Below are 56,670 nucleotides of genomic sequence, written 5' to 3'. Positions count from 1 at the left end.
GCGCCTGGGCGGTCACACAGCGGAGCCACTGTCATGTCTCGCGACATACACGGCGAACGGCGCGTCCGGCTGCACCTCAGGTACGCCGTCCACCCATCCTTCCGCGGTGATCTCGCCCGCGTGGGTCATCCCGAGCCGCTCCATCACCGCCCGCGAGGCCCGATTGTGACGCTCGGTGAAAGCGATCACTGTCTGTGCTCCCAGCGTCTCGAACGCGAACTCGAGACCGGCCTGACCGATCTCGGTCGCGAGCCCACGCCCGCGCGCCGACTCCACCAGCGCCCACCCCAACTCCAGCCGGTCGGCCGCCCACTCCGCCCCAACCAGCCCTTCCACCGCGACAGCCACCGGCGACCCCGCCGCCAGCCGGGACAACCCACCCCGTCCGGCCAACTCCCCACTGGACCGCTCGTACGCGATCCACTTGCTCACCGAATCCCGCTCCCAGGCGCGATGCATCTCCGCCGCCCGCTCCGCAGCAACCTCCGGTGACCACTCCTCGCCGTACCAGTGCGCCACCCACGGATCCGCGAACAACCGCACCAGGTCCGCCACATGTCCGCCCAGGACCGCACCAGGTCCGCTGATCGGTTCGAGCCGCAACCGCTCGGTCAACCGCATCCGCACCACGTGCGCCACGATGTCCCGCAACCGCCGGTCCCCATCGGTTCGCCCGACCATCAACAACTCCAGGTCGTCCACCCCGACCCAAGCCGACGCATCATGCTTGCCCACCTCCAACCGCGGCCGCCCCAGATCCCCGTCAACCACGACCAGATAGTCGAGCTCCCGCCGTACCCGACCGTCGAGCTCCCACTCCCAGTCGGAGACGATTCCCAGCACCTCGCGGACCGTCCACCCCGTCTCCTCCTCGACCTCCCGCGCCAACGCCTCCTCCGGCGTCTCCCCCACCTCGACATGTCCCCCGACAACATCCCACTGCCCAGGCAGCAACCGCCGATCCACCGATCGCCGATGCACGTAAACCCGCCCGCGCCCGTCCCGAATCAGCGCCCCCACACAATCGACGTTCCGCATGTCCAAAACCTAGACCGACCGTCTGACAGAGTTCCTTCGTGCGGAACTCACCCATCATCCTGTTGCTCACCGTGCTCGGGCGGTGGGCGAAGTACGCGCCGTTGACGGCGTTCGCCGTACTGGTCCTGTCCGGGGTTTTCGGCGACCTGGTTGTGCGTGACGTGGTTCGGTGGATCGGGGATGTTGCCGGGACCGACGAGCTTGTACTGCGGGCGGCCGGGTGGGCGTGGATGGGTGGGCCGCTGGTGGTGATGACGGTGGCGTTCGTCGTGCGGCGCCGGCTGAGCAGTCCGGTGAAGGCTGTGCTGACCTACGTGATGTCGGCCGTTGCGGCGAGTTCGTCGATGCTGCTCGGGCATCGGGGTGACGGTGGGCGGGAGAAGCGGTTCGGTGATGTGCAGCATCTCGCTACGCCGCTCGGCTACGGGTGGGCGGCTGCGGTGTTGTCCGTGATCGCGACGGTCGTACTCGGTCTGATCGTCCTGCTGATCGTGATCAAGGTGGCCGGCAAGCCGTTGCCGACGGCTACTCAGGTGCAGGTCGGCTACGGGCTCGGTGGGCTCTGGATCGTCTTGCTCGCGGTCAGCCTGTGGCTGGGGCTGACCGGTCCGTTGCCTAGCTAGAGGCGAGGGGTTTTTCGGGGATGCGGTTGGGGATGAAGGCTACGGCGACGATGAGTAGTACGGCGGCGGCCGCGGCGCCGTAGAAGACGTCGTGGATGGCGGGGGCGAGCACCGTGGCGGGGAGCTTCTCGAGGTCCTCGTGGGCGCCGCCGAGGCGGGCGGCGATCTCGCCGTTGGCTACTGCGCCGAAGGTGGCGACGCCGACGGCGCTGCCGACCGAGCGGGCGAACATGTTGGTGCCGGTGACCACGCCGCGGTGCTGCCAGTCGACCGAGGATTGGGCCGCGACGACGGCCGGTGCGGAGGAGAAGCCGAGGCCGACGCCGATCACGAAGCAGGCGGCCGCGAGCTGCCAGACGCTGCTGGTCGCGCCGACCGTCAGCAGGATGCCGGCGCCGAGTACGACGAAGGCCGAGCCGAGCAGCATCGTCCAGCGGAACCCGAGCCGCAGGTAGATCCGCCCGGACAGCGACGCCGAGATCGGCCAGCCGATCGTCATCGCGGCCAGGGTGAAGCCGGCGATCAGGGCGGACGTCCCGAGGACGCCCTGCGCGAAGACCGGTACGTACGTCGACAGTCCCATCATCAGCAGGCCGATCAGGAACGCGGTCGCGTTGGCCGAGTTGAGCACCCGACGGCTGAACACCCACGGCGGCAGGATCGGCTCGGCCGCCCGGCGTTCGACCAGGGCGAAGGCCACGATCAGGATCACCGCGACGGTCAGGATCACGATGCTGGCCGGTGAGTCCCAGGCCCACATCACGCCACCCTCAAGCAGGCCGAGCAGCAGCAGCGAACCACCGACAGCCAGCAGTACGGCGCCCGCGTAGTCGATCTGGTGCCTCGTCTTCTCGGCCGTCTTCTCCTGGAACCGTTTGCGCAGCACGATCGCCGCCGCGATCCCGAGCGGCACGTTCACGAAGAAGATCCAGCGCCAGGAGATGTAGTCCGAGAAGACCCCACCGAGCGTGGGCCCGACGAACGACGAGATCCCCCACACGCTGGCCAGGTAGCCCTGGACCTTGGCCCGCTCGGCCACCGTGTAGATGTCGCCGATGATCGTCATCCCGATCGGCTGGATCGCACCCGCGCCGATGCCCTGGATCAGCCGGAACGCGATCAGCGCCGGCATGCTCCAGGCGAACCCGCACAGCACCGACCCGGCGACGAACAGCGTGACCCCGAACAGGATCATCGGCTTCCGCCCGCGCAGATCGGCGAGCTTGCCGTAGATCGGCACCGAGACCGCCTGGGCCAGCAGGTAGATCGAGAACAACCAAGGGAACTGGGTGAACCCGCCGAGGTCCTCGACCACCGAGGGAACGGCCGTGGCCAGGATGGTCGCGTCGAGCGCGACCAGCCCGGTACTCAGCATCACCGCGAGCAGAATCGGGCCGCGCTCCGACCTCAGCCCGACACTCGCGCGATCGACCCGCCCAGTAGTCATGACAAAGCCAACTTACGTGATCGTTGAACAATTCCTGCAGGGACCATCCACAGGCCGATACAGGCACGGACCGATACGCTCCGGGGCGTGAGGATCCGTGACACCGTGCTGCGGGCCGCCGTGATCGTGCTGACCGCCTCGCTCAGCCTGGTCCTGCTCCCGATCGCCATCAACGTCGGCACCGGCGGTACGGCGCCCGCCTTCCTCGCCCCGTACGTCGCCTGGACGTGGCCGGCGATCGGCGTCCTCTGGCTGATCCTCGTCCTCACCGCCCTCGCCGAGGTCCGCAGCCGCCAACGGCCAACCATCTCGAGCCGCTCGGCCGACGTACCGCGCAACCGGCAGCTGCTGCTCCGCAGCGTCGACACCTACCTGAGCCAGCGGGTCGCCGTCTCACTCGCGGCCCGGACCCGGGTCGCCCTCGCTCTCGACGAGCGCCCGCAAGCCGTCGTTCGCCCGTACGACCTGTTCGTCCAGCCGATCGACAGCGAACCGCGGCAGCTCCCGGAGAACGCGGACATCGCGGCGGTCTTCGACGAGCTCCAGGACTCGATGCTGATCCTCGGCGCACCCGGTGCCGGCAAGACGACCCTGCTGACCAGCCTCGCCCGCACCCTGGCCGACCAGGCCGCCACCGACGAACGCACCCCGATCCCGGTCCTGATCGACCTGGCGAGCTGGGCGGGCGCACCGTCGTACCAGAAGGACGACCACCCGCGTGACACTCCGCTCCTAGCAGGATTCGTCCGCTGGCTGCTGAACGAGCTACGGCTCCGGTACGGCATCCCACCGGCCGTGGGCCGCAGCTGGCTGCTGCATGGTCACCTCGCGCTGCTGTTCGACGGCCTGGACGAGATCGAGCGCCAGCACCGCGAGAAGCTCGCCGGCGCGCTCCTGGACCTGCAGAAGCACTACACGATCCCCAAGCTCGCCGTCACCTGCCGCACCCACGACTACGAGCAGCTGAGCCAGCAGCTCATCCTGAACGGCGCAGTACGCATCAGACCGCTCAGCAGACAACAGGTGCTCGAGTACTTCGAAGCAGTGGGCCCCGAACTCGACGGCGCCCGCGCCGCCATCGAGCACGACGACGAACTGTGGGATCTGGTCAACTCCCCGCTGATGCTCAACGTCCTCCTGCTGGCCTACCAGGACCGCGGCCCCGAAGACGTTGCGGCCGACGACCCGGCCGACGTACGCCGCGACCTGTTCGACACGTTCATCGTCGAGGTACTCGCCCGGCGCCGGGCCACACGCCGCGAGTACGGCGCCCTCGCCGCCGTCCGCGCTCTGCGGACACTCGCCTGGCGCACCAGCAACCGCCGTGGCGCCCACACCGTGGTTCCGCGCTGGCCCAACCCCGGCAGCCAGGACGGCCTCATCCATCCACACGTGGTCTACCTGCTGCACGTAGTCGGCCTGCCCGCACTACTCGGCGGGTTCGTGGCCGGAGCCACTCTGGCGACCACAGCCCAGTACGGCGTCCTCGCCGGCCTGACCGTCGCCGTACCGGCCGTCCTGCTCTCCACCCGCTGGCCTGTCGCCCGAGACGTCATCTCGTTCCGCAGTGGCGGTCGACGGCAGTTCGTCGTGCTGCTGCTGGGGCTGTTCCTCGGACTGTCCACCAGCGTCGTTCTGCTCGTCGCCGCGCTGGGACTGATCGAGCTGCTCCCAGCAAGCGTCATCGTCCAAGGTGGCATCTCGTCTGGCATCGTGATCGGTCTGTTCGTCGCGTGGGGCATCCGCACCCTCAGCTTCCCGCCCTCCTGGCCGTACGAGGTGCGGCCGCTGGCCTACTGGCGGCTCGCCCGATGGGCCCTGAGTGGCGGACTGATTGGCCTCGCCCTGGCCGCAGCCCTAGGAGCCGATTTCACCGGACACGACCTAGCGGTCCTATCCGGTCTGCTCTTCGGCTTCGGCGCCGTAGGCATCTGGCCCGGCCAGACACTGCGCTCAGGCCGCCTCTACCGCGTCCTGTTCGACATCCTCCTCTGCTGGAGCGGCGACCTCCCCTGGCGCCGCCGCGCCTTCCTCACCTACGCCGCCGACCGCTTCGTCCTAGCCCGCACCGCCCCCGGCGAGTACTCCTTCATCCACCTCCTCATCCGCGACCACCTAGCCGTCTGCAACCCCGATGACCTAGCCGCCAAGGTCACCCGCCGCGTCGCTCGTTCGCGTACATAAGAACTGTCACTAGGCCCCGCCCACCTGCCGCAAGCAGCCTCGTCACGCCTCACGATGTGCCGCAACCACGCGTACTAACAGTCCGTCTGTACGCCAATCGTCGGTGCCGGCCACCTGAACGATGCTGGCAGCAACCAATGCGGCGGATCTCGCCACCAGCCGAGTCAGTCACCCGAGTGGCTCACCAGTGCGGCTGGGCGTCGACCAGTGCGTTCATCGACACCTTCAGAAGGTCCTTCGGTCACACACCAGGTGCAAGCAAGGCCTGATCGAGGATGCGGCTCCACTGCCGCACGATCCCACGACGGCGCGCGCTGTCATCCGACAGCAGGTCGGCCAACCCCAGTCCACGTGCCATGTCGAGCACGCCCTGCACCGTCTCCCGTACGCCGGGAGTCCGCTCCGAAACGTCCAGTACGTCGAGCAGCGCCCGGTGGGCACGCCGTCCTACCCGCTCCTCCAGCCGGACGATCTGCGAGCGCAGCGCCTCCTCGGTCGACGCTGCCACCCACAGGTGGAGCGCAGCCCGGAACAGCGGTCCGGTGTACACGTCCACGAGCAGGCTCACGATCGCCTCGGTTCGCCCCGGCCCAGTGGGCAGCTTCGCGGCCCGGATCTCTGCCAGCCGCACCTCGGTCATGTACTCGACCGCGGCCGCGAACAGATCCGCCCGCGTCGGGAAGTGGTGCTGAGCGGCACCACGCGACACACCGGCCCGGGCCGCGACCACAGCCACCGTGGTCGCGGCGTACCCGACCTCGGCGAGCGAATCGACCGCAGCCTCCAGCAACCGCTGCCGGGTTGCCCGGCTGCGGTCCTGCTGGGGTGCTCGGAGTGCTTCACTCACGGGCGGCCTCGCGCGCTCTGAGCTCCCGCCGCAGGATCTTCCCGGACGCCGCCTTCGGCACCGCCTCGATGAACTCCACCTGCCGCACCTTCTTGTACGGCGCCACCCGCGCGGCGACGTACTCGAGAACGTCGGCCTCGGTCAGCCTCGACCCCGGCATCGGTACGACGAACGCCTTCGGCACCTCGTTGCCCTCCTCCACGACCCCGATCACCGCCGCATCCGCGATCCGCTCGTCGGTCAGCAAGACGGCTTCCAGCTCGGCCGGCGGCACCTGGTACCCGTGGTACTTGATCAGCTCCTTGACCCGATCCACGACGTACAGATAGCCGCGCTCGTCCACCCGCCCGAGGTCGCCGGTGTGCAACCAGCCCTCGCGATCGATGGTCGCATCGGTCTCGGCCGGCCGGCCCAGATAGCCCTTCATCACCTGCGGCCCGCGGATCCAGATCTCCCCGACCTCGCCGTCCGCAACGTCGTTGCCATCGGCACCGACTATGCGCTGCTCGGTGGACGGGAACAGTTTGCCGACCGCGCCGGGCGGCGGCTCTGGGTCGTCCTGCGGGATGGCGTGCGTCCCCGGCGACAGCTCGGTCATCCCGTAGCACTGCAGCACAGAGGCGAGCCCGAGCCGCTTCGCGCACGCCTCGGCCAGCTCCGCGTCGAGCGGGGCGGCCGCCGAGGTCAGGTACTTCAGAGCCGACAGATCGACGCCATCCACCGCCGGGTGCTTCGCCAGCGCCAGCACGATCGGCGGTGCGACGAACGCGCGGGTGATCTTCTGCTCGTCGAGCGTGGTCAGGAACTGCTGCAGCTCGAACTTCGGCAGTACGACGACCGTCACGCCGAAGCGGAACGGCAGATTCATCAGCACGGCCTGCCCGTAGATGTGGAAGAACGGCAGGATCGCGATGATCCGTTCACCCTCAGCCATCGAGAACGTCGCCTCGGCCTGGACGAGGTTGGTCGCGATGTTGCGGTGGGTCAGCATCACGCCCTTGGCCGAGCCAGTCGTCCCGCTCGAGTACGGCAGCACCGCGACATCCGTGCCGGGATCGATCGTGACCGCTGGCTCGGGAGCGGTCGACGCGACCAGCTCCATCACCGAGCGGTAGCCCTCGGCCTGGTCGCAGACAAAGATCTCGGTGACGTCGGTGCCCTCGATCGCGGCCGTGGCGACCGGCAGGAACAACGAAATCGTCACCAGCAGCTTGGCCTTCGAGTCGACCAACTGCTTGTGCAGTTCGTCGGCTGTGTAGAGCGCATTGACCGTGGTCACGGTCGCGCCGGCGCGGGTGGTGCCGTAGAAGACGACCGGGTAGAGGATCGTGTTCGGGCTGTAGAGCGCGACCACGTCACCGGGCCGGATCCCGAGCTCGGCGAGCCCGGCAGCGACCCGCCGCGTCATCGTGTCGAGCTGGGCGTAGCTGATCTCCCGGCCGCTGACCGCGTCCACGAGCGCCGGACGGTCGCCGTACTCCCGGGCGCGACCGAGGACGGCATCGTGCAGCGGGACGTCGAGAATCTCGACCGGCGGGAACTGGCTGGTGATGATCATGGGCGGCGGCCTCTCAGTAGGACTTAGGAAGGCCCAAGCTGTGCTGGGCGACGAAGTTCAGGATCATCTCCCGGCTCACCGGCGCGATCCGGGCCGCGCGGGCGGCCGTCGAGAGCGCTGCGACGCCGTACTCCTTGGTCATGCCGTTGCCGCCGAGCGACTGAACCGCCTGGTCGGTGGCCCGGACCGCGACCTCACCCGCGGCGTACTTGGCCATGTTCGCGGCCTCACCCGCGCCCAGGTCGTCACCGGCGTCGTACAGCGCGGCCGCCTTCTGCATCATCAGGCGGGCCAGTTCGAGCTCGATCTTGATCTGCGCCAACGGGTGCGCGATCGCCTGGTGGGCGCCGATCGGGGTCTTCCAGACCGTCCGCTCCTTGACGTAGGCGAGCGCCTTGCCGAGCGCGTGCCGGGCGATCCCGATCGCGAACGCCGACGCCATGATCCGCTCCGGGTTCAGCCCCGCGAACAACTGCATCAGCGCCGCGTCCTCGGACCCGACGAGTGCGGTGGCGGGCAGCTGGACGTTGTCGAGGAAGAGCGTGAACTGCTTGTCCGGGCTGATCAGATCCATCTCGATCTGCTGGAACTCGACCCCGGCCGCATTCGTCGGTACGACGAACAGCGCCGGCTTCAGCTTGCCGGTCCGGGCGTCCTCGGTCCGCCCGACCACCAGCATCGCCTGCGCGACATCCAGCCCGGAGATGAAGACCTTCCGCCCGGACAGCGACCAGCCGTCCTCGGTACGGCGGGCTGTCGTGGTGATCTGGTGCGAATTCGATCCCGCGTCCGGCTCGGTGATCGCGAACGCCATCGTGGTCGACCCGTCGGCCAGCCCGGGCAACCACTGCTGCTTCTGCTCATCCGTGCCGAACCGCGTGATCACCGTGCCGACGATCGACGACGACACGACCATCATCAGCAGCGGGCAGCCCGCCGTACCGAGCTCCTCCAGGACGATCGACAGATCACCCATGCCACCGCCACCACCGCCGTACTCCTCCGGGAGATTCACCCCGAGGTAGCCGAGCCGGCCCGCCTCGGCCCACAGCTCGCTGGTGTTCCCACCGCTCCGCGCCTGCTTGTCGAACCACTCGTAGCCGTACTTCTTTCCCAGCTCGCCAACCGCCTTGCGCAGCGCCTGACGCTCTTCGGACTCGATGAAGCTCATGCGTTCTCCCCAACGACAGCCAGTACGGCGCCGACCTCGACCTGTTGACCTGCTTCGACATTGAGCTCACCGACGACACCGTCAGCCGGCGCGACGATCGCATGCTCCATCTTCATCGCCTCCAGCCACAGCAGCGGCTGCCCCTGCTTCACCACCTCACCGACCTGCACCCCGACCCGGATCACCGTCCCCGGCATCGGCGCCACCAACGACCCCGCCGCCACCTGCTCCGACGGATCCACGAACCGCGGCACCGGAATCAGATTGACCGGCCCCACACACACCAGCCCGTCGTACGCCGCCACCTCGAACACCCGCCGTACGCCGTCGATCTCCAGTACGACGCGATCCGGCGAACTCTCCACCAACTGAATGTTGCCTTCAACAACCAACCCGTCCCGGGTCAGCCGATACTCCACGTCATAAGTCGTCTCGCCGACCCGATACCTCTTCCGCTGCGGCTGCGAAGCCAAGTTCCGCCACCCGCTAGGCACCCGCACCGGCTGACTCCGCCCCGCCGCATCCGCCAACGCAGCCAGCAACGCAGCCACCTCCACGCCCCCGACCGCCCCACCAATCCCATGCGTGGCAAAGAATGCGGTATCCGTGTCTCCAGCCAAAAACGCCGGATGCCGCAGAATCCACGCCAGCAGGTCCCGATTGGTCCCCACCCCATGAATCGTCGCCCGCTCCAACACCCCCGCCAACCGCCGAGCCACAGCCGTCCGATCGGGCCCAAAGGCAATCACCTTGGCAAGCATCGAGTCGTAGTAAGGGGACACAATCGACCCGTCCTCCACCCCCGAGTCAACCCGCACGCTCGGATCCACCTCGAACTTGTGCAGCACCCCGGTCTGCGGTTGCCAGTCGTGCTGCGGATCCTCGGCGTACAGGCGGACCTCGATCGCATGTCCGACCGTCGGCGGTGGTTCAGCCGGCAGTCGCGCACCATCCGCGATTGCGATCTGCAGCTCGACCAGGTCCAACCCTGTCGTCTCTTCGGTGACCGGGTGCTCCACCTGGAGTCGTGTGTTCATCTCCAGGAAGTAGAAGTTCCCGTCCTCGTCCGCCAGGAACTCGACCGTCCCCGCCCCCACGTAGCTGATCGCCGCCGCGGCCTTCCGTGCCGCGTCGAACAGCAGCGGCCGCATCGACGGAATCCGCTCCACCAACGGCGACGGCGCTTCCTCGACCACCTTCTGATGACGCCGCTGGATCGAGCACTCCCGCTCCCCGACCGCCCAGATCGTCCCGTGCTGATCAGCCAGGATCTGCACCTCGATATGCCGCCCGGCCGGCAGATACCGCTCGCAGAACACCGTCCCGTCCCCGAACGCCGACAACGCCTCCGCCGACGCCGCCTCGATCTCACCCGGCAGATCCGCCAGCCGCGACACCACCCGCATCCCGCGCCCACCACCACCAGCCGACGCCTTCACCAACACCGGCAGATCAGCCTCAGACACCTCAGCAGGAGTCAGCTCCGCCAGCACCGGAACCCCAGCCGCAGCCATCAGCTTCTTGGCCTCGATCTTCGACCCCATCGACGAGATCGCATCCACCGGCGGCCCGATCCACGTGAGCCCGGCCTCGATCACCGCAGCCGCAAACCCCGCGTTCTCCGACAGGAACCCATACCCCGGATGCACCGCATCCGCCCCCGCCCGCAACGCCGCCTCGATCACCAACTCCCCGCGCAGGTACGTCTCCCCCGGCGCATTCCCCGGCAAATGCACGGCAGCCTCGGCCTCATCGACGTACGGCGCGGCCGCGTCAGCCGTGGAATACACAGCAACCGTCGACAACCCGAGCGACCGAGCGGTCCGAAACACGCGGCGAGCAATCTCCCCGCGATTGGCAACAAGTACCGAAGTGATCATCGGGCTCACATCCGGAAGACGCCGAAGGATGGTGTGCCTTCGACTGGGGCCGAGTGGATCGCGGACAGACAGATACCCAGCACGGTGCGCGTATCCCGGGGATCGATGACACCGTCGTCGTACAGGCGTCCGGACAGGAACATCGGCAGCGACTCCGCCTCGATCTGGCCCTCCACGTACGCACGCATTTGAGCGTCCCCGTCCTCGTCGTACGGCAGCCCCTTCGCCTCCGCGGCCGCCCGCGCCACGATCGACAGCACGCCGGCCAGCTGCTGCGGCCCCATCACCGCTGACTTCGCCGACGGCCACGCGAACAGGAACCGTGGATCGAACGCGCGCCCACACATCCCGTAATGCCCAGCCCCGTAAGACGCCCCCATCAGAATCGACACATGCGGCACCTTCGAGTTGGCGACCGCGTTGATCATCTGCGCGCCGTGCTTGATGATCCCGCCCTGCTCGTACTCCTGCCCGACCATGTACCCCGTCGTGTTGTGCAGAAAGATCAACGGCGTATGCGACCGATTCGCCAACTGAATGAACTGCGCCGCCTTCTGCGACTCCTCGCTGAACAGCACCCCGCGCGCGTTCGCCAGGATCCCCACCGGATACCCGTGCACCGACGCCCACCCCGTCGCCAGCGACGACCCGTACAACGGCTTGAACTCGTCGAACACCGACCCGTCCACCACCCGAGCGATCACATCCCGCGGATCGAACGGGATCTTCAGGTCCCCCGGCACGATGTCGAGCAGCTCATCCGCGTCGTACAAAGGCTCCCGGTACGACGGCGCTGCCGCGGGACCCTGCTTCTTCCAGTTCAACCGCGACACGATCTGCCGCCCGAGCCGGATCGCGTCCTGCTCGTCGACCGCGAAGTAGTCCGCCAGCCCCGACTTCCGGGCGTGCATCGACGCACCACCGAGGGATTCGTCGTCCGCGTCCTCACCGGTCGCCATCTTCACCAGCGGCGGCCCGGCCAGGAACACCTTCGCGCCCCCGTCGACCATCACCACGTAGTCGCTCATCCCCGGGATGTACGCACCGCCCGCGGTCGAGTTGCCGAACACCAGCGCGATCGTCGGAATCCCTTCGGCCGACAGCCGGGTCAGGTTCCGGAACATCGCGCCGCCCGGGATGAAGATCTCCTTCTGCGTCGGCAGGTCCGCACCGCCGGACTCGACCAGGCTGATCACCGGCAGCCGGTTCGCCCGCGCGATCTCGTCGGACCGCAATGCCTTCCGCAACGTCCACGGATTGCTCGCGCCGCCCTTGACGGTCGGATCGTTCGCGGTGATCAGGCACTCGACTCCGCAGACCACCCCGATCCCCGTCACCAGGCTCGCGCCGACCGTGAAGTCCGATCCCCAACCGGCCAACGGCGACAACTCCAGGAACGCCGAGTCGGGGTCGATCAGCAACTCGATCCGCTCCCGCGCCAGCAACTTCCCGCGCGCGTGATGCCGCGCGACGTACTTCTCCCCACCCCCGGCCAACGCCTTCGCGTGTTCGACCTCCAGCGCGCTGAGCTTCTCGAGCATCGCTTGACGGTTACTCATGCAGTGAACCCCAGTCGTTTGGCGGCGAGGCCGGTCAGGATTTCGGTGGCGCCGCCACCGATGCCGAGGATGCGCTGGTCGCGGTACTGGCGCTCGATCTCGGACTCCCGCATGTACCCGAGCCCACCGTGCAGCTGCAGCGCCTGATCGCACACCCACTGCCCGGTCTCGACCGCCGTGTTCTTCGCGAAACACGTCTCCGCGATCACGTCTTCACCACGCTCGGCCCGTTCGGCGACGTGCTGCACGTACACCCGCGCGACGTCGATCCGCCGGGCCATCTCGGTCAGCGTGTGCTGAACCGTCTGCCGCGAGATCAACGGCCGCCCGAACGTCTCCCGATCCCGGCACCACCGCACGGTGAGGTCGAGCGCGCGCTGGGCGCCGGCGTACGCCTGGACGGCGAGCGTGAGTCGCTCGGCCACGAAGTTCACCGCCAGCTGGACGAAGCCTGAGCCTGGCGGGCCCACGAGGTTCCGCACCGGCACCCGGACATCGGTGAAGCTCAGCTCGGCCGTGTCCGAGCAGAGCCAGCCCATCTTCTCCAGCTTGCGCGACACCTCGAACATCCCGCGTTCCAGCACCAGCAGGCTGACCCCGTGCGCACCCGCACCCTCCGTGCGGACCGCAGTCGCGACGAAGTCCGCGCGCGCCCCGGAGGTGATGTAGGTCTTCGCGCCGTTGACCACAAAGAAGTCACCATCGCGTACGGCGGTCGTCCGGATCGATGCGACGTCGGACCCACCGTCGGGTTCGGTGATCGCGAGCGACCCGATCAGCTCACCGGCCAGCGTCGGCCGCACCCACCGCTCGATCTGTTCTTGATTGCCTGCAGCAACGATATGCGGTACGGCGATCCCGCAGGTGAGCAGCGACGCGACCAGTCCACCCGAACCACCGGCGTAATGCATCTCCTCGACCACCGCGAGCGCATCACGCAGCGAACCCCCGCCCCCGCCGACCTCCTCGGGAAACGCCACCCCGAGCAGCCCCAGCGCGCCAGCCTTCTTGTGCAGCTCCCGCGGCAGCTCGCCGTCCCGCTCCCACTGATCCAGCTGCGGCAACACCTCCGCCGCCATGAACCGCCGCACGCTCTCCCTGAAGTCATTCACAGCAACATCTCCGGAATGTCGACATATCGAGAACGCAGCCATTCGCCGACCGCCTTGGCCTGCGGATCGAACCGCGCCTGGGCAGCAACGCCCTCGCCCAACAACCCCTCCACGACGAAGTTCATCGCCAGCAGATTGGGCAGCAGATACCGCGTCACAGTCAGAGACGCAGTCTCCGGCAGCAGCTCCTGGAACAGCTCAACAGTCAGCGTGTGCGCCAACCACCGCCACGCCTTCTCGTCGCGCACCCACACCCCGACATTCGCGTCGCCGCCCTTGTCCCCGGACCGCGCACCCACGAGCCGCCCGAGCGGAACCTCACGCGTCCGCGGCCGACCCGTCGACGCCAGCGACGGCAACGGGATCGGCAGCCCCGCATCCTCAGCCGGTGTCAGCGGCTGCGTCTCCGCTGCAGGCTCGATGATCACCCGCGCGCCATCGGGCAGTACGACGACCTGCTCCACCTCGTGGATGTCGACGTACCCGGCCCGGAAGATCCCGTATGGCGATCCGTCCCCAGGAGGCGCGACCGCGTGGAACCCGGGGTAACTCGACAACGCCAGCTCGACCGCAGCACTGGAGAACGCCCGGCCGACCACCTTCGGATCCGGATCCTTCACCGCGCACCGCAGGAAGACGCTGGCCTCCTCCTCCGAATCCGCGTTCGGCTTCTCGGTCCAGGCGAGCGTCCACTGCAGCTCGGCCGGCCGCTTCGCGAGCCCACGCTCGAGCTGCGCCTTGACCAGCTCGGCCTTCTCCTCCAGCTGCAGGCCGGTCAGCACGAAGGTCACCTCGTTACGGAACCCGCCCACGCTGTTCAACGACACCTTGTACGTCGGCGGCGGCGCCTCACCGCGCACCCCGCTGATCCGCACCCGGTCCGGGCCGTCGTCGGACAGTTCGATCGTGTCGAGTCGCGTGGTCACGTCCGGACCGGCGTACCGGGCGCCGGTGATCTCGTACAGCAACTGCGCCTTGATCGTGTCGATCGTGACCGCGCCACCGGTCTTGTCGTGTTTGGTGATCACGCTGCTGCCGTCCGCGTGGATCTCGGCGATCGGGAACCCCGGCCGGCCGAGGTCGTGGATCTCGCTGAAGAACGAGTAGTTGCCGCCGGTCGCCTGACAGCCGCACTCGATCACGTGCCCGGCGGCGACCGCGCCCGCGAGTTCGTCGTACTGGGTTCGCTTCCAGCCGTGGTGTGCCGCCGCAGGTCCGACGATCACCGATGCGTCGGTGACGCGACCGGTGACGACGACATCGGCGCCGGCCTGCAGTGCCTCGGCTATTCCCCACGCACCGAGATAGGCGTTGGCCGTCAACGGCGTGCCGAGGTCGAGCTCGGCGGCTCGGGCGAGCAGGTCGTCGCCCTCGACGTACGCGATCTTCGGATGCAGGCCGAGCCGGTCCGCCAGCTCTTGGATCGCTTGGGCGAGGCCGGCCGGGTTCAGGCCGCCGGCGTTGCTGACGATCTTCACGCCCCGGTCGAGCGCTTCGCCGAGCCCGCTCTCGAGCTGCTTGAGGAACGTGCGCGCGTACCCGAGGGACGGATCCTTCAGACGATCCCGCCCGAGGATCAGCATCGTCAGCTCGGCCAGGTAGTCGCCGGTCAGTACGTCGAGCGGGCCGCCGGTCAGCATCTCCTGCACGGCGCTGAACCGGTCTCCGTAGAAACCGGACGCGTTCCCGATCCGAATCGGCGCGCTCACGCGAACTGCCCCGGCTGGCGTCCCTTACCGGGCGCCCCCGCAAACGCCTGCGCGATCCCCAGCCACTCGTCCGCGTCCGCGCCTTCCGCCACCACGGCCAGGTCGTCGCGATGCCGACGCTGGGTCGCCAGCAGACAGAAGTCCAGCGCGGGCCCGGTCACCCGCTGCGCCGCATCCTCCGGACCCCAGCTCCACACATCCCCATCCGGCCCGGTCAACTCGACCCGAATCTCGACGTCCGGTGCTGTCCGCCCATGCAGCATGTACGCGAACCCACGCGTCCGCACGGCCAGATGCGCGACGTGCCGCAAACGGTTGCTCGGCAGCCGCCGTACTCCCAATGCATCGGCGACGTCCTGCCCGTGCGCCCACGTCTCCATCAGCCGCGCAGTCGCCATCGACGTCACACTCATCGGCGGCCCGAACCACGGGATCTTCTCCCCGGCCGGCACCGCCTTCAGCACCTCAGCCAGGTCTGCCCGCGTCTCCCGCCAATAGAGCAGCAGCTGATCCGGCGGCAGCGCCGCACCCTCGGCCGCGGCATCATCGACGTACCCAGTCGGATTGGCCGCGCCTTGCTGCAACAGCTCCGCGAACCCCTCCGGCTCCGCAGCTGCCATCCGCGCGGCGTCGTCCGTCCACGCCAGATGCGCGATCTGATGCGCGATCGTCCATCCGTCGGCCGGCGTCGGCTGAGACCACTCGTCAGCAGCCAACCCGCCGACCAGCCGATCCAGCTCAGCGCTCTCGGCCCACAGATCCGCCAGCACCTCGTCTACCTGCACGCGCACTCCCAGGGGGTGGAGATCGTGCCACCGACACTGACACGATCCGCAAAAAGAATCAAGCGCGCTTGTTTCTGGATCGCAAGTTCTTCGGTGGTCTACTCCGGTTGTCTTCGACGGCGGTGGAAAGGCTTTCGGTGGGGGATGCTGGGGTGTTACCCAGGAGGCATGCATGGTTCGCTGCCGGGGAAGGCCGCCGAGATCCGGGCGTTGTTGCTGAGTTTGATCGACACGCTGCCGGAGGGCGCCGCGCTGCCGCCCGAACGGGAGCTGGCCGTGCGCTGGAACGTGGCACGGATGACGTTGCGCCGTGCTGTCGACGAGCTGGTGATCGAGGAACTCCTCGTCCGTCGGCACGGCAGCGGGACGTACACGAGCAGGCCGAAGGTGGCGCGCTGGCTGGGGATGATCGGGTTCTCCGAGGACATCCGCCGGCGCGGGATGCGCCCGGGCAACCAGATGCTCGAGTTCCGCCACCAGAAGGCCGAGCGGGCAGCCGCCCGGCGGCTGCGGATTCCGGTCGGGGACCCGATCATCGCGTTCACCCGGCTGCGGCTGGCCGACGACTTCCCGATGGTGGTCGAGCGGACCACTTTGCCCGCGGCCTACGTTCCCGGCCTGGAGGCCGAGGATCTCAACGGGTCCATGTACGACCTGCTGACGAACCGCTACGGCATCGAGGTGGTCAGCGGTACGTCGCGGCTCGAACCAGTCATGCCCGACGCCAAGACCGCCGCCTGGCTCGACATCCCGGTGACCCAGCCCTGCCTCGCTACCCATGGCATCAGCTTCGACAGCCGCGACCGCGTCTTCGAGTACACGTCCGCTCTCTATCGAGGCGACCGCTACGCCTTCACCACCGAACTCCGGATGACCCAAACGCCGCGCGCGAGAGCCACCAGTTTCTGAATGTCGAGGCCGTCGGACCGGCTCCGACGTCGCCGACATGAACCTCGACCTGCCTGACGGCCGCACCCTGCACGTGTACGACGCCGGCTCGGACGGCATCCCGGTGATCTGGAACCACGGCACCCCGAACGTCGGTGCTCCACCCGAACCACTCTTCGCGGCCGCCGAACGCCTAGGCCTCCGCTGGATCTCCTTCGACCGTCCTGGGTACGGCGGTTCAACCGTGGCACGTGGTCGAACGGTCGCCTCGGTCGCCCGTGACACCGAGGCTGTGGCTGATGCGCTCGGGCTCGACCGGTTCGCGGTGGTCGGGTACTCCGGCGGAGGGACCTTCGCGCTCGGCACCGCCGCCGTACTCGGTGATCGAGTCCGCGCGGTCGTCACGCTCGCCGCAATCGCGCCGTACGGGGCTGAAGGGCTGGACTGGTTCGGCGGGATGCTTCCGTCCGGTGTTGCTGCGCTTGGTAGCGCGGCCGCGGGTGCTGATGTGAGAGCCGCCTTGCACAACTCAGGATTCGAGTACGACGCCGGCTTCGCCGCTGCCGACCACCGGCTCTTCGAGGGGCCATGGGGCTGGCTGGGCAAGGTGGCCGGGCCCGGACTCGATGCCGGGCCGTACGGGCAGATCGACGACGACGCGTCGTACACGCGGCCGTGGGGTTGCGACCCGAGCACGATCACCGCGCCGATCCTCCTGCTGCACGGCACCGCGGACCGCATCATTCCGCCGTCGCACGGTGGTTGGCTCGCCGCGCACTGCCCGACTGCGACGCTGCAGCTCCACGAGGGCGCGAGCCACTTCACCATCGTCGAGCACGCGGAGGAGGGCCTGCGATGGCTGGCGGCTCAGGACTGACGCCGTACGTCATCGATGTCCCGTCGGAGGAGCTCACCGCCCTCCGCCGCCGACTGGCCGGCGTCCGGTCTGCAGTCGAGCCGGAGCTCCAGACGCTGGTGGACTACTGGCGTGACGAGTACGACTGGCGGGTCTGGGAGCGGCGGCTGAACCAGTACCCGCAGTACACGACGACGATCGACGGGACGAACGTCCACTTCCTGCACGTGCGCTCACCCCGGCCGAACGCGTTCCCGCTGATCCTCACCCACGGCTGGCCGGGCTCGGTCGTCGAGTACGTCGACGTGATCGGCCCACTGACCGATCTCGGCTACGACCTCGTCATCCCGTCCCTGCCCGGCTACACCTGGTCCGGCCCGACTCCCGACCGCGGCTGGGGCCCACGCCGGATCGCGCGCGCCTGGGCGACGTTGATGGAACGACTGGGCTACCGCCGGTACGGCGCGGCCGGCAACGACTGGGGTTCGCACATCGCGCCGGAGCTCGGCCGAGTCGCCCCGGAAGCCGTCACCGGCGTACACGTCACCCAGCTGTTCTGTTTCCCCGAAGGCGAGTGGCTGTCCTACCCGCCAAGCACCGAGCCCGACCGCACGGGCCTGAGCCCTGACGACCAAGTCGCGCTCGACAGTCTGCGCGAACTCCAACGCTCATCCGGCTCCTACGCCCACGTCCACGAGCAACGACCCGACATCCTCGGCGCCGCCCTGAACGACTCCCCAGTCGGTCTCCTCGCCTGGAACCGCCAAGCCATGCGCGACCTCGACCCGGAAACCCTCCTCACCCACATCACGGCGTACTGGCTAACCGGCACCGCAGCCTCCGCCCTGCACCTCTACGCCGACTACGCGACCCAACCCCCGCCCGAGGCCCCGACCACCGTCCCGCTGGCCCTCTCCCAGTTCCGCAACGATCTCCGCTCAATCCGCGCCTACGCCACCCGAGACCACGCCAACATCACCACCTGGACCCACCACGATTCCGGCGGCCACTACGCCGCCCACCAAGCCCCCCACCTCCTCGTCCACGACCTCCACACCTTCTTCGCCACCCACCGGAACGCCGTACAGGGTGGCGGTCAGCCCAGGCGTATGTTAGGAAAGTTACCTAACAAATAAAAGACCTGGAGTGGGGCGATGGTGGCGATCGACAGGCGGACCGTGGTGAAGACGGCCGGTGCGGCCGGTTTGGCGGCATTCCTGGCCGCGTGCAGCGGGGGCAAGGGCGCGACCACGGGGGACCAGGGCAGCGGGAGCAGCGGTGAGATCCGGGCGCTGTTCATGAAGCAGGCCGCCTACACCGAGGCGGACGTCACCAAGATGACGGCTTCGTTCACGGCCGCGAACCCCGGGATCAAGGTGACACCCGAGTTCGTCGCCTACGAGGCGCTGCACGACAAGATCGTCGCCGCCGGACCGGCCGGGACGTACGACGTGGTGCTGATCGACGTGATCTGGCCGGCCGAGTTCGGCAGCAAGAAGATGATCACCGACGTCAGCGGGCAGTGGCCGGCCGCGTGGAAGACCGAGATGCTCGCCGGCGCGATCGACACCGCCGAGTACGACGGCAAGCTGTACGGCGTCCCGTGGATCATGGACACCAAGTACCTGTTCCTGAACACCCAGCACCTGGACGTGGCCAACGCGAACCCGCAGTGGCTCGACACCTGGGAGGGAACGCTGAAGGCGGCCCGCCGGCTCAAGGAGTCCGGTGTCGTGAAGTACCCGTTCATCTGGTCGTGGCAGCAGGCCGAGGCGCTGGTCTGCGACTACGCCCAGCTGCTCGGTGCGATGGGCGGCAAGTTCCTCGACGACTCGGGCAAGGTCGCTTTCAACGCCGGTGGAGGGGTCCAGGCGTTGGAGTGGATGCGGCAGACGATCGTCGACGGACTGACCAACCCGGCCTCGACGCAGTCGCTGGAGGCCGACGTACAGCGTGTGTTCCAGGCCGGCCAGGCCAGCCTGGTCCTGAACTGGACCTACATGTACGGCGCCGCCAACGACGCCAAGCAGAGCAAGGTGGCCGGACTGGTCCAGGTCGCGCAGACACCGAAGGGCACTGTCGGCCGGCCGGGCGTGAATGGTGGCATGGCGCTCTGCGTCACCGCAGGCAGTAAGAATCAGGCCGCCGCGTTCAAGTACATCTCGCACCTGACCAGCCAGCCCGAGCAGGAGAAGTACGCGCTGTCCTCGCTGCCGGTCTGGGCGACGTCGTACGAGGACCCGGCCGTCGTCAAGACCAACCCGGCCGTCGTACCGCAGGCGAAGAAGCAGCTGGACGACCTGATCCTGCGGCCGCAGGCGAAGAGTTACAACGCCTTCTCGCAGGTGTTGCAGGCCGAGCTGCAGCAGGCGCTGCTCGGACGCAAGCCGGCGCAGAAGGCGCTCGACGACGCGGCGGACAAGGCGAACAGCTTGCTGCAGTCGTGAAACCGGTACGGGTCCGCGGCGAGGGACGGTTCGCGCTGTTCCTGTTGTTGCCGGCGGCCATAGTCGTCTTCGGTGTGGTGCTCTACCCGGTGCTCCGGACGCTGCTGATGTCGTTCTACAAGGTCGACAGCGCGATGCCCGGCAGCTATCCGTTCGCCGGGCTGAGCAACTACACCAAGGTCTTCAACGACCCGTCGTTCTACCCGGTGCTCGGGCACACTGCGTACTTCACGGTGGTCTCGACCGCGGCCGAGCTCGTGCTCGGGATGGGCGTCGCGCTGCTGCTGAACGCGCCGCTGCGCTTCAAGTGGCTGTGGCGCAGTCTCGTCGTACTGCCCTGGGCACTCCCGACGATCGTCAACGGCGCCCTGTGGCGCTGGATCGACAACGGCCAGTACGGCGTCCTCAACCACCGGCTCGGGACCGAGATCCAGTGGCTGGGCTCGCCGTTCCTGGCGCTGAACATGGTGATCGTCGCCGACGTCTGGAAGAACACCTCGATCGTCGCGTTCTTCCTGCTCGCCGGGTTGCAGACAATCCCTGCTGAATTGCGCGAGGCGGCAGTGGTGGACGGTGCGTCGACCTGGCGCACCTTCTGGCAGGTCGTCGTACCGCTGCTGAAGCCGAGTATCGCGGTGGTGCTGGTCCTGCGCACGATCGAGGCGTTCAAGGTGTTCGACATCGTCTACGTGATGACCGGCGGCGGTCCCGCCTCCGGCACTCAGACCGTTGCCTTCTACACCTATCTGCAGGCGTTCTCGAATCAGCTCTTCGGGTACGGCGCCGCTCTCGCGTACCTGATCGTGATCGCGGTCGGTGCGCTGGCGATGTTCTACCTGCGGGTGCTCCGGCAGAACCAGATGGCGGGGGTCTGATGCGCAAGTTCCAATACGCGATGTGCGGGCTGCTGGCGATCGTCGTACTGGCGCCGTTCAGCTGGCTGCTGATCTCAAGCGTCTCGCCTGCCGATGAACTGTCGAGTGGCTCACTGTGGCCTGCTCATCCGACGTTCTCGCGTTACACCGACATCTTCACCTCCGGTACCGACGGGATCGCCGGTACCTTCCGCGTCTCGATGGTGAACAGCCTGGTCGTCGCGTCGGCGACCACGCTGATCTCCCTGGTGGTCGGGTGCCTGGGCGGCTACGCGTTCGCCCGGCTGCGCTTCCGCTTCCGCCGTACGACGTTGTTCGCGTTCCTGGCGATCTACATGCTGCCGCCGATCGCGCTGGTGATCCCGCTCTACCTGGCCCTGGCGAACCTGCACCTGCTGGACACCCAGCTCGGCCTGATCATCACCTACTGCTCGATAGTCACGCCGTTCTGCCTGTGGACGATGAGCAACTTCTACCTCAGCCTCCCGCCCGAACTGGAGGACGCGGCCCGCGTCGACGGGTGCTCCCGGCTGGGAGCCCTGGTCCGGATCGTGCTTCCGCTGGCCCGCCCCGGGATCGTCGCGACCGCGATGTTCGGGTTCCTGCTCGCGTGGGACGAGTTCCTGTACTCGCTGATCTTCACCTCGACCACGAACTCCAAGACGATCCCGGTCGCGATCGCCGAGTTCACCGGCAAGTTCTCGTCGGACTTCGGGCTGGTGGCAGCGGGCGGCGTACTGGCTGCTCTGCCTCCGGTGCTGCTGGCCCTGTTGTTCCAGCGCTACATCGTCAACGGCCTCACGGGCGCCGTCAAAGGCTGAGCCGTCAGCATGATTACTCTACGGAGCTGATCGGTTACTAGGGTCTCGTCATGGACCTGAAGACGCCGATCAGCACCGTGATCCCCTCCCTGGACGGCCCGGTCCTCCAGGTCCTGGCCCGCGCCGACGAGGGTTTGTCCGGCCGTGAGGTCCACAAACTCGCAGGTCAGGGCAGCGTCGCCGGCGTCCGCCTGGTCCTCCAGCGCCTCGCCGCCACCGGCCTCGTCCACGTCGACGACGCCGGCAACTCACTCTCCTACCGCCTCAACCGCAAGCACCTCACCGCCCCGGTAGTCGAGTTCCTGGCCGACCTCCGCGCCGCCCTCGTCAACCGCATCACCGACGAACTAGCCGCCTGGCGCCTCCCGCCCGTCCACGCCTCCGTGTACGGCGCCCTGGCCCGCGCCGACGGCGACCTCGAGTCCGACGTAGAACTCCTCCTCATCCGCCCCGACGACCTGGACGCGAACGACCCCCTCTGGAACGAACAAGCCAGCCACCTCATGCAAACCGTCGTAGACCTCACCGGCAACCCCGCCCACGTCTTCGAACTAAGCCGCACCGAACTAGCCAACCACCTAGCCACCGAAGCCCCCATCCTCAACGACTGGCTCTCCCCCACCATCCACCTCACCGGCCTCCCCCTCCACGCCCTCCAGCGGGAGTTTGTTGTTGTGGAGTAGCTCGGGTGGATGTGCTTCGGCCCACCCGTGCACGTGCTGTCGGGTGGGGCGACACCCAACCGCTTTCACCGCTGGGCTTAACTGCGTGAGCTGGTGGGAACCGGCATTGGTATGGCCACCTACGAGGTCAACGATGCCGCAGTCGAGCACGCGCGCAAGCTGATCGACGCCCGGCAGTACGTCCTCGACAGCGACTGGGGCGCGGTCCAGCCGCACGCAGACGCACAGAACGCCTTCCTGGACAAGCACTCCTGGGACGAATACGCAGCCTGGCACCTAGGCCTCACCGAAGGCGCGAACGACGAAACCAAGGCCCGCTACGCCTTCGTCTACGGCGACCTCCGCCGAATCCACCGAACAGGCCTGATCGCCTGCGTCTACCGAGCTTCTGAGTGGCGCCACAAAAAGATCGAGATCGCTGCCCACGACCTGCTCCAACACCTAGACACCAAAGCCGGCATCACCTAGCAGCTAGAGCCGGACCCAACGCATCAAACGAATCTGCCTGGGCACGAGACCGGCAACTAATGGGCGCTATATGCGAAAAAGTCACCGACCAACGCACAAGCCACCCGAACCGCACGAGGTGAGTTGGCGAGGCCGCGACCGGGGCAACTCGCTTCCACCCTGCAACGCCACTCACGGCCGGGGTAACTCCCTTGCATCCTGCAACCCCATTCGCGGGTGGGGCTAACCACATGCACCCTGCAGCCCCAATCACGGGCGGGGCATCCGCATGCACCTGGCATGACGTGCAGGGGTGGGCTAATGACCGAGTAGCGGGGCCATTAGGCGGGCTAGTTGGCTGTTGTGGCCGGTGAGGCGTTCTTCGGTGTCGGCGAGGGTCATGGCGCGGAGGCCGGCGTTGATGCCTAGCCAGCGGAAGGGTTCGGGTTCCCAGGGGCGGGAGTGGTGGCCGACCCAGGGGAGGCGGGTCAGGGCGGTGTCGCGGCGGAGGATCAGGTCGGTGAGCGTGCGCCCGGCCAGGTTCGTCGTACTGACGCCGTCCCCGACATACCCACCCGCCCACGCAAACCCGCCCTCAAGCCCGACCGATGCGCACCAGTCCCGCGGCACACCTAGCGCTCCACCCCACGCATGCGTGAACCGCACACCCTCCAACGAGAACAGCTCCCGCAAGGTCGCCTGCAGCTTCGCAAACACGCGCGGCTCCGAGTCGTACGCCGGACGCACCCGCGACCGGAAGTGGTACGGCGCCCCGCGCCCACCGAAGACCAGTCGGCCGTCGGCAGTCCGCTGCCCGTAAATGATCAGGTGCCGGTGATCGCTGAACGAAGGCCGATCAGCCAGCCCGATCCGGTCCCACGTCGCGTCGTCGAGCGGCTCAGTAGCCACCACCAACGAGTACACCGGCGCCACCGCGCGTCCCCCGGTGAACCCCTCAGTCGCACGCACGACGACCTCACCCCGCACCACGCCGTACGGCGTAACGGCTCGTCCGCGAGAGATGACATCCACCGGCGTCTGCTCGTGAATGACCACGCCGAGGCCCTCGACAACCGAAGCCAGTCCCCGGACGAGCTTCCCCGGATGAATCACCGCGCAGTGCGGAGTGAACGTTGCCCCCAGCACCTTTGTCGCGCGAACATGGTTCTCCACCTCGTCCCGCCCAAGGAATCGCAGGTCCCCCGGACCCCACTCGCCCGCGGAGGCCACCTCGGCGCGGGCTCGCGCCAGCTGTGCCTGGGAGCGGGCCAGCACGATCGTGCCGCCCTTGTGGTAGTCGCAGTCGATCCCCTCCGCCGCGCTCACCAGACCGACCTCGTTGACCGAATCCTGCATCGCCCGATGCATGTCGATCGCAGCCGACCGGCTCGACCCAGGCAACGCAGCGAGCTTCCGCGCGGACGCCGGGAACAACGCCGAGCACCACCCACCGTTGCGCCCCGAAGCCCCGAACCCGACCGTCTCGCGCTCCAGTACGACGATCCGCAGCGACGGGTCCGCCTTCGCCAGGTAGTAGGCGGTCCACAACCCCGTGTACCCCGCACCGACGATCACCACGTCGGCATCCCGGTCCCCGGGCAACGGGGACCGCGTCACCTCAGCAGTGCCCCAGAGGTTCAGCGCACACCCCACGAGTAGGTCTGCTTCACCAGCTTCAGATACACGAAGCTCTCCGTGCTCTTCACGCCCTTGATCTGCCGGACCCGCTCGGACAACACCTGCAGCAGGTGCTCATCGCTCTCGCACAACACCTCGATCAGCAGGTCGAACGAGCCGGCCGTGATCACGACGTACTCGACCTCGTCCATCGCGGCCAGCTGATCCGCGATCGGTTCCAGCGCCCCCTCGGCCTTGATCCCGATCATCGCCTGCCGGTCGAACCCGAGCTCGAGCGGATCGGTCACCGCGACGACCTGCATCACGCCGGCGTCGGTCAGTCGCTGGACGCGCTGCCGTACGGCGGCCTCGGACAAGCCGACCGCTTTCCCGATCGCGGCGTACGAGCGCCGTCCGTCCACCTGGAGCTGTTCGATGATCGCTTTGGAGGTCTCGTCCAGGAGACCTTGGTTCTTGTCGGGGTGCCCCGTTCGAACTGCCACGCGTCTGATCTTACCTGTTGAAGCGGATTTCGTTGCGAAAATCGAAGTTCGCTACGGAATCCCTTGTCTCAAGCCGGATGGTTTGACAGTATCCACCGCGACAGCCCCTGCAAGGAGGTATGCGTGAGACCTCGTCGTACGCCGGTCCTCGGCCGCCGGGCGGTGTTGCGCGGCCTCGGGGTAGGTCTCGGGGCCGGTGCGCTGGCAGCCTGCGGCATCCCGCCGGCCCGGCAGAGCGCGGACAAGTGCATCAGCACCGACCAGTCCGGCACCCAGAAGCTGCTGAACTTCTCGAACTGGCCGAGTTACATGGACGAGTCCGAGGAGAAGGTCAACGGCAAGACCGCGCTGCCGACGCTGGACGCGTTCCAGAAGCAGACCGGGATCCGGGTCACCTACACCGCCGACGTCAACGACAACTCCGAGTTCTACGCGAAGGTCCGCGACCAGCTCGGCACCTGTCAGCCCAGTGGCCGCGACCTCTTCGTGCTGACCGACTGGATGGCCGCCCGGATGGTCAGCCTCGGCTGGATCCAGAAGCTCGACCACGCCAAGACCCCGAACGTCGACAAGTACCTGCTCAAGCAGCTCAAGTCGCCCAGCTGGGATCCGAACCGCGACTACAGCGTGCCGTGGCAGAGTGGGCTGACCGGGATCGCCTACAACGAGAAGGTGACCGGCAAGGTCGGCAGCTGGGCGGACCTGATCGGCAGGTCCGAGCTCAAGGGCAGGGTCACGCTGCTGTCCGAGATGCCGGACACGATGGCGATCATGTTGCGCCTGGTCGGTGCCGATCCCGGCAAGTTCAACGACGCCGAGTGGAGCAAGGCGCTGGAGAAGCTGGAGAGCTCGGTCGGCTCCGGCCAGATCCGCCGTTTCACCGGGAACGACTACGTGCAGGACCTGAACGACGGCAACATCGCGGCCTGTATGGCGTGGTCGGGTGACGTCCTCGCCCTCCAGGCCGACAACGCCGACATCAAGTTCGTCGTACCGGAAGAGGGTCTCAACCTCTGGTCGGACAACATGCTGGTGCCGAACAAGGCGACCCACAAGGCGAATGCCGAAGCGCTGATGAACTACTACTACGATCCCGAGGTCGCCGCCGAGCTGGCCGCCTGGGTGAACTACATCTGTCCGGTCGAAGGCGCCCGGCAGGCGATGGAGAAGATCGACCCGGAGCTGGTCGACAACCCGCTGGTCTTCCCCGACCAGGCCATGCTTTCGAAGACCTCGTCGTTCATGCCGCTCGACACGGCCAAGGCGAAGCTCTACGAAACCGACTTCAACCTCGCGATCGGGGGCTGATAGATGACCAGTGATCTCGTTCTAGAAGGCATCAGCAAGCAGTTTGCGGGTCATCGAGCCGTCGACAACCTCGACCTGACCGTCCCCGCGGGAAGCTTCTTCGCGCTGCTCGGTCCCTCGGGTTGTGGGAAGACGACGACCCTGCGGATGATCGCCGGTCTGGAGGAACCGACCACCGGTACCATCCGCCTGGGCGACGACGAGATCACCGGACTGCGCCCGTACAAGCGCCCGGTGAACACCGTCTTCCAGAACTACGCGCTGTTCCCGCATCTCGACATCTTCGAGAACGTCGCGTTCGGGCTGAAGCGCCGCAAGGTCAAGGACTTCAAGCCGAAGGTCGAGGAGATGCTCGACCTGGTCGAGCTGAACGACTACGGCAAACGGCGCCCCGGGCAACTATCCGGTGGCCAGCAGCAACGAGTTGCGCTGGCGCGCGCACTCATCAACCGTCCGCAGGTGCTGCTGCTCGACGAACCGCTCGGCGCTCTCGACCTGAAGCTGCGGCGGCAGATGCAGCTGGAGCTGAAGCGCATCCAGACCGAGGTCGGGATCACCTTCGTGCATGTCACCCACGATCAGGAGGAGGCCATGACGATGGCCGACACGATCGCGGTGATGAACGGCGGCCTGATCGAGCAGCTGGGCAGTCCGGCCGAGCTGTACGACCTGCCGGCGACCACGTTCGTGGCGAACTTCCTCGGTCAGTCGAACCTGATCCGCGGCACGATCATCGGCCAGGCCGACGAGAACCTGATCGTGGACATCCAAGGCCGCAAGGTGCTTGTTCCGGCGGCCCGCTGCCGGGTCACCGAAGGCGAGGTCTGGCTGGGGATCCGGCCGGAAAAGGTGTTCCTCGCCCCGGCCGGCTCCGACGAGGGTGACGGGGTGAACCAACTCCTCGGTGCCGTCGTCACGGACGTGAGTTATGTCGGCGTCAGCACGCAGTACCTGGCGAAGCTGCCGTGGGGTCAGGAGCTCACCGTCTTCGAGCAGAACACCGGCGCCCGCGACTCCTTCACCGCCGGTGCCGCGGTCGACCTGCACTGGCGGCCGGCGCACAGCTTCCTGCTCGACGCGGCGCAGGACGCGCTGGCCGGGGTCGAGGACGTGGAATGAGCGCCGTCGGCCAGCTGAGCGCCGCCACCCAAACCCCGGCTCCACCACGGTCCGGGCGGCGACTGACGGCGTACCTGCTGTTGCTGCCCGGCGGGCTCTGGCTGCTGCTGTTCTTCGTGGTCCCGCTGGTTTCGTTGCTGGCAGCAAGTTTGTACGATCCGAACGGGTCGATCGAGAACGGCTTCTCGATGACCTGGAGCTTCAGCAACTTCGCCGACACGATGGCCGACTACGCGCGGCCGTTCGGGCGATCGCTCTGGTACGCCTTGCTGACCACGGCCTTCTGCCTGCTGCTCGGCTACCCGCTCGCCTACGCGATTGCGATGAAGGCCGGCCGCTGGAAGAACCTCATGCTCGCGCTGGTGATCGCGCCGTTCTTCACCAGCTTCCTGATCCGCACGCTCTCGTGGAAGCTCCTACTCAGCGACAACGGCTTCGTCGTCGATGTGCTGAAGTGGTTGCACATCCTCGGCCCGGACGGACGGTTGCTCGCAACCACGGCCGCGGTCGTGACCGGTCTGACCTACAACTTCCTGCCCTTCATGGTGCTGCCGCTGTACGCGAGCCTGGAGAAGATCGACCGCCGCCTGATCGAGGCCGGCGGGGACCTCTTCGCGGGGCCGATGACGACGTTCCGCGTGGTCACGTTGCCGCTGTCGATGCCGGGCGTGGTCGCGGGCACCCTGCTCACGTTCATCCCGGCCGCCGGCGACTACATCAACGCCCAGCTCCTCGGTACGCCGAAGCAGCGGATGATCGGCAACGACATCCAGCGATTGTTCGCGGCCGGGGCCTACCCGACCGCGGCCGCGTTGTCGGTGACGCTGATGGCGGCGATCGTCGTACTGGTCCTGTTCTACGTCCGCCGAGCCGGAACGGATGACCTCGTATGACGCGCGTCGGACGGTTCATCGGACGGCACCTGATCATGGTGCTGGGGCTCATCGTGCTGCTGTATCTGTTCGCGCCGATCGTTGTCGTGATGCTGATGTCGTTCAACCAGCCGAAGGGGCGGTTGTCGTACACGTTCGACGGCTTCACCTGGGACAACTGGGCGCATCCATGTCAGCCGTACGGGTTGTGTGACGCCGTCAGCACCTCGCTGCGCATCGGTCTGCTGGCGACCGTGGTCGCGACGGCGCTGGGGACGCTGATGGCGTTCGCGATGGTGCGGCACCGGTTCCGCGGACGGTCGGCGACGAACCTGTTCATCTTCCTGCCGATGGCGTCGCCGGAGATCGTGCTCGGGTCGTCCCTGCTGGCGCTGTTCGTGTCGAGCGGGTTCGGCGGGAGACTCGGGTTCTGGACGATCCTGATCGCGCACGTGATGTTCTGTCTGTCGTTCGTGGTGGTGACGGTCAAGGCACGGCTGGCCGGGATGGATTCGCGGCTGGAACAGGCCGCGATGGACCTGTACGCGAACGAGTGGCAGACGTTCTGGCGGGTCACCTTCCCGCTCGTCTTCCCCGGCATCATGGCGGCCGCGTTGCTGAGCTTCTCGCTGTCGTTCGACGACTTCATCATCACCAACCTGAACGCCGGGACCACGGTGACCTTCCCGATGTACGTCTGGGGATCGGCGCAGCGCGACATCCCACCACAGATCAACGTCATCGGTACGGCGATGTTCCTGCTCGCACTGTTCTTCGTCCTAGCCGGCGAAATCACCCGCCGCCGCCGAGCGCGGAGTTGAGGGGTGAGCGTGGCGGCGGCGTTGGCGGATGCGGCGCCCGAGGTCTTCTGGCTTAACGACCCGGCAGCGCCCGAACCGATGCCTCCGCTCACCGGACCGATCGCGACCGATCTCGCGATCGTCGGCGGCGGGTACACCGGCCTGTGGACCGCGCTCCGCGCCAAGGAACGCTTCCCGCGGCTCGACGTCGTACTCCTCGAAGCCAACACCTGCGGCTCGGCCGCGAGCGGCCGCAACGGCGGGTTCTGCGATGCGAGCCTGACGCACGGGTACGCCAACGGTCTCGCCCGCTGGCCCGAAGAACTCGCCACCATCGAGCGCCTCGGCACGGAGAACCTCGACGCAATCGGCGCCACGATCGCCCAACTCGGGATCGACTGCGACTGGCGCCGTACCGGCGAACTCACGGTCGCGACCGCACCCCATCACCTGGAGGAGCTGGCCGAGGAGGCGGCCCGCCGCGACGATGTCGTGCTGCTGGATCAGGACGCCGTACGGGCGGAGCTCAACTCACCGACGTATCTCGGTGGGCTGTACGACCCGCACTCCACCGCGCTCGTCGAGCCCGCGCGGCTGGCCTGGGGCCTCCGCCAAGCCTGCCTGGACGTCGGTGTTCGCATCCACGAACACACCCGTGTCACGGCGCTCCACGACGGCCGCCTGACCACGGCCAGTGGCTCGGTGCGTGCCGCGCGGATTGCCCTTGCCACTAACGCTTTTCCGTCTCTGTTGCGTCGGCTGAGGCTCTTCACCGTCCCGGTCTACGACCTGGTGCTCGCGAGTGAACCGCTGTCCCCGGCCCAGCTCGCCAGCATCGGTTGGCAGAACCGGCAGGGCGTCGGGGACGCGTCCAACCTCTTCCACTACTACCGGCTGACCCGCGACAACCGGATCATCTGGGGCGGTTACACCCCGCTCTACCACTTCGGCAGTCGGATCAATCCGGCGTACGAGCAGCAGACCGCCGTACACACCATGCTCGCGGAGCACTTCTTCAGCACCTTCCCCCAGCTCGAGGGCCTGCGCTTCACGCACCGCTGGGGCGGCGTCATCGACACCAGCACTCGCTTCTGCGCCTTCTTCGGCACCGCCCACGAGGGTCGCACCGCCTACGCCCTCGGGTACACCGGGCTGGGCGTCGCCGCGACGCGCTTCGGCGCCGACGTCATGCTCGACCACCTGTACCGCGAATCCACCGAACGCACCGCCCTCCGGATGGTCCGCACGCGCCCGGTCCCCTTCCCGCCCGAACCCATCCGCTCCGCCGGCATCCACCTGACCCGCCACTCGATGTCGCAGGCCGACGCCAACGCCGGCCACCGAAACCTCTGGCTCCGCACCCTCGACCGGCTGGGCCTCGGCTTCGACTTCTAAACCGCGTGGAACGTGACCGTGAAACCGGTGCAGTTGCGGCACTGACGGACGGTCTGATTGCCCTGCTCGGCATCCTGCTTCGACCACGCGTAGGCCTTGGGACACCGCGAGCTGAGCGCGTCACTGTACGGCGTCCGGTGGTCGCGATCGAGATTCAGGCAGTACGGCGTGACGCCGTCCGTGCCGACGCGTTTGTTGACCTGCGGGCAATAGGGCAACAGGTTCTCGGGGCACCCCATCGTCTCGCACTCCGGTGGTGAGGCCTGCGCATCGTTGGCCCGGATCGTGATCGGCACCGAGAACGCATTCACGTAACTGACGTTGTACCAAGGCGCGAGCCCGTCGTTCTGATCGAAATTGAACTCCGCCAAACTGGTCGGCTGCTCCCCGAGACTGCACCGATCAGCCCACGGCCCACAGTCCCCCACCGCACACTTGAACGTAGACCCGGACTGCCCGGCACACCCCTGACGCCCGAAGAACTTCCCCCGCCAGTGATAAGGCCAAGCCCCCTCCGGAATCGTCACAGTCGCCGACTGTCCGCTGGCCAACGTCGGCAACCCACTCAAGTTGACCGAGCTGTCCGCATTGACGGTCGCCCCCACCCACAAGGTCTGCCCCGACTGATTGACGAACGTCACCGTATGAACAGTCGCCGCACCCACCGGCGCCGGAATCCCCAGCAAGAGGGCAAGCGACATCAACCCAGCAAGAAGTTTCGGCATATCTACTCCGCAACATCGGGGCGGACGCGGAAGACTGCCCCACCACCATCCCCACCCCTTACAACGATGTCAATGCCTCGAACCCTCTCCGTGAGAGCGCGATCACTGCCGTCCTGTGTCGGTAACGACATGTAGTAGGTGGGTACGTATATCGCCCGCTGCGCTCAACACGATGCCCGTCGGTCGTCACGGACGGACTACTACCTGTCCTTAGCGTCAGGCGAATTCCGTCGGGCCGGTGTCGTGGCCGCCGCAGGGATGTCGACCGGGATCGCGGTCCACACCATCGCGGCAGCCTGCTGTACCTCGCGGTCACCAACTGGCGGGCGAGCCGGCGCGGGGAGCAGGTCTCCGAGCAGGTCCGGGTGCCGAAGCGGTCACTGCGCAAGACCTACCTGATGGCAACGCTAACCAACCTGGCGAACCCGAAGGTCATCCTGTTCTATCTCGCCTTCGTGCCGCAGTTCCTGGCCACCGGCACAGGCAGCCTGACCGAGCGTGTCGTCCGGGTCGGGGGAACCTTCCGCCGCCGGCTCGACCGCTTCTGCGCGGCCGTCTTCGCTGGCCTCGCCGTCCGCCTGGCCGCAGACATCCACTAGCCGCAACAACTCCAGCCGAGCATCGCTCGGCCTGGCCCTTCTCAGCCTGGCAATATCGAGTCACCGTGTCCAGCTAGAGTGCTGCCATGGAGAGCAAGGTCGGCCGCCCCCGCAGCGAACGCGCAAGAGAAGCCGTGTTGCACGCAGTCGACGACCTCCTCGTCGAGGTCGGCTACGCGGCCGTCACCATGAAGGGCATCGCCGAGCGAGCCGGCGTCTCCCGCCAGACCGTCTACCGCTGGTGGTCGACCAAGGCCGAGATCCTCCTCGAAGCCAGCGCCACCGACGCCGAAGAAGAACTAACCGTCACCCCCACCGACGACCCACTCGCCGACCTGACCACCTACCTCCAAGCGCTCATCAACTTCCTCGCCCACTCCCACGCCGGCTCCGCCTACCGCGCCCTGATCGGCGAGGCCCAGCACGACCCCGAAGTCGCACAGCTCCTTGCAGGCAAGGACATCCTCGGCAGCAGCGCGCGGGCGGTGATCACGCGCGCAGTACCGACCTACGACACGCCGGAGGCCCTCGAGCTAGCGACTGCCCGCCTCATCGGTCCCACATTCTTCGCAATCATGACCGGCCGCGACCCGCGCCAGCTCGATCCCCAGGCGCTGGCACGCACGTTCTTTGCGTAGGCGCGCCCGCGTTCGCTGAGGAGCACCTCCCGCGGCAGCCCGGAGACGGGGAGGACTACAGCTTGGATTCGGCTTCGGTTAGCACTGCGCGGATGGTTTGTTCGATTTCGTCGAAGTGGGACTGGTCGCAGATCAGGGGTGGGGAGAGTTGGATGACGGGGTCGCCGCGGTCGTCGGCTCGGCAGTAGAGGCCGGCGTCGAAGAGGGCTTTGGAGAGGAAGCCGCGGAGGAGGCGTTCGGACTCGTCGGCGTTGAAGGTTTCCTTGGTGGCTTTGTCCTTGACGAGTTCGATGCCGTAGAAGTAGCCCGCGCCGCGGACGTCGCCGACCAAGGGCAGGTCGAGGAGCTTGTCGAGTGTGGCCCGGAAGTCCCCCTCGTGGTCCCGGACGTGCTCGTTGATGCCTTCGCTCTCGAAGATGTCCAGATTGGCCAGGGCGACCGCGGCGGAGACGGGGTGGCCGCCGAAGGTGTAGCCGTGGGCGAATGAGGCGTCGCCCTTGGAGAAGGGCTCGAACAGGCGGTCGGTGGCGATTGCCGCGCCGAGCGGTGAGTAGCCGGAGGTGATGCCTTTGGCGCAGGTGATGATGTCGGGCTGGTAGCCGTAGCGTTCGGCGCCGAACATGGTGCCGAGGCGGCCGAAGGCGCAGATGACCTCGTCACTGACCAGCAGTACGTCGTACTCGTCGCAGATCTCGCGGACCCGCTGGAAGTACCCCGGGGGCGGCGGGAAGCAGCCGCCGGCGTTCTGTACCGGCTCGAGGAAGACCGCGGCGACTGTCGACGGGCCCTCGTTCTCGATCGCGACTGCGATCTGGTCCGCGGCCCACCGACCGAAGGCCTCTAGATCATCACCGTGAATAGGCGCCCGGTAGAAGTTCGTGTTCGGGACCCGGAAGGTGGACGGCACGAGCGGCTCGTACGGCGCCTTCAGGTCGGGCAGCCCGGTGATCGACAACGCGCCGTGCGTGGTGCCGTGGTACGCGATCGCCCGGCTGATCACCTTGTGCTTCCCGGGCTTGCCGGTGAGCTTGAAGTAGTGCTTCGCGAGCTTCCACGCGGTCTCGACGGCCTCGCCGCCACCGCTGGTGAAGAAGACCCGGTTCAGATCGCCCGGCGCGTATCCCGCCACCCGCTCGGCGAGCTCGATCGACTTCGGGTGCGCGTACGACCACAACGGGAAGAAGGCGAGCTCGGAGGCCTGCTTGGCGGCGGCTTCGGCGAGTTCGGTGCGCCCGTGGCCCAGCTGGCTGACGAAGAGTCCGGCCAGTGCGTCCAGGTAGCGCTTGCCCTGAGCGTCGTAGATGTACGCGCCGTCACCACGGACGATCACCGGGATGTCGGCCTTGTCGTAGCTCGACATCCGGGTGAAGTGCATCCAGAGGTGGTCGCGCGCGGACTGCTGCAGCTTGGCGAATTCGGCATCTCCGATGGTGTCGGCCATGGGCGCCATCCTGCCCGGGAAAATCTTCGCTGGCAAGTGATTTCGTGCCCGCGAAGCCGATAGAGTGTCGATGTCAGCATCCAAGAAGGCCAAATCAATCGGATTCCGCACCCGGAAGCACCCGGAAGCACCAGGAAGGTTGTGTCTTGGACACCCTGTTCGTGAACGGCGCCGTCTTCGACGGGACGGCGTACCGGCCGGGTCTCGCGGTCGCGGTGAAGGGCGGCCGGATCGCGGCGATCGGCCCGGACCTGGGGCAGCGCAACGGCGCCGAGGTCGTCGACCTGGAGGGCGGTCTGCTGCTTCCCGGTTTCGTCGACGCGCACATCCACCCCGTCCAAGGCGGTGTGGAGCGCGCCCACTGCGACCTCTCCCCGTTCCACGGACTCCCGGCGTACCAGGAAAAGATCAGCCAGTACGGCGCTCTGCACCCGACCGCACCGTGGATTCTGGGCGGCGGCTGGCACCAGCCCGACTTCCCGGGCGGCGCCCCGAACGCGGCGGACCTCGACCCGGTCACCGGCGATCGACCCGCCTTCCTGGTCAACGCGGATCACCACAGTGCCTGGGCGAACTCGAAGGCGCTCCAACTGGCCGGCATCGACGCGCACACCCCCGACCCACCCGACGGCCGGATCGAGCGCACCGCTGACGGCACCCCGACCGGGACCCTCCACGAAGGGGCGATGAGCCTGGTCGGGCAGCTGGTTCCCCCGACCACCCACCAGGAGATGGTTGGCGCCCTCCTCGACGCCCAGGCCTACCTGCACTCCCTCGGCATCACCGGCTGGCAGGACGCGATCCTCGGCGCCTACGCCAACATCGGCGACTCCACCCCCGCGTACGTCGAACTCGCGCAAACAGGCCGCCTGACCGCCCGCGTCAACGGCGCCCTCTGGTGGCAGCGTGACCGCGGCCCCGAGCAGATCCCCGAACTGATTGCCAAGCGCAACGAACTCAAGCACCCAAGATTTCGCGCCGGCACTGTGAAGATCATGCAGGACGGCGTCGCCGAGAACTTCACCGCCGCCATGCTCGACCCCTACTTCGACGGCTGCGGCTGCCGCACCGCCAACAGCGGCCTGTCCTTCGTCGATCCCCAAGCACTGCAAGAGCATGTGACCCAACTCGACGCGGCAGGATTCCAGGTCCACGTGCACGCGATCGGCGACCGCGCCGCCCGCGAAGCCCTCGACGCGTTCGCCAAAGCCGAAGCCAGCAACGGAATCAACGACAACCGGCACCACATCGCCCACCTGCAGGTCATCCACCCCGACGACATCCCACGATTCAAAGAACTCAACGTCGCCGCCAACATGCAAGCTCTCTGGGCAGTCTACGAACCCCAGATGACCGAGCTGACCATCCCGTTCCTCGGCCCCGAGCGCACCGGCTGGCAGTACCCCTTCAACTCACTAGCCAAAGCGGGAGCAAGACTCGTAGCCGGTTCCGACTGGCCCGTCTCCAGCCCCGACCCCCTGGAGGCCATCCACGTCGCCGTCAACCGCCGTACCGACAAAGCCGACGACCCCTTCCTCCCCGAGCAGGCGCTCGACCTGACGACCGCACTCGCGGCGTACACCAAAGGCAGCGCCTGGGTGAACCATGCCGACGACACCGGCCGGATCGCGGTCGGCGCCCTCGCGGACCTCGCGATCCTCGACCGCGATCCCTTCACCGCACCCACCGACGAGATCAACACCGCCCGGGTCCGGGCCACTTATGTCGAAGGCGACCTCGTCTTCGGCCCGAACAGAAAGGACGCCTCGTGCCCCTGAACAACTTCATCGACGGCAAACCCGCCGCCGCGCTGAGTGGAGCGACGTACGACGTGATCGCGCCCGCGACCGGGGAGTCGTACACCCAGGCGCCGTTGTCCGGGCCGGAGGACGTGGACCAGGCGATGACCGCGGCGGCCCGGGCATTCGAGAGCTGGCGGGACAGTACGCCGGCCGATCGGCAGCGTGCGCTCCTCAAGATCGCCGACGCGATCGAGCAGCGGGCGGACGAGTTCACCGCGGTCGAGAGCCGCAACACCGGCAAGCCGCTGGCGCTGACCGCGAGCGAAGAAATCCCGCCCTGTGTGGACCAGTTGCGCTTCTTCGCCGGCGCGGCCCGGGTCCTGGAAGGCCGGTCCGCCGGCGAGTACATGCCCGGTCACACCTCCTGGATCCGCCGCGAGCCGATCGGCGTGGTCGGCCAGGTCACCCCGTGGAACTACCCGCTGATGATGGCGATCTGGAAGATCGCGCCCGCCCTCGCGGCCGGTAACGCCATCGTTCTCAAGCCGAGCGACACCACCCCGGCCTCGACAGTCCTGCTCGCCGAGGTGTGCAACGAATTCCTCCCGCCGGGCGTGCTCAACGTGGTCTGCGGCGACCGCAACACCGGCCGCGCGCTGGTCGAGCACGACATCCCGCAACTGGTCGCGATCACCGGCTCGGTCCGCGCGGGACGCGAGGTCGCGTCGTCGGCCGCGCGCAAACTCAAGCGCACGCACCTCGAGCTCGGCGGCAAAGCGCCGGTGGTCGTCTTCGACGACGCCGACCTGGAGGCGGCCGCTGAAGCGATCGCAGGTGCGGGCTACTTCAACGCAGGCCAGGATTGTACGGCGGCCACCCGCGTCCTCGCCGGTCCGCGGATCCACGACGACTTCGTCGCCGCCCTGACCGAGCAGGCCAAGCAGACCAAGACCGGGCAGCCCGAGGACGATGTCGCGTACGGCGCCCTGAACAACGCCGATCAGCTCGGCCGCGTCCGCGGCTTCGTCGACCGCCTTCCCGACCACGCCGCCGTACAGACCGGTGGGCACGCGATCGGCGACCGCGGCTACTTCTTCGAGCCCACGGTCGTGTCCGGCCTGCACCAGGACGACGAGGCGATCCAGGACGAGATCTTCGGCCCGGTGATCACCGTCCAGCGCTTCTCCGACGAGGACGAAGCGCTCAGATGGGCGAACGGCGTCGAGTACGGCCTGGCCTCATCCGTCTTCACCAAGGACCACGGCCGGGCGATGCGGATGTCCCGCAAGCTCGACTTCGGCTGCGTGTGGATCAACACCCACATCCCGATCGTCGCCGAGATGCCGCACGGCGGTTTCAAGAACTCCGGCCACGGCAAGGACCTGTCGATGTACGGCCTCGAGGACTACACCCGCATCAAGCACGTCATGTCGAACATCGAGGGCTAGATGACCTCCAGGTAGTCCCGGGAAGGCAGAACAGGGAACGGCGCGTGCGGCAAGGTCTGGTACCAGAACGACGTGGAGGCAAGGTCGTCCTGGAGCTGGAGGAACCGGCCGTCGCGCCGCCACCCGAGAGCCTGCACGGTCACGCGCAGGTCCGAGGTGAAGCGGATCGTGTCGGTGAGGTGCCAGCGGTACAACCCGAACCGCTGCTGGTTCTTCATGAACCCGTCCGGCTGGATTGCCTGCGGCATCCCCAGGTACGGCGTCGTGAACGTCGCATACACGCCTTCCGGATGAATGAACCCCCACGCGCCACCGAAATAGTCCTCGGTCCCGGTCGTGCAGATCGTCGGGAACTCGTCGTCGCCGTCCAGATAGAACTTGACCTCGCCCTCACCCCACCAGCCGGTGTTGTTACAGCCCCACGCGAGATACGTGCCGACGTACTGCCCCTGGCCCCGAACACCGTCCAGCAGTGTGTGCACCTCGCCGTACGGGACCGGGTTCGACCGCCGGAACTGCGCGTGGAAGTACGCCGCATCCTCCGGAACCTCGGTGCGCACGAAGTCGATCTGATAGAAGAGCTCCGGTACGTCGACCTCCTGCAGATTCTCGATGGTGATCTTGGCACCGGCGCGGAACGGCATCTGCCAGTAGCTGTTGAAGCCGCCCGACGGGTTCACCGCGATCGGTACCGAGCTGACCTGCGCGTGCTCACCCCAGCCACTGCAGAAGAAGTCACCGAGCGGGACCTCGATCGACGGCGTCTCCTCGCCGTCCCAGTACGCCCGCAGCACCAGCGAGCGCCAGACCTTCTTGTCGACCGTCATCCAGATATGCGTGATCGCACCGGAGCCCTCGATCTCGGCCAGCGTCGTGGTCGAACCGGCCGGCAGCGGGATGCACGGGGACATCTTCCAGCCGACCCCGAGATCGCGGGCCTGCCGCGACATCGCCCCCTCGGTCGCCCGCGCGCCGCCACCCTTCACGCCGTCCCGATTCTCGGCACTGATGGAAAACGTGCGGGCCGCTGACAGCCGCGCGACATTGCCGAGATGAACGTCGAGCCCGTTGAAGTCACCCATGGGCTCACACCCTAGGCGGCAGTCAGCGGTAGCTGTCCAGCCTGTTCGCGACCTTCTCGAAGACCACTTTCTCGTGCTCCTTGGGCGCATACAGCACCAGCTCATCAAAACCGATCGCCGCATAGCGCGAGACCAGCCGCGCGAAGCCGTCCTCGGAACCCCACGGATCCAGCTCGCCGTAACCGAGCAGCAGCCGCCGGATCTTCCGCCCGTCCAGCGCCGCGTCGAGAGCCTGCGACCGCTCGATCGACTTCGCGTAGAACTCCTCCTCGGCGGCCGCTCCCGGGAAGGTCACCCACCCGTCCCCGTGCGCCGCAACCACGGCCAGTGCCTTGGGTGCGTTCGCCGCGATGATCAACGGCAGCCGCTCCTGGACGGTCCCGGGCGTCATCGCCGCCAGCGAGTACGGATAGCGCCAGCCGTCATGGTCGGCCACGTCACCCGACAGCAGCCGCTCCACGACCGCCACGAACTCGGCCAGCCGCTCGGACCGCTCGCGCGCCGTCCAGACCGGCGTACCGGCCATCCCGTGGTCGGTCGGCCAGACGCCGGAGCCGATCCCGAGATCGAACCGGCCACCGGAGATGTGGTCGAGCGTGGTCGCGGTCTTGGCCAGCACGGTCGGGTGCCGGAAGACGAGGTTCGCGATCAGGATGCCGACCCGGATCCGCTCCGTGGTCGCCGCCCAGCCCGCGATGATCGTCGGCCCGTCGTGCACCGGCACCGCGGGATCCCGCGGGTTCCGCAGGTTGTCACCGGTCCACAGCCCGTCGAACCCGGCGTCCTCGGCCACCTTCGCCCAGTACGACGCGTCGTCCCTCCGAGGCCCGAGTGGTCTACCCGAGGTGCTTTACCGGCTGCCCTCAGTCGGGGACAGTGATTCGGTGACCGCATCTGTGCCTGTCGCCGTGATCGGCCCGCCGGACCCGGCCGCCGCGTTCACGGCCGCACTCGACCAGGCCGGCCTCGCCTCCGTCCGGTACGACGAACTTCCCGTGGACCTCTCCTCGTACCCGGCTGTGATCGTGGTGGCCGGCCGGTACCCCGAACCCGAGCGCCTCGACGTGGCCGGGCTGGCGGAGTACGTGCGCGCGGGCGGGTCGGCGTACGTGGAGTTCGCACTTGATGACACCGGGTTTCTCCCGACGGGCGAGATCCGGACCGCGCACATCGAGCGGATCTTCACCACGGCGGCACTGGCCGGGATCGAACCGTTGCACATCCTCGACGAGCACTCCTCGCAGGCCCAGCAGGTGGTTGCCCCCGGCAACGCGGTCGAGCTGTGCAGCTACGGCACTGTCGCCGGGACCCATGAGGCCATCTTCGGTCCGCCGGACGTCACCTTCCCGGCGCTGCTCGACATCCCGGTCGGCGACGGCCGGTTGCTCTACGCGACGACCGCGCTCAGCCACCACCTCAAGGGCCGCTACAAGCCGGTACGCCGGTGGCGCCGCCTGCTGCAGGTGGTTGTCGGGCAGCTGACCGGTGTCCAGCTTGCCGAGGACATGGAGGTGTTCACCGAGCCCCGGGTCTGGGTCGCGACCGGTGAGCCGGTCAAGCTCGTGGTCCGTTCCTGCATCAAACCGGTCGCCGAACTCGACCTGGTCGAGACGAAACCGGGCCGGTTCGAATCGGACCCCCAGTACCTCGCCGACGGGGAACACACCTTCGCGGTCGGCGGCCAACAGGTCTCCGTAACGGTCGGACCGCGTGCGGAACGGTATCGCCGGATGGTCGATCGGGCGATCGCCTGGTACGACCGGGCCGGTATGTTCTACGACGCGCCGGACGGCTCGAAGGGTGTCGCCGAAGGGTTCTCCAACGAGATCGATGCTGAGGGCAAGCTTCCGTTCCGGCCGGTACCGCGGGGCGACTGCTTCACCCAGACCGCGCACGCGTTCCGGATGTACGCCGAGCTCGCCGACTTCCCGCGCGGCCGGACGATCGCCGACAACCTGATGCGGCTGGTCGTCGAGGAGCAACAGCTCACCGACCGCAACCAGCTCTACGGTTCCTTCGAACCGCGGGGTGCGCGGACCGATCTCACCGGCACGAACAACTTGTTTGCCGACGACAACGGCTGGATCTCGCTGTTCACGTTGATGTCCGGTGCCGTCGAGCCCGGTCTGCGTGGGGTCGAGGCGTTGATCCGGACGTCGAGCGCGGAACTCGGTCTGCAGGTCGATCCGTGGCGGACACCGTCCACGCTGCTGGTGAAGGGCTGGGACGAGATCGCGCGGTCGCCGATCGAGGACGGGCTCGATCTCACGTCGCACTGGCAGAGCTCGGCGCAGTGCGCGTACCTCTACGCGTACGGCCTGACCGGCGATCAGCGCTACCTCGATACGGCCACTCGCGGGCTCGACCACATGGCTGGCCAGCATCCTCGGGCCCGGCTGGAGACGAGCCGGACCTGTGAGGCCGGCCGCTTCCTGCTACCGCTGGTCGGCGCGTACCACTACACCCGCAAGCCGCTGTACCTCGAGACGATGCGCTCGCTGGCGGGGTACCTGAGGAGTCGGCAGGGGCCGGACGGCGGGTTCGCCGAATGGGACGGGAAGTGCCCGCCGAGCAACGAGGCGTACGGCGTCGACGAGGCCGCGATCTTCGCGGCCAACGGTGATCTGGTCACGGATCAGCTCTACGGAACGCCGTTCGCCGCCTGGGCGCTGCCCTTGGCCTACCGGGTGACTGGGGAGCCGGTGTTCCAGGAGCTCGCGCACGGCGTTCTCGACTACCTGAGCCGGATCCAGATCGACGACCCCGACGACGAGCAGCTCGACGGCGCCTGGCAGCGCGCCTTCGACTTCGATTCCTGGGAGTACTTCGGCTCGAACGCCGACCTCGGCTGGGGACCGTACTGCGTGGAGACCGGGTGGTCGGTCGCTCCTGCGATCATTGGTGCGATGCTCTACCTGACCGGCGACAGCTTCTTCCCGCCGGCTCCTGACCCCGGTGCCGGCCTGTCCGGTCTGCCCGCGTCGATTCGGGCGGAATTCGACGCGATCCAGGCCGGTCAGCCGGCACCGGCCACCTTCACCCGCCGCGACGACGGCCGGGTGATCCGGATCCAGGACGACGTACAGGCGGTTCTCGGCGACCTCATCGCGGCCGGCGAACCGGTGTGGGCGCGCAACGAACCGGTCGGGGCGGACGAGATCTACGTCCGCGGCGCCGACGGTCACCTGCACCACACCTACCTCGACGACCGCGTCGGCCAGGGCCGCTGGCAACAACTCGGCGACCTCGAACTGGCCGACGAGCCCGTGGTCGCCTTCAACCCCGGCGCCAACGCGGTCGAGGTCTACGTCCTCGGTGCGGACGGTCACATCCACCACTGCTCGATGATCGACGTCCGCGGCGGTCACACCCCCTGGGAACAGGTCGGCACCCTGCACTTCACCGGCTCCCCAGCCGTCCTGTACGACGAACAACTCGGCTCCGTCCGCCTGGTCGCGAACGACACCGCCGGCCAGGACCGCCGTACCCACAAGGTCAACCGCTGGCACCTCCCCTGGCACGACTACTCCCACTGGATCACCGCATGAAGGTCAACGTGGCAATCGACGGTGGCCAGTCGGCGCTGCGCCTCCGAGTCCTCCCGACCGGCGCAACCGGCACCGGCCCCGGCTACACCCACGGCCCGCACGCATCCGACTACATGCTCGAGGCGATTCGCGAGGCTGCCACCGCCGCGGGGGTGGTGGGGAGGGAGGCGACCTCGCCTGCTCCTGGTGGTGCGAGCCCTCACGTCGGAGTCGTCGCGCTCGGGCTGACTGGCTACCCGCCAGCTCCTGGAGCGGCTGAGGCCTTCGCCGCCCGCGTCCTCCAACTGCTTGGTGCGGATGAGGTTCGGCTGACTCAGGACATGGTTACTGCTCATGCGGGGGCGCTGCCGGAGGGGTACGGCGTGGTGGTTGCTGCGGGCACCGGGTTGGTGTGTCTGGCGGTGGATCGGGATGGCAGTTGGCACAAGCTGGACGGGCATGGGTATCTGTTCGGCGACGCCGGGAGTGCGTTCGCGATCGGGCGGGCCGGGCTGGTCGCCGTACAGCGGGCTCGGGACGGACGTGGTCCCGTGACGAAGCTGGCCGAGACGACGCTGGATCCGATTGCCTACTACCGTTCGCCGACTCTGGTCGACGACGTGGCCCGGTTCGCGCCCGACGTACTGCGGTGTGCCGCCGAAGGCGATGTTGTTGCCCTCGACATCTTGGCCGGTGCCGCCGCGGACATCGCCGAGACGATCGACGCTGCGGTCAGCAAACTGGCCGGCACCGAAGCGGTCCCGGTCGCGTGTGTTGGCGGCCTGTTCGCCGGTGCTGATGAACAGTTGCTCGACCCGGTCCGGGCTGTCCTGTCCGCACGCGCTCATCTGGTCCCCGCAGCAGGCAACGCACTGGACGGCGCCGAGCGACTCGCGACCGCTGAGCTCGGCCCCTACACCGCCCTGACAGTCATCCAGAGGAAACTATGACAGTTCTCGCCCCGGGCACCTTGGTGGTGTCCTGCCAGGCTGCCCCCGGCAATCCGCTGCACGCTCCGGAGTCGATGGCCCTGATGGCCCGCGCCGCCGAAGCCGGTGGAGCCGGCGCCATCCGCGCCAACGGAGCTGCCGACGTCGCCGCGATCCGCGCGGTCACCGCCCTCCCGATCATCGGGATCAATAAACTCGGCGACCCGTCCGGCGTCTTCATCACCCCGACCTTCGAGTCCGCGATCGACATCGTCAAGGCCGGCGCGGACCTGATCGCCCTCGACGGCACCCGGCGACCACGCCCGGACGGACAGCGGCTGGACCAGCAAATCGCCCGGATCCACGACGAACTCGGCGTACCGGTTCTGGCCGACGTAGACACCCTCGAAGCCGGGATCGCAGCCCGTGAGGCCGGTGCCGACCTGGTCGCGTCGACCCTGTCCGGCTATACCAATGGCCACACTCCGAGCGGACCGGACGTCGAGCTGGTCAGGCAGTTGGTGGCCAAGCTGGACTGCCCGGTCGTTGCCGAGGGCAGGGTTCGCACGCCGGAGGACGTCCGTGCAGTCTGCGATGCGGGCGCGTACGCCGTCGTGGTCGGCTACGCGATCACGAATCCGATGGACATCACCGCCCGCCTGGTGAGCGCGATCGGCATGTCATAGCCCATCAGAGTGGTCTACTCCACCTTGTCGATCCAGGTCGAATCCTCTTCCGCTGTCCGGTCGCGCGGGCGTATCCATGTCCCAATCAATCCCCTGGAGAGGACGCGTCTCATGAGCACAGTCGACCGCCGTACACTTCTCCGCGTCGCGCTGGCGGCGCCTGCCGTGGCTGCGCTCGCGTCCTGTGCGAAGCCGGTCGTGGAGAAGTCCGCGCCCGCGTCGACCCTCGGTGCGAAGGTCGACGGCAGCAAGCCGCTGGAGTTCTTCAACTTCGACGGCGGGTACGGGAAGAAGTGGACCGAGATGCCACTGGACCTGTACCGCAAGCAGTTTCCCCAGGCGAACGTGAAGCTGACCAGCGGCCAGCAGCTCCAGCAGCAGCTGCAGCCTCGCTTCATCCAGGGCAACCCGCCCGACCTGATCGAGAACGTCGGTCTGGACGGCGCCGCGCTGGCCGCGAAGAAGCAGGTCATGGATATCGGCGCCCTGCTCGACATGGAGGCCTTCGACCAGCCCGGCGTGAAGGTCAGGGACACCCTGCTTCCCGGCGTCGCCGAACACGGCGTCTACGACGGGGTCAAGTACGAGATGCCCTACGTGATCGGCACCGGCGGCATCTGGTTCAGCCAGAAGCTGCTGGACGAGCACGGCTGGACCTACCCGAAGACGTGGCCGGAGATGCTCGCGCTCTGCGCCGAGATCAAGAAGTCGACCAAGATCGCGCCGTGGACCTACCAGGGTAAGTACCCGGGCTACCTGACCAGCCCGATGCTGATGACGGCTTACAAGGCGGCCGGGCCGGAGCTCAAGAAGAAGGTCGACAACCTCGAACCGAACGCGTGGCGGGACCCGGCGCTGATCCAGGCCGCCGAGGGCTACCAGGAGCTGGCCGCGAAGGGCTACCTGCTGGAGGGTTCGCAGGCCATCGACCACAAGCAGTCGCAGGCCTCCTGGGCCAAGGGACAGGCGGTCTTCATCCCCTGCGGCGGCTGGCTGGAGAACGAGTCCGGGCAGGATGCGCCGAAGGACTTCGCGATGACGATGATGCCGGTCCCGGGCTGGTCGGCCTCCGACAAGGCGCCGTTCGAGACGCTGACCGGCGGTCCCGGTGGCGCGCTGATCGTGCCCGCGCAGGCCAAGAATCCGCAGGGTGGGCTGGAACTGCTGCGGATCATGATCTCGAAGAAGTGCATGCAGAACTTCGCCAGTCTGACCAACTCGCCGGTCGTGGTGAAGGGCGGCACCGACGGCGTCAAGCTGACGCACGCCGCCGAGTCGATGCAGAAGGCCATCTCGGCGGCCGGCTCGAACATGTTCAACGACTGGCAGTTCCGGATCTGGTACAAGAAGCTGCTGGACAGCTCCGACAAGGCGATGGCCGCGCTCATGAACCGTGAGGTCACGCCGGACGAGTGGAGCAAGCAGATGCAGAAGTACGCCGACGAGACGGCGAAGGACCCGTCGATCAAGAAGTTCCACGCCTGACATGCATCACGGCAAGTACCGCTTCGTCTTCGGGCTGCTGCTGATCCCGCTCGGGCTGTACGCCGTCTTCGTGGTCTCGCCGTACCTGCAGGCCTTCCCGATCGCGTTCACCGACTGGGAAGGCCTGTCGGCGACGTACCGCTACATCGGGTTCGACAACTTCGTCGCGCTGTTCCACGACTCGGTGTTCTGGACGGCGTTGCGGCACAACCTGTTCCTGCTGGTCAGTCTGCCGACGATCATCGTGACGCTGTCGCTGTTCTTCTCCGCGGCGCTCAACCACCGCGGCGGTATCCGCGGCGCGAAGTTCTACAAGATCATCTACTTCTTCCCGGCCGTGCTGTCGATCGCGGTGGTCGGCGTCCTGTGGCAGTTCATCTTCGAGCCGCGCGGCGGTCTGCTGAACGGGTTCCTGCGCGCGATCGGGCTGGACGCGCTCGCCCAGCCCTGGCTGGGCGACGGTGACACCGCGCTCGGCTCGATCATCGCGGTCGTGGTCTGGGGCGGTGTCGGGTTCTACGTGGTGCTGTTCACCGCGGCCATGGCGGCGATCCCGAAGGAGCTGTACGAGGCGGCACTCCTGGACGGCGCCGGATCGCTGCAGGCGTTCTTCCGGATCACGCTGCCGCTGATCTGGAACACCGTGCAGGTCGCGATCGCGTTCCTGGTGATCGGTGCCCTCGACCAGTTCGCGCTGATCAAGGTGCTGTCGGTCGGGCCGGGCGGTCCGAACGACGCGACCCAGGTGATCTCGCTGTACATGTACACGAACGCGTTCACGTACGGGAAGTTCGGGTACGCGTCGGCCATCGGCGTGACGCTGTTCGCGCTGAACATGATCCTGACCGTGCTCGTGTTCCGCCTGACCCGCCGCGAGCGGGTCGTCTACTGAGGGGGTGCGTTCGATGACCCGGAGGGCGACCGGCAGTCTGTTCGGCGGGCTGACACAGGGCTTCGCGCTGGTGTGGGGCGCGATGGTGCTGTTCCCGCTGCTCTGGTCGGTGGTGAGCTCCTTCAAGACCGACTCCGAGATCTTCCAGAGCCCGTGGAAGCTGCCGGCGGTGTGGCAGTGGGACAACTTCAGCCGCGCCTGGAGCGAGTCGCACATCGGCCGCTACTTCTTCAACAGCCTGGTCGTGGTGACCTGCGGTGTCGTGCTCTGTCTGTTGCTGTCGGCCGCGGTCGCGTACGTGCTGGCGCAGTTCGAGTTCCCGGGCAGCAAGGCGCTGTACTACGTCTTCGTCGGCGGCATGGTCTTCCCGGGCTTCATGGCCTTGGTGCCGCTGTTCTTCGTCGTCCAGAACCTCGGACTGATGAACAGCTATCTCGGACTGATCCTGGTCTACGCGACCGGCGGGATGTCGTTCTCGGTCTTCTTCCTGACCGCGTTCTTCAAGACTCAGTCCAAGGAGCTCGCCGAGGCCGCGCTGGTCGACGGCTGCTCACACTGGGGTGTGCTGTTCCGCATCATGCTGCCGCTGGCCCGGCCGGGTCTGGTCAGCATCGGCATCTTCCAGTTCCTCGGGATGTGGAACGAGTACCTGCTGCCACTGGTGCTGATGACCGACGAGAACCGCTACCTGGTCACCCAGGGCCTGGCGAACCTCGCGGTGACCCAGGGGTACCACTCCGACTACTCCGGACTGTTCGCCGGTCTCACCATTTCGATCCTCCCGGTCCTTGCGGTCTACCTTGTGTTCCATCGCCAGATCAGTACCGGGATGACCGCAGGAGCCCTGAAGTGATGGATCTGTTGCTCGCAGCGACCTCCCTGGACGTAACACCTCCCCCCGGCCACCCCCTCGACGGGTACGCCGCCCGCACCGGTCCCGCGACCGGTACGGCTGACCCACTCCGCGCCACCATCATCTGGCTCAGTACGGCGGATGCCCCCGGCGTGCTGTGGTTGACGCTGGACGCGATCGCGGTCGGCGCGGAGTTGACCGCCGAACTGTCCGCAGCGGCCGGCCGGGCCGCGGGTATCCCGGTCGAGCACGTAGTCGTGTCGGCCTCGCACACCCACTCCGGCCCAAGCGGGTGGACCGGCCAGATCCATCCGGTGATTCCGGCCGAGCGCGAGCCCGTGCTGTACGAACCACTCGTCTCGGCGGTAGCGAACGCCGTACTGACTCGTCAGCCGGTGGTGGCGTCGTGGCGGTCGGTGGAGGTGACCGGAGTCGGTACCAACCGGCATCGAGAGGACGGTCCGCACGACAACACGGCCGGAGTGCTTGCGCTGCACTCGTTCACTGGTTCACTGCTGGCGGTTCTGTTGGACTTCGCGTGCCATCCGACGACGTACGGGCCGGAGAACCTGCTGTGGTCGGCTGACTGGCCCGGTGCGGCCAGGGCGGCGCTCGCGCCGGCTGTGGTCGGCTATCTGCAGGGTGCGGCCGGTGACGTCAGCCCGCGGTTCACACGACAGGGACGTGGCGCGGCAGAGATCACCAGGCTGGGAGAGCTGCTGGCTACGCGTGTCCGGGAGTCGCTGGCCGAGCCAGGGCTCTTGTTGCCGTCAGCCGCCCCCAGCATCCGCCGTACGACGCTTCGGCTGCCGGTGCGGTCGCTACCTGCGGCTGAGGACGCAGCAGCGATCGTCACAGCAGCTGGGAGCGCTGTGCACGGTGGCGTGGACGATCCGTCGTCCCGGATCGCTCAGACCCGGCTGGACGGCGCTCGGGGACAGGCGCTGATGGCTGCGGCCGACCTGCCCGCAGAACTCGAGCTACCGGTCAGCGTCGTCACCTTGGGCGACGTGTGCTGGGTGAACCTGCCGGTCGAGCTGTTCGCTCTGCACGGCGCAGCCCTGCAGGAGAAGAGCAGCTACCCGATCACACGCGTCATCGGCTACACCGACGGCTACTTCGGCTACGTCGTCGACCCGGCCGCCGCGGAAGCAGGGGTGTACGAAGCGCTCATCACCTACTTCGACCAGCCGACGACCAACCAGCTCGTGACCGAGACAGCGGCCTTCGTGAACGCCTAGAAGGTGGCGATCGGGTTGACCGGGCTACCCGACGTACCGGCGAAGCGGACTGGTGCAACGGCGAGCTGGAAGTCCCACTGACCAAGCTCGGCTGCTGTTGTCACGCACTCCTCGAGGTCACAGTTGTCGAGCATCCACAGGCCCATCGCGACCAGGCTCACGGCGTGCACCGGCATCAGCACGTCGTCGTACCCCGAAGGCTGCACGTCCTGCGGAGTGTCGGCGCCGATCAGCGCGACCTCCCGCTCCTGCAGCCACGGCAGACAGGACGCGTGCCAGCCGGCCTGCGTGATGCCACCGGAGGGACCAGCCTCGTGCCGAGCACGGCCGTAGCCGGTCCGGATCAGTAGCGCATCGCCGGACTGCACTCGCACACCCTGACGACGTTCGGCCGCCTCGAGGTCCTCGGGGAACACACCCTCACCAGGTTCGAGCCACGGCACTTCGCGGACCGCTGCGATGTCCAGCACGACTCCACGCGTGACGATCCCGTGCGCCGCTGCGGTGACTGCTGCCCAAGAAGATCCGGTATCGGCATCGATCATCGAGTGCGGCTGCCCGTTGTACAGCTTGCCGTCCCAGACGAGATGGCACGGCGAATCCAGGTGCGTGATCGTGTTGCCGTGGAACATGATGCCGAGCCGCTCGTTCGAGAAGCCCCAGCGCCGGTCGTTCTGGAACAGCGGCGGCATGTGCTCGGCACCCGGCATCTCGACGGCGCACGGGCACACGTTGGTCGCCCGCTCCATCTCATCCGGTACGGCGATCTCCCAGGCGCACGAGACGCTCCGGCCGTGGCGCACGGCCCGCGCCGCGGCCAGCCGGACGTCGTCGGTGATGTGGTTCAGCGTGCCGAGCTGGTCGTCGTCGCCCCACCGTCCCCAGTTCGACAGCGTGTCGAAGTACCCGAGTACGTCGTCCTGCGTGGGCATCGTCATGCCGGCACCGTCTCCTCTGCCTAGAGGGCCAGCTCCGGCTGCAGCTTCTTGGCCGGCCACACGCGCTGCTTGCGCGCAGCCAGCGTAGACGCGGCCAGTGCCACGGCGAACCAGGCCGCCAGGGCCAGCAGGTCCTTGCCGAGCGATGCGGTGGAGCCGCCGTACATGAGGTGGCGGACGCCGTCGATCGCGTAGCTCATCGGCAGCGCGTGGTGGAAGAAGTACAGCGGTGCCGGGATGGTCTGCCACGGGAACGTGCCGCCCGCACTGACAAGCTGGATCACCATCAACACCAGACCCAGGAACTTGCCGACGGCACCGAACCACGCGGACAGCGCATGCAGGATCGCCACGAAGGTGATGGACGTCAGGATCAGGAAGCCGACCGTCAGCCACGGGTGTGCCGCGTTGATGCCGAGACCGAGTGTGACTGCAGTGAAGACCAGCGTCGCCTGGATCGCACCGAACAGTGCGGGCGGCAGCCAGCCACCGAGTGCGACCCGGAACGGCGACTGCAGCCCGGCCAGCGCGCGCGGGGAGAGCGGCCGCACCAGCAGGAACAGCACGTAGGCACCGATCCAGCAGGCCAGGCAGAGGAAGAACGGGGCCAGGCCGGCGCCATAGCTGTCGGCGCTCGCTTGGGAGACATTCTGCAGCGTGACAGGAGCACCCAGGGTCTCGGCCACGGCCTTGCGCTGCGCAGTGGTCGGGTTGGGGATCTCCTTGACGCCCTTCTCCAGACCGGTGTTCAGCTGGGTTGCGCCGTCCTTCAGCTTGGTCACTCCGGTGGCCAAGCTGTTCACACCACCCAGGAGCTGACCCTGACCGGCAACCGCCTGCTTCTCACCGGCTGCCAGTTGCTGCGCACCTGACTGCAGAGTGGTGAGCCCGCTGCTCAGCTGCCCGGCCCCGGCGTCGAGCTGCTTGGCGCCATTGGCCGCCGTACTGATGCCGTTCGTGAGAGCCGGTGTGGCCTTGGCCAGGGCGGCAGCGCCGTTGGAGACCTTGCGAGCGCCACCGGCCAGCTGGTTGAGCTGAGTGGAGGTCGACTGGATCTTGGTGTTCGCCCGGACGACCGGACCGCGCAGCTTGGCGGTCTCGGAGAGGATCAGGTTGATCTGGTGGTTGCTCAGCCCCTGTGCCTTCAGACGGGCTGCGAGCGTCTTGTCGAACGCCTTGAGGTCCTTGACCAGCGTGCTCGACGCAGCGGCGACCTGGCGACCCGCGACGGCGATCTTCTCGTTGCCGTCGGCCACCTGGTCGGCGCCGTTCGCCAACGCCTTGGTCTGCTTCGGCAGGCTCGCGGTCTTGCTCTTCAACGTGCCGAGGCCGTCGCTGAGCTGGTCAGCGCCAGTGGCCAGCTTCGCCGCGCCCTGCTGAGCCTGCCCTGTCCCTGCGGCCAGCTTGGTCGCACCGGCCGACAGCTTCTGCTGCGCGGTGTTGAGCTGGCCGGCACCGGACTGCAGCTTGCCCACGCCGGTGGACGCACTCGTCAGACCGTTCTGCAGCTGAGCTGCACCTGAGGCGGCCTGGCTGATCTGACCGTGGATCGTGTTGTACCCGGCCAGCAGCTTGCTCGCCGCCGTCTCGCTCACCTGGGACGCGACGGTCTTGGTGACCTGAGCGACGACCTGGTTGGCGATGGTGTGCGCGACGTAGTTGTTGGCGTCGTTGGTGATCAGCTCCAGGTTCGCCTGTCGCGGCGTAAAGTCCGCACTGGACGCGAGGTCCCCGGAGAACGACTTCGGCAGCACCAGGGCGAACTCGTACTTGCCGTCCGAGACACCCTCGGTCGCCTCAGCCCTGGTGACCTTGTGCCACCCGAAGCTCTTCGACTCGACCAGCTCGTCGGCCACCTGCGGCCCGACGTTCAGCTTCTCACCGGTCGCCAGCGTGGTGCCCTCGTCCTCCACCACGACCGCGGTGGGGATCTGGTTGAGCCGCTTGTACGGATCGTGGTTCGCGTAGAGGTACAGGCCGCCGTACAGGACCGGCACCAGCAGCAGGGCGACCACCGCCAGCTTGGGCAGTCGGCCGGCGGTCAGCCGCCGCAGCTCACTCAGGGCCATCCGGAGCGCGGTCACGCCTTCATCTCCTCAACTTGATCTGCGGGTACGTCGAGCAACCGGGCGGAGGTATCTGCGCACGTGATCAGGACTGCGTAGCCCCGGTCGGCCAGGTCCTGGCCCAGCGCGTACCACTCGTGCGGATCGCCGCCATGACGGTCTGGCATGGTCAGAATGACGACCTTCACGTCCGGCCGAGCGACAGTCAGCTCGGCGAGCAGTCTGGTGCGCGCAGCGACCGGGAGGTGCTCGAAACGCGTGGCGGCATGCTCAGCGGCACCATGCTCGGTCAGCCACGCCAGCACAGCCTTCCGGCCGGCCTTGTGACCAGCCATGGCCAGCTCCTCGCCAACAACCGTCTGAACGGGCAGCGCGTCATCCGGCTCAGTGATCCCCGGTGCGTCGACCACAGCGACCTTGCGGCGCAGTACGGCGGGATCTGAGGAGCCCTGGAGAGTGACCTCGCCGGTGTCCGGCTTGAGCCGACCGGAGAGCGCGAGAGCGGCAGCTACGTGTCCGGGGCCCGGATAGCCGGTCAGCAGCATGACCTGCTTCTCGTCGACGCGCACCGACGTACCGGTCAGCATCGGTGCGTGCGGACCGATCACGCTGACTCCGACAGCCTCGAGCTGCATCTGCTTCCCCGTTCAATACGGTTGTGTATTCAATACAGAACTGTATCCTACTCTTATGGAACCGCCCAAGCGCAGTCGTACCGCCACTCGGGCCCGCCTGCTGGCAGGCGCGCTCGAAGTCTTCGCCGAGCGCGGGTTCGCCGGCGCCTCGGTGGAGGACATCTGCGACCAGGCCGGGTTCACCCGGGGTGCCTTCTACTCGAACTTCGGTTCCAAGGACGAGCTGGTCCTGACGTTGTTCCAGGCAACGACCGACCGGTTGCTCGAGCAGATCGAGGCCCTGCTGCCCGACCTGGCCAACCAGCCTGGCACGCTGCTGGACGCCGTACTGGGCTTGCTCGACGAGGCTATCGGCGATCAGCGCCAGTGGCACCTGATCTCGACAGAGTTCACTTTGCATGCGTTGCGCAACCCAGACGCGGCGCGGGCGCTGAACGAGCAGCGCGCGATGTTCCGGGCCAGCCTGACCCGGTTGGTCGAGGAGATTTCAGCGGCCAGTCATGTGCAGTTCAGCGTGCCCGCCGAGCAGTTCGTCCGGCTGGTGATCGCGCTGCACGAGGGCGCGCGATCGCAGAGCCTGCTTGAACCTTCCGAGGTTCCAGCAGGCTCGCTCGAGCACGCCTTCCTGCCGATCGTGCTCGACGCGGTCAGTCGACCTTCACGCTGATCGTGTGCAGGCCGGTCGAGCCGTCCGGCGCCGGTGGTGCGGAGGCTTCGATCTGCGGCGTGCCCTTGGCGTCGATCGCGCGGACCTGCAGGATGTGTGTCCCACGCGGTGCGTCCCAGGTCCAGTGCCACTGCCGCCAGGTGTCGATCGACCCATCCGCGGCCAGTGTGGTTTGTTGCCAAGGGCCACCATCAACGCGGACCTCGACCTTCGACACCCCGACGTGCTGGTCCCACGCCACTCCGGCCACCGTCACGGGCCCGGCCGTCACCTTCTTGCCGAGCGGTACGTCGATCCGCGACGACAACTTGATCGGTCCGAGCTCCGACCAGCCCCGCGGCGTCCAGTACGCGTCGAACCGATCGAACCGCGTCACCTCGATATCGGTCAGCCACTTCGTCGCCGACACATACCCGTACAGCCCCGGTACGACGATCCGCACCGGGAACCCGTGTTCCACCGGCAGTGGCTCACCGTTCATCGCGAACGCGAGCATCGCCTGGCGATCGTCGAGCAGCGTGCTGAGCGGCGTACCGGCGGTGAATCCGTCCTTCGACATCGACTGGATCGCGTCCGCGTCCTTCGAGGGCCCGGCCTCCTCGAGAAGATCCTTCAGCAGTACGCCGGACCACAGCGCGTTCCCGATCAGGTCGCCACCGACCTCGTTGCTGACGCAGGTCAACGTGACCCACTTGTGCATGACCTTGCGCTTCAGCAGGTCGTCGAAGGTGAGGTTGAGCTCCTTGTCCACCATGCCGTGGATCCGCAGCTTCCAGTCCGACGGCATGATTTGCGGGACCGCGAGCGCGGTGTCGATGCGGTAGAAGTCCTCGTTCGGCGTCGCCCACGGCGTAGCGCCATCGGCCTGGACACCGGCCGGCGGATCGAGTGACGGCGGCTTCGGCAGGTTCAGCGCTTTGCGGGCATCGGCCACCGCGGTCCGGCTCCCGCCGATCACGCGCCCGAGCGCAGCGATCGCGGCCGAACCGATCGCGACACCGGCCGACAACTGCAGAAAGCCCCGGCGGCTGACGCCGTCATCGGGGAGGTCGAGCAGCGGCTCCAGACGTTTCGTGTACAGACGCAATATCCCCAGCGCCGTGAGCCCGGCGACGGCCGACGGCACGAACCCGGTCTGCCCCGAGTCGGCGCGGGTCATCGCGGCCGCCACGGCCACCCCGCCCAGTACGACGACGATCAGTGCGCCGGCCCAGTACCGACGTACCGCAAGAATGCCGCCGACCGCAGCCAGCGCCAGCAGGACGATCAGAATGCCGATCCGGAGCGCGGTCTTGTCGTGCGTCCCGAACCAGGAGATCGCCAGGTCCTTCAGCCACGGCGGCACCCGATCGATGAACGCCGAGCCGATCGCGACCACGGGAGTCTGCGACGTACCGAGTAGTCCAGCCGCCACACTGCCGGCCGCTAGACCGGCGAGGGCGGCCAGAATGCCGCCTACTGCACCACGCCAACGCGTCGCGCGACGACCGTCCGCCTGGCGTTCGGTCTGTTGCTCGCGCTCAGCCAGCTGTTGGTTCACATCTCAACCTTGACGCGGAGGGGCGCCCGACACCAGTCGAGCGCCCCATCCGTTAGTTCCGGGTAATGCGTTGAAGTTGTACTTGCTGGTCTACTGCTCGCCTTGGTGCGCTCAGAGTGCCGGCCGGCCGTTCGGCCAGCGACGTGCGTTGTCCCGGACCCGGCGCAGCTTGCCGAGCACGACGTCGCGCTCGTCGGACAGCTGCGACATCCACAGACTGTCGATCTCCAGGAGGTGATCCGGCAGTGCTTCGCGCAGCCGCCGCTTCCCCTCCTCGGTGAGCACCGCGTAGGAACCGCGGGCGTCGTCAGGACAGGGCTCGCGACGTACCAGGCCGAGGTTCTCGGCACGGTCGACGAGCCGGGTGATGCCGCCGGTGGTGACGGTCAGCTCCCGGGCCAGGGAGGTCAAACGCTGCTTCTCCCCGTGACTGCGGGCCAGCCGCAGCAACAGTTCGAACATTGCCATTTGCAGACCACTGCGCTTGAGAGAGTGCCGCATCAACTGGTCCAGCTCGGCTGCGGCTTCCCGCAGCAGACCGTAGGCCGTGATGACGTCGCTTTCCCAGGGTTCCGCGGCGCGGGTGGGTTCTGCATCGGCGAGCGCTAGGGGCGAGCAAAGCGAAGGCGCGATGGTCATGCGCGGACTCTAGTAGCTGACTAGTTCACTTCGCTACACGGGGTGACCTTTTGGCTACAGATCGACCGGCAGTCGCAAACTTCCTGAGCGTAACCGGGCACCTGTCCAGACCGGTACGACGGGTGCCTGTGGATAACTTCCGCGGCGATCGAGCGATCTTTGCAAGCCTTACCGAATGAGCGAGAACGAGCGCCCCACCCCCTTCGGCCCCGGCTTCGTGGCAGCCGCCATCGTCATCGCCGCCGTCATCACCTGCGGCCTCATCGTCCTGCTCGCCGACGGAAGTTCGCCCACCACCAACCTGTCGAACCCCGAGATAAAGGCTCCCTCTGTAACCCCGGTTGCCACGTCCTCTCGTTCCGGTTGCTCACTTCCGGCCGGCGATCAGGCGGTTCCTGCTGCAGCTCCTGCGGTGGACGGGTGGGAGGTGAGTCGGCGGGTGGTTGTTCCTCGGTCTGCCGCGTTCGGGCCCGGGGTTGTCGACTCCGACGGGTTTCGGCGGTGTTTTGCTCATTCGCCGACCGGGGCGGTGTTCGCGGCGTACAACGTGCTTGCCGCACTGGGCGATCCGACGAAGGCGACCGCGACCGCTCGCAAGCTGTTGCTGCCCGGTCCAGAGACCGACGAGCTGCTGCGGACAACCGAAAGCTCGTCGACCACCTCAGAGCCGACGCAGCTCGCCGGGTACCGCGTCCTGGCTGCCAGTCGCGACCAGGTGACGGTGACACTCGCCGTACCGGTCGAGACGCAGTACATGAGTCTCACCGTGACGATGGTCTGGCACGACCACGACTGGCGGCTCCAGCCACCGTCGTCCGGTGCGGCCATCGGGGCGCCGTTCGCCCAGCTTCGCAACCTCGCCGACTTCGTGAAGTGGAGTGGTCTCTGATGTGCGGGCAGCTCGAGATCGGTTGCCAGATCAAGGAAGGCTTCATCTCCGTCGCGACGTCCAGTCTCGATTCCTTGCTGCAGCAGGCCAGTCAGGCCGCTCTCGACTCCATGCATTCGATGGCGACACTGTGGCTGAAGGTGCCGGACGCAACGATCGCGACCGAATCCGGTGCTGGCTGGAAGAACTCCGGCCCGGTCGAATACCTGCAGCAGAGCACATTCGCGGTTGTCGCGGCGATCTTCACCGTCGCGATCCTGATCGCCGGTCTGCGGACCGCCTGGGAGCAGCGCGCCAAACCGCTGCAGGAGTTGCTCAAGGCAATGATGACTTTCGTGCTGGTGTGCGGGGCCGGAGCGGCGGTGCTGCAGTTGCTGTCCGAGTGGTCCGACGGACTCGCCCACGACATCGTCACCAAGGCCGCCGGTGGCAACGTCGACGCAGGCTTCCAGAGCATCGTCGCGAACGGCGGCTTCACCGAGATCGGCGTCGCTTCCGGCCAGGTGATCCTCGCCATCTGCGTCACCATCTCGGTGATGTGCGCCTCGGTGATCCAGATCGTGCTGCTGCTGATCCGGTCCGCGATGCTGGTCATCCTGGCCGGGACATTCCCGCTCGCGGCCGCCGCGACGAATACCGAGGTCGGGCGGACGTGGTTCCGCAAATTCTGCGGATGGGCGATCGCGTTCATCGCCTACAAACCGGCGGCCGCGCTCATCTATGCGGCGGCGATGAAGCTCAACCAGTCCGCGATGCTGCCGAGCGACAACCAGCTGGTGCAGGCGATGACCGGGATCATGATGCTGATGCTCGCGGTGTTCGCACTGCCTGCGCTGCTGCGATTCGCCGTACCGCTGACGGCAGCCGTCGCCGGCGGCAGCGCCGCGATGGGCAGCGCGGTCGCCGACCCAGGTGGGCTCGCCACCGGAGCCGTCAACGTAGGCCGCGCCCGTCTAGGTGGCTCCGGAGGTGGCTCCGGCGCTGGAGCGGGCGCCGGAGTCGGCGGGGGAGCGGGCGGGGGAGCGGGCGCTGGGGCCGGGGCGTCTGGCGCTCGTACTGTCGGAGCTGCGGCGAGTGCGGGGATGGGCGCGGCTGGTGCCGCGATCACGGCTGCCCGCAAAGCCGGCGGCGCGGTTGCCGGAGCCGCATCGCACTCCGCGGGCGATGGGGGCGGGGGTGGCGGCACACCAAGCTCCTTCGGCCCCAGCGGTGGAGGTGGCGCGCCAAGCTCCTTCGGCCCCAGCGGTGCGGGCGGTGGCGGTTCTGGTGGCGGTGGTGGGTCGCGTGGTGGGTCGTCCGGCGGCGGCGCTTCCTCAGGCCGCGGGGGCCATGGCGGTGGCGGTGCCAGGGGCGGGGGTGGAGGCGGTGGCGATGGCGGTGGCTCGTACGGCGGCTTGTCGGGTGGAGGCCCGTCCGGAGCATCCGGTGGCTCGTGGGGTGGAGGCCCGTCCGGAGCATCCGGCG

At 67.6% G+C, this 56,670-nt stretch carries 49 protein-coding genes and 1 pseudogene (1 of these 50 only partly in view); 29 read left to right on the top strand and 21 right to left on the bottom strand.

Annotated features, from left to right (window positions below; all coding sequences use genetic code 11):
• Window positions 1-12 precede the first annotated feature (12 nt).
• Window positions 13-1,038, bottom strand: a complete 1,026-nt coding sequence (locus ACFCV3_RS33955) for a GNAT family N-acetyltransferase (RefSeq protein ID WP_376037161.1) — start codon at window positions 1,036-1,038, stop codon at window positions 13-15.
• A 38-nt stretch (window positions 1,039-1,076) separates the two neighbouring features.
• Here ACFCV3_RS33955 and ACFCV3_RS33950 point away from each other — a divergent pair, with 38 nt between their 5' ends.
• On the top strand, window positions 1,077-1,661 hold the full coding sequence (locus ACFCV3_RS33950) for a hypothetical protein (RefSeq protein WP_376037159.1): 585 nt from the start codon (window positions 1,077-1,079) through the stop codon (window positions 1,659-1,661).
• Here ACFCV3_RS33950 and ACFCV3_RS33945 read toward each other — a convergent pair.
• Window positions 1,654-3,108, bottom strand: coding sequence for an MDR family MFS transporter (locus ACFCV3_RS33945; RefSeq protein WP_376037156.1), 1,455 nt, complete (start codon window positions 3,106-3,108; stop codon window positions 1,654-1,656). The genes ACFCV3_RS33950 and ACFCV3_RS33945 overlap by 8 nt on opposite strands.
• 87 nt (window positions 3,109-3,195) lie before the next feature.
• Here ACFCV3_RS33945 and ACFCV3_RS33940 point away from each other — a divergent pair, with 87 nt between their 5' ends.
• Window positions 3,196-5,292: an NACHT domain-containing protein gene (locus ACFCV3_RS33940; RefSeq protein WP_376037153.1), complete on the top strand. Its 2,097-nt coding sequence runs from the start codon at window positions 3,196-3,198 to the stop codon at window positions 5,290-5,292.
• 241 nt (window positions 5,293-5,533) lie between these two features.
• Here ACFCV3_RS33940 and ACFCV3_RS33935 read toward each other — a convergent pair whose 3' ends face one another.
• The 8 genes from ACFCV3_RS33935 to ACFCV3_RS33900 are packed head-to-tail and all read right to left on the bottom strand — an operon-like array spanning window position 5,534 to window position 15,913.
• Window positions 5,534-6,139, bottom strand: coding sequence for a TetR family transcriptional regulator (locus ACFCV3_RS33935; RefSeq protein WP_376037151.1), 606 nt, complete (start codon window positions 6,137-6,139; stop codon window positions 5,534-5,536).
• Complete coding sequence (locus ACFCV3_RS33930) at window positions 6,132-7,697, bottom strand: AMP-binding protein (protein ID WP_376037149.1); 1,566 nt, start codon at window positions 7,695-7,697, stop codon at window positions 6,132-6,134. Before ACFCV3_RS33930 ends, ACFCV3_RS33935 begins: the two co-directional genes overlap by 8 nt.
• A 13-nt stretch (window positions 7,698-7,710) precedes the next feature.
• On the bottom strand, window positions 7,711-8,868 hold the full coding sequence (locus tag ACFCV3_RS33925; RefSeq protein ID WP_376037146.1) for an acyl-CoA dehydrogenase family protein: 1,158 nt from the start codon (window positions 8,866-8,868) through the stop codon (window positions 7,711-7,713).
• Window positions 8,865-10,748: a biotin carboxylase N-terminal domain-containing protein gene (locus ACFCV3_RS33920; RefSeq protein WP_376037144.1), complete on the bottom strand. Its 1,884-nt coding sequence runs from the start codon at window positions 10,746-10,748 to the stop codon at window positions 8,865-8,867. The genes ACFCV3_RS33925 and ACFCV3_RS33920 overlap by 4 nt, the downstream gene beginning before the upstream one ends.
• Before the next feature lie 5 nt (window positions 10,749-10,753).
• Complete coding sequence (locus tag ACFCV3_RS33915) at window positions 10,754-12,307, bottom strand: acyl-CoA carboxylase subunit beta (RefSeq protein WP_376037141.1); 1,554 nt, start codon at window positions 12,305-12,307, stop codon at window positions 10,754-10,756.
• On the bottom strand, window positions 12,304-13,419 hold the full coding sequence (locus ACFCV3_RS33910) for an acyl-CoA dehydrogenase family protein (protein ID WP_376037139.1): 1,116 nt from the start codon (window positions 13,417-13,419) through the stop codon (window positions 12,304-12,306). The genes ACFCV3_RS33915 and ACFCV3_RS33910 overlap by 4 nt, the downstream gene beginning before the upstream one ends.
• A complete protein-coding gene (locus ACFCV3_RS33905) occupies window positions 13,416-15,128 on the bottom strand; it encodes an acyclic terpene utilization AtuA family protein (RefSeq protein ID WP_376037136.1) in 1,713 nt (570 codons plus the stop codon). The genes ACFCV3_RS33910 and ACFCV3_RS33905 overlap by 4 nt, the downstream gene beginning before the upstream one ends.
• A complete protein-coding gene (locus ACFCV3_RS33900) occupies window positions 15,125-15,913 on the bottom strand; it encodes a TIGR03084 family metal-binding protein (protein WP_376037133.1) in 789 nt (262 codons plus the stop codon). Before ACFCV3_RS33900 ends, ACFCV3_RS33905 begins: the two co-directional genes overlap by 4 nt.
• Before the next feature lie 168 nt (window positions 15,914-16,081).
• Between ACFCV3_RS33900 and ACFCV3_RS33895 the strand changes: the two genes are divergently transcribed.
• The 8 genes from ACFCV3_RS33895 to ACFCV3_RS33860 all read left to right on the top strand — a co-directional run bounded on the left by ACFCV3_RS33895 (window position 16,082) and on the right by ACFCV3_RS33860 (window position 22,951).
• A complete protein-coding gene (locus ACFCV3_RS33895; protein WP_376037131.1) occupies window positions 16,082-16,822 on the top strand; it encodes a GntR family transcriptional regulator in 741 nt (246 codons plus the stop codon).
• Window positions 16,823-16,859: 37 nt separating this feature from the next.
• Window positions 16,860-17,678, top strand: a complete 819-nt coding sequence (locus ACFCV3_RS33890) for an alpha/beta fold hydrolase (protein ID WP_376037129.1) — start codon at window positions 16,860-16,862, stop codon at window positions 17,676-17,678.
• A complete protein-coding gene (locus ACFCV3_RS33885) occupies window positions 17,657-18,793 on the top strand; it encodes an alpha/beta fold hydrolase (RefSeq protein WP_376037127.1) in 1,137 nt (378 codons plus the stop codon). Before ACFCV3_RS33890 ends, ACFCV3_RS33885 begins: the two co-directional genes overlap by 22 nt.
• An 18-nt stretch (window positions 18,794-18,811) precedes the next feature.
• Window positions 18,812-20,104: an extracellular solute-binding protein gene (locus ACFCV3_RS33880; RefSeq protein WP_376037124.1), complete on the top strand. Its 1,293-nt coding sequence runs from the start codon at window positions 18,812-18,814 to the stop codon at window positions 20,102-20,104.
• Window positions 20,101-20,979 carry a carbohydrate ABC transporter permease gene (locus ACFCV3_RS33875; RefSeq protein ID WP_376037123.1) on the top strand — a complete coding sequence of 293 codons (879 nt, stop codon included), beginning with the start codon at window positions 20,101-20,103 and terminating at the stop codon, window positions 20,977-20,979. Before ACFCV3_RS33880 ends, ACFCV3_RS33875 begins: the two co-directional genes overlap by 4 nt.
• Window positions 20,979-21,800, top strand: a complete 822-nt coding sequence (locus ACFCV3_RS33870; RefSeq protein WP_376037122.1) for a carbohydrate ABC transporter permease — start codon at window positions 20,979-20,981, stop codon at window positions 21,798-21,800. Before ACFCV3_RS33875 ends, ACFCV3_RS33870 begins: the two co-directional genes overlap by 1 nt.
• Window positions 21,801-21,850: 50 nt before the next feature.
• A complete protein-coding gene (locus ACFCV3_RS33865) occupies window positions 21,851-22,483 on the top strand; it encodes a hypothetical protein (RefSeq protein ID WP_376037119.1) in 633 nt (210 codons plus the stop codon).
• Between the two features lie 111 nt (window positions 22,484-22,594).
• Window positions 22,595-22,951 carry a hypothetical protein gene (locus ACFCV3_RS33860; RefSeq protein ID WP_376037116.1) on the top strand — a complete coding sequence of 119 codons (357 nt, stop codon included), beginning with the start codon at window positions 22,595-22,597 and terminating at the stop codon, window positions 22,949-22,951.
• Between the two features lie 297 nt (window positions 22,952-23,248).
• Here ACFCV3_RS33860 and ACFCV3_RS33855 read toward each other — a convergent pair whose 3' ends face one another.
• Window positions 23,249-24,547 (bottom strand): NAD(P)/FAD-dependent oxidoreductase, encoded by a 1,299-nt coding sequence (locus tag ACFCV3_RS33855; protein ID WP_376037114.1) that lies wholly within the window; start codon window positions 24,545-24,547, stop codon window positions 23,249-23,251.
• Window positions 24,548-24,567: 20 nt separating this feature from the next.
• Window positions 24,568-25,008, bottom strand: a complete 441-nt coding sequence (locus ACFCV3_RS33850; protein ID WP_376037179.1) for an Lrp/AsnC family transcriptional regulator — start codon at window positions 25,006-25,008, stop codon at window positions 24,568-24,570.
• A 165-nt stretch (window positions 25,009-25,173) separates the two neighbouring features.
• Here ACFCV3_RS33850 and ACFCV3_RS33845 point away from each other — a divergent pair, with 165 nt between their 5' ends.
• Genes ACFCV3_RS33845 through ACFCV3_RS33825 form a run of 5 tightly spaced genes read left to right on the top strand, consistent with a single transcriptional unit; the run spans window position 25,174 to window position 30,544 of the window.
• Window positions 25,174-26,358 carry a spermidine/putrescine ABC transporter substrate-binding protein gene (locus ACFCV3_RS33845; RefSeq protein ID WP_376037111.1) on the top strand — a complete coding sequence of 395 codons (1,185 nt, stop codon included), beginning with the start codon at window positions 25,174-25,176 and terminating at the stop codon, window positions 26,356-26,358.
• 3 nt (window positions 26,359-26,361) lie between these two features.
• Entirely contained in the window at window positions 26,362-27,477 is a 1,116-nt protein-coding gene (locus ACFCV3_RS33840) for an ABC transporter ATP-binding protein (RefSeq protein ID WP_376037108.1), read from the top strand.
• On the top strand, window positions 27,474-28,370 hold the full coding sequence (locus ACFCV3_RS33835) for an ABC transporter permease (protein WP_376037105.1): 897 nt from the start codon (window positions 27,474-27,476) through the stop codon (window positions 28,368-28,370). The genes ACFCV3_RS33840 and ACFCV3_RS33835 overlap by 4 nt, the downstream gene beginning before the upstream one ends.
• The gene (locus ACFCV3_RS33830; RefSeq protein ID WP_376037102.1) at window positions 28,367-29,170 is read left to right on the top strand and encodes an ABC transporter permease; all 804 of its coding nucleotides are present in this window, start codon (window positions 28,367-28,369) and stop codon (window positions 29,168-29,170) included. The genes ACFCV3_RS33835 and ACFCV3_RS33830 overlap by 4 nt, the downstream gene beginning before the upstream one ends.
• Before the next feature lie 3 nt (window positions 29,171-29,173).
• Window positions 29,174-30,544, top strand: coding sequence for an NAD(P)/FAD-dependent oxidoreductase (locus ACFCV3_RS33825; RefSeq protein WP_376037099.1), 1,371 nt, complete (start codon window positions 29,174-29,176; stop codon window positions 30,542-30,544).
• On the opposite strand, the gene ACFCV3_RS33820 is transcribed toward ACFCV3_RS33825, so the two are convergent.
• Window positions 30,541-31,269 (bottom strand): thaumatin family protein, encoded by a 729-nt coding sequence (locus tag ACFCV3_RS33820; RefSeq protein WP_376037096.1) that lies wholly within the window; start codon window positions 31,267-31,269, stop codon window positions 30,541-30,543. The genes ACFCV3_RS33825 and ACFCV3_RS33820 overlap by 4 nt on opposite strands.
• A 158-nt stretch (window positions 31,270-31,427) precedes the next feature.
• Between ACFCV3_RS33820 and ACFCV3_RS33815 the strand changes: the two genes are divergently transcribed.
• Both ACFCV3_RS33815 and ACFCV3_RS33810 read left to right on the top strand, forming a co-directional pair.
• The gene (locus ACFCV3_RS33815; protein WP_376037177.1) at window positions 31,428-31,868 is read left to right on the top strand and encodes a LysE family translocator; all 441 of its coding nucleotides are present in this window, start codon (window positions 31,428-31,430) and stop codon (window positions 31,866-31,868) included.
• A gap of 86 nt (window positions 31,869-31,954) precedes the next feature.
• Window positions 31,955-32,506, top strand: coding sequence for a TetR/AcrR family transcriptional regulator (locus ACFCV3_RS33810; RefSeq protein WP_376037093.1), 552 nt, complete (start codon window positions 31,955-31,957; stop codon window positions 32,504-32,506).
• A gap of 55 nt (window positions 32,507-32,561) precedes the next feature.
• Here the strand turns inward: ACFCV3_RS33810 and ACFCV3_RS33805 are convergent, their stop codons facing one another.
• Complete coding sequence (locus tag ACFCV3_RS33805; protein WP_376037090.1) at window positions 32,562-33,947, bottom strand: aspartate aminotransferase family protein; 1,386 nt, start codon at window positions 33,945-33,947, stop codon at window positions 32,562-32,564.
• A gap of 146 nt (window positions 33,948-34,093) precedes the next feature.
• On the opposite strand from ACFCV3_RS33805, the gene ACFCV3_RS33800 reads away from it, so the two are divergent.
• Together ACFCV3_RS33800 and ACFCV3_RS33795 are read left to right on the top strand one after the other, a co-directional pair.
• A complete protein-coding gene (locus ACFCV3_RS33800; protein ID WP_376037087.1) occupies window positions 34,094-35,725 on the top strand; it encodes an amidohydrolase in 1,632 nt (543 codons plus the stop codon).
• On the top strand, window positions 35,716-37,137 hold the full coding sequence (locus tag ACFCV3_RS33795; RefSeq protein WP_376037084.1) for a gamma-aminobutyraldehyde dehydrogenase: 1,422 nt from the start codon (window positions 35,716-35,718) through the stop codon (window positions 37,135-37,137). Before ACFCV3_RS33800 ends, ACFCV3_RS33795 begins: the two co-directional genes overlap by 10 nt.
• On the opposite strand, the gene ACFCV3_RS33790 is transcribed toward ACFCV3_RS33795, so the two are convergent.
• Together ACFCV3_RS33790 and ACFCV3_RS33785 are read right to left on the bottom strand one after the other, a co-directional pair.
• Window positions 37,134-38,219: a glycoside hydrolase family 172 protein gene (locus ACFCV3_RS33790; RefSeq protein ID WP_376037081.1), complete on the bottom strand. Its 1,086-nt coding sequence runs from the start codon at window positions 38,217-38,219 to the stop codon at window positions 37,134-37,136. The two genes, ACFCV3_RS33795 and ACFCV3_RS33790, sit on opposite strands and share 4 nt — an antisense overlap.
• Window positions 38,220-38,241: 22 nt before the next feature.
• A pseudogene (locus ACFCV3_RS33785) lies at window positions 38,242-39,027 on the bottom strand (LLM class flavin-dependent oxidoreductase); the annotation flags it as partial.
• Window positions 39,028-39,103: 76 nt separating this feature from the next.
• On the opposite strand from ACFCV3_RS33785, the gene ACFCV3_RS33780 reads away from it, so the two are divergent.
• From ACFCV3_RS33780 to ACFCV3_RS33750, 7 genes are all read left to right on the top strand, one after another.
• Complete coding sequence (locus ACFCV3_RS33780; protein ID WP_376037078.1) at window positions 39,104-41,767, top strand: hypothetical protein; 2,664 nt, start codon at window positions 39,104-39,106, stop codon at window positions 41,765-41,767.
• Window positions 41,764-42,696 (top strand): N-acetylglucosamine kinase, encoded by a 933-nt coding sequence (locus ACFCV3_RS33775; RefSeq protein ID WP_376037075.1) that lies wholly within the window; start codon window positions 41,764-41,766, stop codon window positions 42,694-42,696. The genes ACFCV3_RS33780 and ACFCV3_RS33775 overlap by 4 nt, the downstream gene beginning before the upstream one ends.
• A complete protein-coding gene (locus ACFCV3_RS33770; protein ID WP_376037072.1) occupies window positions 42,693-43,361 on the top strand; it encodes an N-acetylmannosamine-6-phosphate 2-epimerase in 669 nt (222 codons plus the stop codon). Before ACFCV3_RS33775 ends, ACFCV3_RS33770 begins: the two co-directional genes overlap by 4 nt.
• 111 nt (window positions 43,362-43,472) lie before the next feature.
• Window positions 43,473-44,846, top strand: coding sequence for an N-acetylglucosamine/diacetylchitobiose ABC transporter substrate-binding protein (gene ngcE / locus ACFCV3_RS33765; protein WP_376037069.1), 1,374 nt, complete (start codon window positions 43,473-43,475; stop codon window positions 44,844-44,846).
• A 1-nt stretch (window position 44,847) separates the two neighbouring features.
• A complete protein-coding gene (locus ACFCV3_RS33760; protein ID WP_376037066.1) occupies window positions 44,848-45,738 on the top strand; it encodes a carbohydrate ABC transporter permease in 891 nt (296 codons plus the stop codon).
• A 13-nt stretch (window positions 45,739-45,751) separates the two neighbouring features.
• A complete protein-coding gene (locus ACFCV3_RS33755; protein WP_376037063.1) occupies window positions 45,752-46,591 on the top strand; it encodes a carbohydrate ABC transporter permease in 840 nt (279 codons plus the stop codon).
• A complete protein-coding gene (locus tag ACFCV3_RS33750; protein WP_376037061.1) occupies window positions 46,591-47,832 on the top strand; it encodes a hypothetical protein in 1,242 nt (413 codons plus the stop codon). The genes ACFCV3_RS33755 and ACFCV3_RS33750 overlap by 1 nt, the downstream gene beginning before the upstream one ends.
• Here ACFCV3_RS33750 and ACFCV3_RS33745 read toward each other — a convergent pair.
• Genes ACFCV3_RS33745 through ACFCV3_RS33735 form a run of 3 tightly spaced genes read right to left on the bottom strand, consistent with a single transcriptional unit; the run spans window position 47,829 to window position 51,471 of the window.
• Window positions 47,829-48,770: a cyclase family protein gene (locus ACFCV3_RS33745; protein WP_376037058.1), complete on the bottom strand. Its 942-nt coding sequence runs from the start codon at window positions 48,768-48,770 to the stop codon at window positions 47,829-47,831. The genes ACFCV3_RS33750 and ACFCV3_RS33745 overlap by 4 nt on opposite strands.
• A 20-nt stretch (window positions 48,771-48,790) precedes the next feature.
• The gene (locus ACFCV3_RS33740) at window positions 48,791-50,854 is read right to left on the bottom strand and encodes a YhgE/Pip family protein (RefSeq protein ID WP_376037056.1); all 2,064 of its coding nucleotides are present in this window, start codon (window positions 50,852-50,854) and stop codon (window positions 48,791-48,793) included.
• Window positions 50,851-51,471 carry a hypothetical protein gene (locus ACFCV3_RS33735; protein ID WP_376037053.1) on the bottom strand — a complete coding sequence of 207 codons (621 nt, stop codon included), beginning with the start codon at window positions 51,469-51,471 and terminating at the stop codon, window positions 50,851-50,853. The genes ACFCV3_RS33740 and ACFCV3_RS33735 overlap by 4 nt, the downstream gene beginning before the upstream one ends.
• Before the next feature lie 55 nt (window positions 51,472-51,526).
• Here ACFCV3_RS33735 and ACFCV3_RS33730 point away from each other — a divergent pair, with 55 nt between their 5' ends.
• Window positions 51,527-52,138 carry a TetR/AcrR family transcriptional regulator gene (locus ACFCV3_RS33730; protein WP_376037051.1) on the top strand — a complete coding sequence of 204 codons (612 nt, stop codon included), beginning with the start codon at window positions 51,527-51,529 and terminating at the stop codon, window positions 52,136-52,138.
• On the opposite strand, the gene ACFCV3_RS33725 is transcribed toward ACFCV3_RS33730, so the two are convergent.
• On the bottom strand, window positions 52,119-53,678 hold the full coding sequence (locus tag ACFCV3_RS33725; protein ID WP_376037048.1) for a molybdopterin-dependent oxidoreductase: 1,560 nt from the start codon (window positions 53,676-53,678) through the stop codon (window positions 52,119-52,121). The genes ACFCV3_RS33730 and ACFCV3_RS33725 overlap by 20 nt on opposite strands.
• A 111-nt stretch (window positions 53,679-53,789) precedes the next feature.
• Window positions 53,790-54,317: a MarR family winged helix-turn-helix transcriptional regulator gene (locus ACFCV3_RS33720; RefSeq protein ID WP_132171411.1), complete on the bottom strand. Its 528-nt coding sequence runs from the start codon at window positions 54,315-54,317 to the stop codon at window positions 53,790-53,792.
• A gap of 175 nt (window positions 54,318-54,492) precedes the next feature.
• Here ACFCV3_RS33720 and ACFCV3_RS33715 point away from each other — a divergent pair, with 175 nt between their 5' ends.
• Together ACFCV3_RS33715 and ACFCV3_RS33710 are read left to right on the top strand one after the other, a co-directional pair.
• Complete coding sequence (locus ACFCV3_RS33715; protein ID WP_376037046.1) at window positions 54,493-55,206, top strand: hypothetical protein; 714 nt, start codon at window positions 54,493-54,495, stop codon at window positions 55,204-55,206.
• A protein-coding gene (locus tag ACFCV3_RS33710) for a type IV secretion system protein (protein WP_376037043.1) crosses the window boundary here: on the top strand, window positions 55,191-56,670 show its 5' portion. It continues 119 nt past the right edge of the window; 1,480 of the gene's 1,599 nt are visible here — the first part of the coding sequence; it begins with the start codon at window positions 55,191-55,193; its stop codon lies off the right edge, out of view. The genes ACFCV3_RS33715 and ACFCV3_RS33710 overlap by 16 nt, the downstream gene beginning before the upstream one ends.

It is taken from the genome of Kribbella sp. NPDC056345, from assembly GCF_042262745.1.
Classification (GTDB): domain Bacteria; phylum Actinomycetota; class Actinomycetes; order Propionibacteriales; family Kribbellaceae; genus Kribbella.
Note: the sequence above shows the minus strand (reverse complement) of the source record. Positions and strands in the feature narration are given on the sequence as shown.

Coding starts and splice junctions, on each gene's coding strand:
- ACFCV3_RS33775 (WP_376037075.1), top strand. CDS start 41,764: ATGAAGGTCAACGTGGCAATCGACGGTGGCCAGTCGGCGCTGCGCCTC.
- ACFCV3_RS33805 (WP_376037090.1), bottom strand. CDS start 33,947: ATGGCCGACACCATCGGAGATGCCGAATTCGCCAAGCTGCAGCAGTCC.
- ACFCV3_RS33930 (WP_376037149.1), bottom strand. CDS start 7,697: ATGATCATCACCAGCCAGTTCCCGCCGGTCGAGATTCTCGACGTCCCG.
- ACFCV3_RS33835 (WP_376037105.1), top strand. CDS start 27,474: ATGAGCGCCGTCGGCCAGCTGAGCGCCGCCACCCAAACCCCGGCTCCA.
- ACFCV3_RS33770 (WP_376037072.1), top strand. CDS start 42,693: ATGACAGTTCTCGCCCCGGGCACCTTGGTGGTGTCCTGCCAGGCTGCC.
- ACFCV3_RS33735 (WP_376037053.1), bottom strand. CDS start 51,471: ATGCAGCTCGAGGCTGTCGGAGTCAGCGTGATCGGTCCGCACGCACCG.
- ACFCV3_RS33890 (WP_376037129.1), top strand. CDS start 16,860: ATGAACCTCGACCTGCCTGACGGCCGCACCCTGCACGTGTACGACGCC.
- ACFCV3_RS33790 (WP_376037081.1), bottom strand. CDS start 38,219: ATGGGTGACTTCAACGGGCTCGACGTTCATCTCGGCAATGTCGCGCGG.
- ACFCV3_RS33840 (WP_376037108.1), top strand. CDS start 26,362: ATGACCAGTGATCTCGTTCTAGAAGGCATCAGCAAGCAGTTTGCGGGT.
- ngcE (WP_376037069.1), top strand. CDS start 43,473: ATGAGCACAGTCGACCGCCGTACACTTCTCCGCGTCGCGCTGGCGGCG.
- ACFCV3_RS33745 (WP_376037058.1), bottom strand. CDS start 48,770: ATGACGATGCCCACGCAGGACGACGTACTCGGGTACTTCGACACGCTG.
- ACFCV3_RS33895 (WP_376037131.1), top strand. CDS start 16,082: ATGCATGGTTCGCTGCCGGGGAAGGCCGCCGAGATCCGGGCGTTGTTG.
- ACFCV3_RS33860 (WP_376037116.1), top strand. CDS start 22,595: ATGGCCACCTACGAGGTCAACGATGCCGCAGTCGAGCACGCGCGCAAG.
- ACFCV3_RS33865 (WP_376037119.1), top strand. CDS start 21,851: ATGGACCTGAAGACGCCGATCAGCACCGTGATCCCCTCCCTGGACGGC.
- ACFCV3_RS33830 (WP_376037102.1), top strand. CDS start 28,367: ATGACGCGCGTCGGACGGTTCATCGGACGGCACCTGATCATGGTGCTG.
- ACFCV3_RS33810 (WP_376037093.1), top strand. CDS start 31,955: ATGGAGAGCAAGGTCGGCCGCCCCCGCAGCGAACGCGCAAGAGAAGCC.
- ACFCV3_RS33715 (WP_376037046.1), top strand. CDS start 54,493: ATGAGCGAGAACGAGCGCCCCACCCCCTTCGGCCCCGGCTTCGTGGCA.
- ACFCV3_RS33955 (WP_376037161.1), bottom strand. CDS start 1,038: ATGCGGAACGTCGATTGTGTGGGGGCGCTGATTCGGGACGGGCGCGGG.
- ACFCV3_RS33730 (WP_376037051.1), top strand. CDS start 51,527: ATGGAACCGCCCAAGCGCAGTCGTACCGCCACTCGGGCCCGCCTGCTG.
- ACFCV3_RS33945 (WP_376037156.1), bottom strand. CDS start 3,108: ATGACTACTGGGCGGGTCGATCGCGCGAGTGTCGGGCTGAGGTCGGAG.
- ACFCV3_RS33755 (WP_376037063.1), top strand. CDS start 45,752: ATGACCCGGAGGGCGACCGGCAGTCTGTTCGGCGGGCTGACACAGGGC.
- ACFCV3_RS33820 (WP_376037096.1), bottom strand. CDS start 31,269: ATGCCGAAACTTCTTGCTGGGTTGATGTCGCTTGCCCTCTTGCTGGGG.
- ACFCV3_RS33915 (WP_376037141.1), bottom strand. CDS start 12,307: ATGAGTAACCGTCAAGCGATGCTCGAGAAGCTCAGCGCGCTGGAGGTC.
- ACFCV3_RS33870 (WP_376037122.1), top strand. CDS start 20,979: ATGCGCAAGTTCCAATACGCGATGTGCGGGCTGCTGGCGATCGTCGTA.
- ACFCV3_RS33920 (WP_376037144.1), bottom strand. CDS start 10,748: ATGATCACTTCGGTACTTGTTGCCAATCGCGGGGAGATTGCTCGCCGC.
- ACFCV3_RS33720 (WP_132171411.1), bottom strand. CDS start 54,317: ATGACCATCGCGCCTTCGCTTTGCTCGCCCCTAGCGCTCGCCGATGCA.
- ACFCV3_RS33750 (WP_376037061.1), top strand. CDS start 46,591: ATGGATCTGTTGCTCGCAGCGACCTCCCTGGACGTAACACCTCCCCCC.
- ACFCV3_RS33760 (WP_376037066.1), top strand. CDS start 44,848: ATGCATCACGGCAAGTACCGCTTCGTCTTCGGGCTGCTGCTGATCCCG.
- ACFCV3_RS33925 (WP_376037146.1), bottom strand. CDS start 8,868: ATGAGCTTCATCGAGTCCGAAGAGCGTCAGGCGCTGCGCAAGGCGGTT.
- ACFCV3_RS33880 (WP_376037124.1), top strand. CDS start 18,812: ATGGTGGCGATCGACAGGCGGACCGTGGTGAAGACGGCCGGTGCGGCC.
- ACFCV3_RS33885 (WP_376037127.1), top strand. CDS start 17,657: ATGGCTGGCGGCTCAGGACTGACGCCGTACGTCATCGATGTCCCGTCG.